At 32.5% G+C, this 57,671-nt stretch carries 66 protein-coding genes and 1 riboswitch (1 of these 67 only partly in view); of the genes, 62 read left to right on the plus strand and 4 right to left on the minus strand.

What is annotated here, in order from left to right; genetic code table 11:
- A partial coding sequence (locus TCEL_RS12685; protein ID WP_040683701.1) for an ISL3 family transposase occupies positions 1 to 751 on the minus strand: 751 nt, incomplete at its 3' end.
- A 223-nt stretch (positions 752 to 974) separates the two neighbouring features.
- Here TCEL_RS12685 and TCEL_RS01050 point away from each other — a divergent pair.
- Both TCEL_RS01050 and TCEL_RS01055 read left to right on the plus strand, forming a co-directional pair.
- Positions 975 to 1,727, plus strand: coding sequence for an SLAP domain-containing protein (locus TCEL_RS01050; RefSeq protein WP_018660252.1), 753 nt, complete (start codon positions 975 to 977; stop codon positions 1,725 to 1,727).
- A 93-nt stretch (positions 1,728 to 1,820) separates the two neighbouring features.
- Positions 1,821 to 3,371: a S41 family peptidase gene (locus TCEL_RS01055; RefSeq protein ID WP_242823444.1), complete on the plus strand. Its 1,551-nt coding sequence runs from the start codon at positions 1,821 to 1,823 to the stop codon at positions 3,369 to 3,371.
- A gap of 21 nt (positions 3,372 to 3,392) precedes the next feature.
- On the opposite strand, the gene kce is transcribed toward TCEL_RS01055, so the two are convergent.
- Both kce and kal read right to left on the minus strand, forming a co-directional pair.
- Entirely contained in the window at positions 3,393 to 4,208 is an 816-nt protein-coding gene (gene kce, locus TCEL_RS01060; protein WP_018660256.1) for a 3-keto-5-aminohexanoate cleavage enzyme, read from the minus strand.
- A gap of 5 nt (positions 4,209 to 4,213) precedes the next feature.
- Positions 4,214 to 4,618, minus strand: coding sequence for a 3-aminobutyryl-CoA ammonia lyase (gene kal, locus TCEL_RS01065; protein ID WP_018660259.1), 405 nt, complete (start codon positions 4,616 to 4,618; stop codon positions 4,214 to 4,216).
- Between the two features lie 149 nt (positions 4,619 to 4,767).
- On the opposite strand from kal, the gene TCEL_RS01070 reads away from it, so the two are divergent.
- The 13 genes from TCEL_RS01070 to TCEL_RS01130 all read left to right on the plus strand — a co-directional run bounded on the left by TCEL_RS01070 (position 4,768) and on the right by TCEL_RS01130 (position 16,768).
- A complete protein-coding gene (locus TCEL_RS01070) occupies positions 4,768 to 5,163 on the plus strand; it encodes a hypothetical protein (protein ID WP_018660260.1) in 396 nt (131 codons plus the stop codon).
- Positions 5,164 to 5,181: 18 nt separating this feature from the next.
- Positions 5,182 to 5,829, plus strand: a complete 648-nt coding sequence (fsa, locus tag TCEL_RS01075; protein WP_018660262.1) for a fructose-6-phosphate aldolase — start codon at positions 5,182 to 5,184, stop codon at positions 5,827 to 5,829.
- Positions 5,830 to 6,058: 229 nt separating this feature from the next.
- Positions 6,059 to 7,015, plus strand: a complete 957-nt coding sequence (glpX, locus tag TCEL_RS01080) for a class II fructose-bisphosphatase (protein WP_040683824.1) — start codon at positions 6,059 to 6,061, stop codon at positions 7,013 to 7,015.
- Between the two features lie 285 nt (positions 7,016 to 7,300).
- Positions 7,301 to 8,272, plus strand: coding sequence for a class II fructose-bisphosphatase (gene glpX, locus TCEL_RS01085; RefSeq protein ID WP_018660266.1), 972 nt, complete (start codon positions 7,301 to 7,303; stop codon positions 8,270 to 8,272).
- A gap of 218 nt (positions 8,273 to 8,490) precedes the next feature.
- Positions 8,491 to 9,876: a transcription termination factor Rho gene (gene rho, locus TCEL_RS01090; protein ID WP_018660268.1), complete on the plus strand. Its 1,386-nt coding sequence runs from the start codon at positions 8,491 to 8,493 to the stop codon at positions 9,874 to 9,876.
- A 110-nt stretch (positions 9,877 to 9,986) separates the two neighbouring features.
- Positions 9,987 to 10,199 carry a 50S ribosomal protein L31 gene (rpmE, locus tag TCEL_RS01095; RefSeq protein WP_018660270.1) on the plus strand — a complete coding sequence of 71 codons (213 nt, stop codon included), beginning with the start codon at positions 9,987 to 9,989 and terminating at the stop codon, positions 10,197 to 10,199.
- Positions 10,200 to 10,253: 54 nt separating this feature from the next.
- Positions 10,254 to 10,832 carry a thymidine kinase gene (locus TCEL_RS01100; protein WP_018660271.1) on the plus strand — a complete coding sequence of 193 codons (579 nt, stop codon included), beginning with the start codon at positions 10,254 to 10,256 and terminating at the stop codon, positions 10,830 to 10,832.
- A gap of 4 nt (positions 10,833 to 10,836) precedes the next feature.
- A complete protein-coding gene (locus TCEL_RS01105) occupies positions 10,837 to 11,049 on the plus strand; it encodes a DUF3006 domain-containing protein (protein WP_018660272.1) in 213 nt (70 codons plus the stop codon).
- A gap of 213 nt (positions 11,050 to 11,262) precedes the next feature.
- A complete protein-coding gene (locus TCEL_RS01110; RefSeq protein ID WP_018660273.1) occupies positions 11,263 to 13,110 on the plus strand; it encodes an alkaline phosphatase in 1,848 nt (615 codons plus the stop codon).
- A gap of 46 nt (positions 13,111 to 13,156) precedes the next feature.
- A complete protein-coding gene (locus TCEL_RS01115; protein WP_018660274.1) occupies positions 13,157 to 14,077 on the plus strand; it encodes a phosphate ABC transporter substrate-binding protein in 921 nt (306 codons plus the stop codon).
- Between the two features lie 55 nt (positions 14,078 to 14,132).
- Positions 14,133 to 15,044, plus strand: coding sequence for a phosphate ABC transporter permease subunit PstC (pstC, locus tag TCEL_RS01120; protein ID WP_040683702.1), 912 nt, complete (start codon positions 14,133 to 14,135; stop codon positions 15,042 to 15,044).
- On the plus strand, positions 15,044 to 15,901 hold the full coding sequence (pstA, locus tag TCEL_RS01125) for a phosphate ABC transporter permease PstA (protein ID WP_018660276.1): 858 nt from the start codon (positions 15,044 to 15,046) through the stop codon (positions 15,899 to 15,901). Before pstC ends, pstA begins: the two co-directional genes overlap by 1 nt.
- A gap of 66 nt (positions 15,902 to 15,967) precedes the next feature.
- Positions 15,968 to 16,768: a CsxC family protein gene (locus TCEL_RS01130; RefSeq protein WP_018660277.1), complete on the plus strand. Its 801-nt coding sequence runs from the start codon at positions 15,968 to 15,970 to the stop codon at positions 16,766 to 16,768.
- A gap of 40 nt (positions 16,769 to 16,808) precedes the next feature.
- Here TCEL_RS01130 and TCEL_RS01135 read toward each other — a convergent pair whose 3' ends face one another.
- Positions 16,809 to 17,579 carry a DUF7852 domain-containing protein gene (locus tag TCEL_RS01135; RefSeq protein ID WP_018660278.1) on the minus strand — a complete coding sequence of 257 codons (771 nt, stop codon included), beginning with the start codon at positions 17,577 to 17,579 and terminating at the stop codon, positions 16,809 to 16,811.
- Between the two features lie 112 nt (positions 17,580 to 17,691).
- Here TCEL_RS01135 and TCEL_RS01140 point away from each other — a divergent pair, with 112 nt between their 5' ends.
- From TCEL_RS01140 to TCEL_RS01370, 47 genes are all read left to right on the plus strand, one after another.
- Complete coding sequence (locus TCEL_RS01140) at positions 17,692 to 19,647, plus strand: molybdopterin-containing oxidoreductase family protein (protein ID WP_018660279.1); 1,956 nt, start codon at positions 17,692 to 17,694, stop codon at positions 19,645 to 19,647.
- Positions 19,648 to 19,658: 11 nt separating this feature from the next.
- Positions 19,659 to 20,666, plus strand: coding sequence for an asparaginase (locus TCEL_RS01145; RefSeq protein ID WP_018660280.1), 1,008 nt, complete (start codon positions 19,659 to 19,661; stop codon positions 20,664 to 20,666).
- 68 nt (positions 20,667 to 20,734) lie between these two features.
- Positions 20,735 to 20,905: riboswitch (cobalamin riboswitch) on the plus strand.
- Positions 20,906 to 21,066: 161 nt separating this feature from the next.
- Entirely contained in the window at positions 21,067 to 22,146 is a 1,080-nt protein-coding gene (cobT, locus tag TCEL_RS01150) for a nicotinate-nucleotide--dimethylbenzimidazole phosphoribosyltransferase (RefSeq protein WP_018660281.1), read from the plus strand.
- Complete coding sequence (gene cobU / locus TCEL_RS01155; protein ID WP_018660282.1) at positions 22,143 to 22,679, plus strand: bifunctional adenosylcobinamide kinase/adenosylcobinamide-phosphate guanylyltransferase; 537 nt, start codon at positions 22,143 to 22,145, stop codon at positions 22,677 to 22,679. The genes cobT and cobU overlap by 4 nt, the downstream gene beginning before the upstream one ends.
- Positions 22,676 to 23,410 (plus strand): adenosylcobinamide-GDP ribazoletransferase, encoded by a 735-nt coding sequence (gene cobS, locus TCEL_RS01160; protein WP_018660283.1) that lies wholly within the window; start codon positions 22,676 to 22,678, stop codon positions 23,408 to 23,410. The genes cobU and cobS overlap by 4 nt, the downstream gene beginning before the upstream one ends.
- An 8-nt stretch (positions 23,411 to 23,418) precedes the next feature.
- The gene (locus TCEL_RS01165) at positions 23,419 to 23,991 is read left to right on the plus strand and encodes a histidine phosphatase family protein (protein WP_018660284.1); all 573 of its coding nucleotides are present in this window, start codon (positions 23,419 to 23,421) and stop codon (positions 23,989 to 23,991) included.
- The gene (locus TCEL_RS01170) at positions 23,992 to 24,693 is read left to right on the plus strand and encodes an energy-coupling factor ABC transporter permease (RefSeq protein WP_018660285.1); all 702 of its coding nucleotides are present in this window, start codon (positions 23,992 to 23,994) and stop codon (positions 24,691 to 24,693) included.
- A complete protein-coding gene (locus TCEL_RS01175) occupies positions 24,693 to 24,968 on the plus strand; it encodes an energy-coupling factor ABC transporter substrate-binding protein (protein ID WP_018660286.1) in 276 nt (91 codons plus the stop codon). Before TCEL_RS01170 ends, TCEL_RS01175 begins: the two co-directional genes overlap by 1 nt.
- Positions 24,952 to 25,638 (plus strand): energy-coupling factor transporter transmembrane component T family protein, encoded by a 687-nt coding sequence (locus TCEL_RS01180; RefSeq protein ID WP_018660287.1) that lies wholly within the window; start codon positions 24,952 to 24,954, stop codon positions 25,636 to 25,638. Before TCEL_RS01175 ends, TCEL_RS01180 begins: the two co-directional genes overlap by 17 nt.
- Before the next feature lie 20 nt (positions 25,639 to 25,658).
- Entirely contained in the window at positions 25,659 to 27,083 is a 1,425-nt protein-coding gene (locus tag TCEL_RS01185; protein WP_018660289.1) for a cobyric acid synthase, read from the plus strand.
- Positions 27,080 to 28,006, plus strand: a complete 927-nt coding sequence (gene cbiB / locus TCEL_RS01190) for an adenosylcobinamide-phosphate synthase CbiB (RefSeq protein ID WP_040683703.1) — start codon at positions 27,080 to 27,082, stop codon at positions 28,004 to 28,006. The genes TCEL_RS01185 and cbiB overlap by 4 nt, the downstream gene beginning before the upstream one ends.
- A complete protein-coding gene (locus tag TCEL_RS01195) occupies positions 28,003 to 29,013 on the plus strand; it encodes a pyridoxal phosphate-dependent aminotransferase (protein WP_018660293.1) in 1,011 nt (336 codons plus the stop codon). The genes cbiB and TCEL_RS01195 overlap by 4 nt, the downstream gene beginning before the upstream one ends.
- The gene (locus tag TCEL_RS01200) at positions 29,006 to 29,848 is read left to right on the plus strand and encodes a GHMP family kinase ATP-binding protein (RefSeq protein WP_018660296.1); all 843 of its coding nucleotides are present in this window, start codon (positions 29,006 to 29,008) and stop codon (positions 29,846 to 29,848) included. Before TCEL_RS01195 ends, TCEL_RS01200 begins: the two co-directional genes overlap by 8 nt.
- Positions 29,808 to 31,130: a cobyrinic acid a,c-diamide synthase CobB gene (locus TCEL_RS01205; RefSeq protein WP_242823430.1), complete on the plus strand. Its 1,323-nt coding sequence runs from the start codon at positions 29,808 to 29,810 to the stop codon at positions 31,128 to 31,130. The genes TCEL_RS01200 and TCEL_RS01205 overlap by 41 nt, the downstream gene beginning before the upstream one ends.
- Positions 31,127 to 31,492: a sirohydrochlorin chelatase gene (locus TCEL_RS01210; protein ID WP_018660299.1), complete on the plus strand. Its 366-nt coding sequence runs from the start codon at positions 31,127 to 31,129 to the stop codon at positions 31,490 to 31,492. The genes TCEL_RS01205 and TCEL_RS01210 overlap by 4 nt, the downstream gene beginning before the upstream one ends.
- The gene (locus TCEL_RS01215; RefSeq protein WP_018660301.1) at positions 31,483 to 32,094 is read left to right on the plus strand and encodes a precorrin-8X methylmutase; all 612 of its coding nucleotides are present in this window, start codon (positions 31,483 to 31,485) and stop codon (positions 32,092 to 32,094) included. The genes TCEL_RS01210 and TCEL_RS01215 overlap by 10 nt, the downstream gene beginning before the upstream one ends.
- 1 nt (position 32,095) lies before the next feature.
- Entirely contained in the window at positions 32,096 to 33,160 is a 1,065-nt protein-coding gene (cbiD, locus tag TCEL_RS01220) for a cobalt-precorrin-5B (C(1))-methyltransferase CbiD (protein WP_018660303.1), read from the plus strand.
- The gene (cbiE, locus tag TCEL_RS01225; RefSeq protein ID WP_018660305.1) at positions 33,132 to 33,695 is read left to right on the plus strand and encodes a precorrin-6y C5,15-methyltransferase (decarboxylating) subunit CbiE; all 564 of its coding nucleotides are present in this window, start codon (positions 33,132 to 33,134) and stop codon (positions 33,693 to 33,695) included. The genes cbiD and cbiE overlap by 29 nt, the downstream gene beginning before the upstream one ends.
- Positions 33,685 to 34,215, plus strand: coding sequence for a precorrin-6Y C5,15-methyltransferase (decarboxylating) subunit CbiT (cbiT, locus tag TCEL_RS01230; protein ID WP_018660307.1), 531 nt, complete (start codon positions 33,685 to 33,687; stop codon positions 34,213 to 34,215). Before cbiE ends, cbiT begins: the two co-directional genes overlap by 11 nt.
- Positions 34,212 to 34,856 carry a precorrin-2 C(20)-methyltransferase gene (locus TCEL_RS01235; RefSeq protein ID WP_018660310.1) on the plus strand — a complete coding sequence of 215 codons (645 nt, stop codon included), beginning with the start codon at positions 34,212 to 34,214 and terminating at the stop codon, positions 34,854 to 34,856. Before cbiT ends, TCEL_RS01235 begins: the two co-directional genes overlap by 4 nt.
- Before the next feature lie 4 nt (positions 34,857 to 34,860).
- A complete protein-coding gene (cobM, locus tag TCEL_RS01240) occupies positions 34,861 to 35,613 on the plus strand; it encodes a precorrin-4 C(11)-methyltransferase (protein WP_018660312.1) in 753 nt (250 codons plus the stop codon).
- A complete protein-coding gene (gene cbiG, locus TCEL_RS01245; RefSeq protein WP_018660314.1) occupies positions 35,610 to 36,554 on the plus strand; it encodes a cobalt-precorrin 5A hydrolase in 945 nt (314 codons plus the stop codon). The genes cobM and cbiG overlap by 4 nt, the downstream gene beginning before the upstream one ends.
- Position 36,555: 1 nt before the next feature.
- Positions 36,556 to 37,275: a precorrin-3B C(17)-methyltransferase gene (gene cobJ, locus TCEL_RS01250; protein WP_018660315.1), complete on the plus strand. Its 720-nt coding sequence runs from the start codon at positions 36,556 to 36,558 to the stop codon at positions 37,273 to 37,275.
- Entirely contained in the window at positions 37,272 to 37,997 is a 726-nt protein-coding gene (gene cobK / locus TCEL_RS01255; protein WP_018660316.1) for a precorrin-6A reductase, read from the plus strand. The genes cobJ and cobK overlap by 4 nt, the downstream gene beginning before the upstream one ends.
- Positions 37,994 to 39,163 carry a glutamyl-tRNA reductase gene (gene hemA / locus TCEL_RS01260; RefSeq protein WP_018660317.1) on the plus strand — a complete coding sequence of 390 codons (1,170 nt, stop codon included), beginning with the start codon at positions 37,994 to 37,996 and terminating at the stop codon, positions 39,161 to 39,163. The genes cobK and hemA overlap by 4 nt, the downstream gene beginning before the upstream one ends.
- Positions 39,127 to 39,750, plus strand: a complete 624-nt coding sequence (locus TCEL_RS01265; RefSeq protein ID WP_018660318.1) for an NAD(P)-dependent oxidoreductase — start codon at positions 39,127 to 39,129, stop codon at positions 39,748 to 39,750. The genes hemA and TCEL_RS01265 overlap by 37 nt, the downstream gene beginning before the upstream one ends.
- Positions 39,743 to 40,606, plus strand: coding sequence for a hydroxymethylbilane synthase (gene hemC / locus TCEL_RS01270; RefSeq protein WP_018660319.1), 864 nt, complete (start codon positions 39,743 to 39,745; stop codon positions 40,604 to 40,606). The genes TCEL_RS01265 and hemC overlap by 8 nt, the downstream gene beginning before the upstream one ends.
- A gap of 9 nt (positions 40,607 to 40,615) precedes the next feature.
- Complete coding sequence (cobA, locus tag TCEL_RS01275; protein ID WP_018660320.1) at positions 40,616 to 42,076, plus strand: uroporphyrinogen-III C-methyltransferase; 1,461 nt, start codon at positions 40,616 to 40,618, stop codon at positions 42,074 to 42,076.
- Positions 42,066 to 43,031, plus strand: a complete 966-nt coding sequence (gene hemB / locus TCEL_RS01280; protein WP_018660322.1) for a porphobilinogen synthase — start codon at positions 42,066 to 42,068, stop codon at positions 43,029 to 43,031. Before cobA ends, hemB begins: the two co-directional genes overlap by 11 nt.
- A 10-nt stretch (positions 43,032 to 43,041) precedes the next feature.
- A complete protein-coding gene (hemL, locus tag TCEL_RS01285; RefSeq protein WP_018660324.1) occupies positions 43,042 to 44,307 on the plus strand; it encodes a glutamate-1-semialdehyde 2,1-aminomutase in 1,266 nt (421 codons plus the stop codon).
- Positions 44,308 to 44,471: 164 nt separating this feature from the next.
- Positions 44,472 to 45,362 (plus strand): DUF1385 domain-containing protein, encoded by an 891-nt coding sequence (locus tag TCEL_RS01290; RefSeq protein WP_018660325.1) that lies wholly within the window; start codon positions 44,472 to 44,474, stop codon positions 45,360 to 45,362.
- A gap of 1 nt (position 45,363) precedes the next feature.
- Complete coding sequence (gene prmC, locus TCEL_RS01295) at positions 45,364 to 46,206, plus strand: peptide chain release factor N(5)-glutamine methyltransferase (RefSeq protein ID WP_018660327.1); 843 nt, start codon at positions 45,364 to 45,366, stop codon at positions 46,204 to 46,206.
- 1 nt (position 46,207) lies between these two features.
- A complete protein-coding gene (locus TCEL_RS01300; RefSeq protein ID WP_018660329.1) occupies positions 46,208 to 46,738 on the plus strand; it encodes a chromate transporter in 531 nt (176 codons plus the stop codon).
- Positions 46,728 to 47,240, plus strand: coding sequence for a chromate transporter (locus tag TCEL_RS01305; protein ID WP_018660331.1), 513 nt, complete (start codon positions 46,728 to 46,730; stop codon positions 47,238 to 47,240). Before TCEL_RS01300 ends, TCEL_RS01305 begins: the two co-directional genes overlap by 11 nt.
- Before the next feature lie 85 nt (positions 47,241 to 47,325).
- On the plus strand, positions 47,326 to 48,399 hold the full coding sequence (gene prfA / locus TCEL_RS01310; protein WP_018660333.1) for a peptide chain release factor 1: 1,074 nt from the start codon (positions 47,326 to 47,328) through the stop codon (positions 48,397 to 48,399).
- 45 nt (positions 48,400 to 48,444) lie between these two features.
- Positions 48,445 to 48,822 (plus strand): hypothetical protein, encoded by a 378-nt coding sequence (locus tag TCEL_RS01315; RefSeq protein WP_040683705.1) that lies wholly within the window; start codon positions 48,445 to 48,447, stop codon positions 48,820 to 48,822.
- Between the two features lie 25 nt (positions 48,823 to 48,847).
- On the plus strand, positions 48,848 to 49,459 hold the full coding sequence (locus TCEL_RS01320) for a hypothetical protein (protein WP_018660336.1): 612 nt from the start codon (positions 48,848 to 48,850) through the stop codon (positions 49,457 to 49,459).
- Positions 49,460 to 49,491: 32 nt separating this feature from the next.
- Positions 49,492 to 50,223, plus strand: a complete 732-nt coding sequence (locus TCEL_RS01325; RefSeq protein WP_018660337.1) for a ZIP family metal transporter — start codon at positions 49,492 to 49,494, stop codon at positions 50,221 to 50,223.
- 14 nt (positions 50,224 to 50,237) lie between these two features.
- Positions 50,238 to 51,281, plus strand: coding sequence for an L-threonylcarbamoyladenylate synthase (locus TCEL_RS01330; protein ID WP_018660339.1), 1,044 nt, complete (start codon positions 50,238 to 50,240; stop codon positions 51,279 to 51,281).
- 9 nt (positions 51,282 to 51,290) lie between these two features.
- A complete protein-coding gene (locus tag TCEL_RS01335) occupies positions 51,291 to 51,737 on the plus strand; it encodes a low molecular weight protein arginine phosphatase (RefSeq protein WP_018660341.1) in 447 nt (148 codons plus the stop codon).
- Between the two features lie 61 nt (positions 51,738 to 51,798).
- Positions 51,799 to 52,248, plus strand: a complete 450-nt coding sequence (gene rpiB / locus TCEL_RS01340; RefSeq protein WP_018660342.1) for a ribose 5-phosphate isomerase B — start codon at positions 51,799 to 51,801, stop codon at positions 52,246 to 52,248.
- A gap of 19 nt (positions 52,249 to 52,267) precedes the next feature.
- Positions 52,268 to 52,900 (plus strand): uracil phosphoribosyltransferase, encoded by a 633-nt coding sequence (upp, locus tag TCEL_RS01345; RefSeq protein WP_018660344.1) that lies wholly within the window; start codon positions 52,268 to 52,270, stop codon positions 52,898 to 52,900.
- A gap of 8 nt (positions 52,901 to 52,908) precedes the next feature.
- Positions 52,909 to 53,355 carry a deoxycytidylate deaminase gene (locus TCEL_RS01350; protein WP_018660345.1) on the plus strand — a complete coding sequence of 149 codons (447 nt, stop codon included), beginning with the start codon at positions 52,909 to 52,911 and terminating at the stop codon, positions 53,353 to 53,355.
- A 119-nt stretch (positions 53,356 to 53,474) separates the two neighbouring features.
- A complete protein-coding gene (locus tag TCEL_RS01355) occupies positions 53,475 to 54,500 on the plus strand; it encodes a glycosyltransferase family 4 protein (RefSeq protein WP_018660347.1) in 1,026 nt (341 codons plus the stop codon).
- Between the two features lie 4 nt (positions 54,501 to 54,504).
- Positions 54,505 to 55,656 carry a non-hydrolyzing UDP-N-acetylglucosamine 2-epimerase gene (wecB, locus tag TCEL_RS01360; RefSeq protein WP_018660349.1) on the plus strand — a complete coding sequence of 384 codons (1,152 nt, stop codon included), beginning with the start codon at positions 54,505 to 54,507 and terminating at the stop codon, positions 55,654 to 55,656.
- 84 nt (positions 55,657 to 55,740) lie between these two features.
- Complete coding sequence (locus TCEL_RS01365) at positions 55,741 to 56,928, plus strand: acetyl-CoA C-acetyltransferase (protein WP_018660352.1); 1,188 nt, start codon at positions 55,741 to 55,743, stop codon at positions 56,926 to 56,928.
- A 399-nt stretch (positions 56,929 to 57,327) separates the two neighbouring features.
- Positions 57,328 to 57,671: the 5' portion of a hypothetical protein gene (locus tag TCEL_RS01370; protein ID WP_018660353.1), read on the plus strand. The gene runs 28 nt beyond the window's last position; only the first 344 of its 372 coding nucleotides appear in the window; it begins with the start codon at positions 57,328 to 57,330; its stop codon lies off the right edge, out of view.

Genomic DNA, 57,671 nt, shown 5'->3' on the forward strand with positions numbered 1-57,671 from the left:
CTTTTTGTATACGCTTTCTAACTGCTTCTACAGCCCACATAGCATGTCTAATATAATGGAATTTATCAATTACAATAATGGCATTTTTAAAGTAAGTTTTAGCTAAATCAATATAAGGTTGCCACATATCACAAATAAAATATTGGACGCTATCGCGGTTTTTAATTTTTTTAAAGTAGTCCGATAGGACGTGTAAATGTCTATCTTTAATAACATCGATAATTTTTCTATTAACAGGGTCAACGATACAACAGTGATATTTAGAACCTCCAGAATTACCTTTAAATTCGTCAATAGCTATAATTTCAGGTAAAGTAGTAGCAGAAGGATAGGAGACATTATTAAAAATGCGCTTTATAGTATCAACAGACAAATTAACTCTTTTAGCTAAACTTGACATACTATAAGTATTAGTAAGCTCTGTTATAACGTACATAGATAAAAGATTAGTGATTCTATAATAACGTGGCAAGAATTCAATATGCTCATAAAATCTTTTACCACAAATATTACAACGATACCTACGCTTTTTAATAACGAGAACAGTAGGTTTTAAGAATAGAGGAATGTGTTTAACACGTTGTGTTCTATAATCATGAACTCTACGAGTTTGAGAATGACAACAAGGGCAAGTATGAGGTTTCTTCTTCATTTCTAAATAAATCTCAATGCAATTATCTATATTAAGTATTTTTGTTACAATAACATCTTTAAAACCGAGTAGGTTTTTGATAAAATTATTATTGTGCACTTGTTGGATGCCTCCTTTCAGGTAATATGTTGTTGTATGTAATTTATTATATCAGGCATCTAAACAGGTGCATATTTTTTTGTAAAAAAATATGCTGGGGCTACGCCCCAACATTTATTATAGAACCTGATTTTAATATCTGTTATTAGATATAATTGTAGACTTTTGCTTGTTTGTATGATAAAATTAAAATTACCTATAAAAATTGAAGGAGGAAAGAATAATGCCAAGAAAAAAGGCTAAGATTGATATATCGCTACATCCAGAGGTTGAAAATAGAGTTTCAAATGTGACAAAAGAATATTATAAAAAAGAACTTGAATCATTAGATCCAATAAATGAGGGAGAGGTAAATATTCATACATCATATATTTATTTAAATGGTGATGAAGTAGAAGCAAGTGTTATAATTAGAAATGGGCTTCAGAATACAATAAACTTTGATAAGCTTCCTATTATGATAACAGATGAGGATAATAATATTTATTTTAGAGGAACATTTGAAGCTACAGATATTGGGGACATTCCACCTCTTTCAGCACGACCATGGAAATTTTATATTAAGCTAGAGGATATGTTTATAAAGGACATAAATGAAAAGAAACTTATGGTTAAGTTTGATACTGAAAGGCTGCAAGCTCAGGTAAATGATCCAAATAGAATTGATTTAATATTACCTAGTGATATAAATAAGGATGAAAGGGATGCAATTGTAGAATTTATACAGAAAATGCCACCTCTAGAAGAAAAAACTGTTGATCTGGATGTATTCAGCGAGGCATACAGCAGTGAAAAGGAAACATTATATTTAACATATGTTGTAAGAAATGGAGCTTACCAAGATGTAAAGTTGGATTATCTACCATATAATTTTAATAAAAACGGAGAAAATAAACAGATTAAATTAGAATGGGATGGCATAGTAATTCCAAAAAGAAGTATAAGAGTTTTTAAATTTGAAGTCAAAGGAATTTAAGTTTTAAAAGTTGGGGCGGGTATTAAAAATACCTGTCCTTATTGTTTTAATTAAATCAAATAGTAAATTTAAGAAGGGAGGTGGGCTGTGCCTATGAGATTAAATTTAAAGCAAAAGATAGTTAGTTTTTTAATTGTTATAATGGTTCTTTTTCAGCTTAATGTTTTTGCAGAAGCACAACTTGAAGAAGTAAAAGAAATAATTAAGAATTATTATGTGGAAAATGTGGATGATTCAAAGTTAAATGTGAACTCTGTGGAGGAGTTAATAAATAATTTAAATGATCCCTATACTGCTTATTTTACAAAGGATGAATTTGATTCATTTATTGGTTCTATTAATCAAAGTTATGTAGGGGTTGGAATAGTTGTTGAAAAGTGTGAAGAAGGTATTTTAATTACTTCTGTTTTAGATAATTCTTCTGCTAAGCAGGCAGGTATTTTGCCAGGAGATGTTATTGTTGAAATTAATGGTCTGTCTATAGTTGATAGATCATTAGAAGATGCAATATCATTAATACGTGGTGAAGAAGGAACATATGTAAATTTAAAAGTAAAAAGAGATAACCAAATATTAAGTTTTAATTTAAAAAGATTAAAAATTGAATTGGCTACAGTAAAGGGATCATTAATAGATGGACATGTAGGATATATAAATTTAATGTCCTTTGGGGAAAATACGAATAGTGAGTTTTTAAGTGTTTATAATAATTTAAAATCTAAAGGAGCAGATTTTTTTATTTTAGATGTTAGAAATAATGGTGGAGGCTTTTTATATACAGCAGTAGAAATTTTGTCTAATTTTATTGGTAGTAATACATGTGTTGTTTTAAAAGATAAATACGGCTTTCAAACAAAAGTAAAAAATGATGTTGTACCAAGTAGATTAATAAATGAGAGATTTATTTTATTAACAAATGGAAACTCAGCAAGTGCTTCAGAAATACTTGCGGCAGCTTTAAAGGATTATAATAAAGCATTGATAATAGGAAATAGAACCTTTGGCAAAGGAACAGCCCAAAGTTTTTTCGTATTATCCAATGGAGATATATTGAAGTTAACAACACAAAAATTTTACTCACCAAATGGAAATGAAATTAATAAGATTGGAGTTTTACCACATATAAGGATATACGAAGACATAGATAAGGTTGCATTAATGCTTACTGAAAGAGAACCAGTTGCTGATAAAACAAATTATGTTAAGTTAGTTATTAATGGTAAAATGTATTATATAAATTTAAAAAATGACACTTACTTTAACAAATTAATTAGCTCAATAAATAATTGTGAAATGTACATTGGGGTAAAAAATTATTGGGTTAAAAGGGATTTGAATTATTATAAACAAAAAGAGAATGCCTTTGTTGAAGTAAAAAGAGATATTAATAATAAGATTAAAGAAATAGAAAAATACCATACTGTTGATGCAGCAAAAAAGAGTAATTTTAATACAAAATATGGATATGTTGCTGTATCTAAATTAAATTTTAGACAAATTCCTAAGCTAAAAGGTAAAGTATTATTTGTACTAAATAAAGGAACTAAATTTGAAATATTAGAGAGCTCAATGGGTTGGTATAAAATAAAATACAATAATAGAATTGCTTATGTTTATGGTAAATATATAAAATTAACTAAATAGGGTGGTTTTATAAAACCACCCTTATTTTATGTTTAGTATTCTTCTTGCCTCTTGAGGTGTTGCAATTTCACGACCTAATTCCTTTGCTATTCTTACAACCCTTTCTACTAGTTGTGCATTTGATTTTGCAAGTTCACCTTTATTATAATATATATTATCTTCAAGTCCAACTCTTACATGTCCACCAAGAAGTATAGCATATACGGCCATAGGAAGTTGGTATCTACCAATACCTGCAACAGTCCATGTTGAGCCTTCTGGAAGAGATCTTACCATATATGTTAAACTGTCTATATCGGCAGGCATACCAGATGGAACACCTAAAACAAAGTCAAAATGAAGAGGAGCTTCTAAAAGTCCCATTTTTAGAAGTCTTTTTGCATTTTCAACCATACCTCTGTCAAATACCTCTATTTCAGGTTTTACGTTAAATTCCTTCATTTTCTTTGCAAAGTTAATTAAAGAAGGAAAGCTGTTAACGAATACCTCATCACCAAAATTAATTGTACCTGCATCAAGTGTTGCCATTTCAGGCCTTAATTCTACAGGTGCAAGTCTTTCATCATCACTCATTCCAACAGCACCGCCTGTTGTAACTTGAAGTATTGCATCAGGACATTTTTCTCTTATTGCATCTAATATTACCTTAAATCTTTCTTTGCTTTGAGTTGGAGTTCCATCGTCTTCTCTAACGTGAATATGTAAAATTGATGCACCAGCCTTATATGCTTCATAGGCTGATTGAGCCATCTCTTCAACTGTATATGGAACAGCTGGATTTTGCTCCTTTGTAACTTCTGCACCTGTTAGTGCACATGTTATAATAAGCTTTTCCATTCCCATTACCCCCTATTAAATCTTTGTTTATCCTTTGGAACAACGCAAGTTCCAGATGCTCTACAAACAACGATAGGCTCTTCTAGTACATCACATGCAGAATCATTTCCAGGAATATTTGCAGAAGTTATAACTTTTCTAGCTTCAAATTTCATCTTTCTTGATGTGTTTCCAACCTCAACAATTTCACCAATAGCTTCAATATAATCTCCAGCATAAACAGGAGCTAAGAATTCAACGCTGTCGTAGGCTCTGAAAAGCCCTTCGTCTCCGTCATGGCGAATTAAAAGTTCAGTTGCTACATCTCCAAATAGTTGAAGCATTTTTGCTCCATCTACTAAGTTTCCTGCATAATGTGCATCGTGGCTAGACATTCTTACCCTAATTACAACCTTTTCACCAATTGGCATAGTATTACCCCCTTAAATGTTTTCATAATATTTATATTCTTCAAAAAATATATAAATCCTTTTAAAATATAATTGACAAAAAAATAATTTTTTCGACAAGAAGGAATTTTAACTTAAGTGAAGAATATATGAATATGGAGGTGAAGGGGATGATTATGGATTCTTCCATAAAGGCGGCGGTTAAATGTAGTGAATGTGGTAAATATACAAGCTTCCATATAAATTTGTTTGAAGCAAAAAGGCCGACGAGTAAAAGATGTAATTGTGGTAATGTTGTTTTTAAGGTTAGTGCTAATAAGGGAGAAGTTGATATAGATATTCCATGTATTGCATGTGGTGAAGTACATAGATATAAGTATAAAATAAAGGATTTGATAGACAAACAGGCTAATATACTTGCTTGCCCTATTTGTGGTATGGAAATTGCATTTTTAGGGAAAGAATATTTTGTAGATGATATGGTTAATAGGTACATGGAGGATATGCTTGAGCTATTAACTCATCTTGGAGTTATAGATAAAACAAAAAGATGGGTGATAAAATAATAAATGGGGAGTGATTATATGAAGCTTTTTATTGACACTGCCAATGTAAATGAAATAAGAGAGGCAGAAAAATTAGGTATAATTTGTGGAGTTACTACTAATCCTTCACTTATTGCAAAGGAAGGAAGAGACTTTGTTGAAGTTGTAAAGGAGATTACTGAAATTGTTGATGGTCCTATAAGTGCTGAGGTTATAAGCCTTGATGCAGATGGGATGATTAAAGAAGCAAGGGAACTTACTAAAATTCACAAAAATATAGTAATTAAAATACCTATGACACTTGAGGGATTAAAGGCAGTTAAGGTTCTCTCAAAAGAGGGAATAAAAACAAATGTAACATTAATATTTTCATCAGCACAGGCACTACTTGCAGCAAAGGCTGGTGCAACATATGTAAGCCCATTTGTAGGTAGACTAGATGATGTAGGACATAATGGTATGAATCTTATTGAAGAGATTGTAAGGATATTTGACAACTATGGTATTGAGACAGAAATAATAGCTGCAAGCATTAGACATCCAATGCATGTTGTAGAAGCTGCTTTAGCAGGTGCACATATTGCAACAGTTCCTTATAAGGTACTTGTTCAAATGGCTAAACATCCTATGACAGATATAGGAATAGAAAAGTTCTTAAAGGATTGGGAAACAGTACCAAAGAAATGATTTAAATTTAAATCCAGCTAAAAGTTATCTTTTAGCTGGATTTTTAACTTTTTTGATAAGTTTAAAGCAAAATATGGTAAATGTCACATTTCACATGGGTGGCACTTATTTAGTATAGCACATTAAATAAATATAATTTAACAAAAATATATTTGACAAACAATTAACAGGAAGAGTATAATAAAAAATGTTATTACAGAAACAAATAGTATATCACATTAGGAGGAATATTATGAACACAGATTTGGCACTGGGGCTTGTTAGAGTAACAGAAACTGCTGCAATAAATGCATCAAAGTACATGGGGCGTGGAGATAAGAATGCAGCAGATGAAGCAGCTGTAGAAGGTATGAGGAGGATGTTTGATGCTCTTCCAATAAGAGGAACAGTTGTAATTGGTGAAGGAGAAATGGATGAAGCGCCAATGCTTTATATAGGAGAAGTGTTAGGAAGTGGAGATTATGAAGTTGATATAGCAGTTGATCCCCTTGATGGTACAAGCTTTGTGGCAAAGGGAATGCCAAATGCACTTGCAGTTGTTGCAATAGCAGAAAAGGGTTCACTTTTACATGCACCTGATATGTATATGGAAAAGCTTGTAGTAGGACCTAAGGCAAGGGGAGTAGTATCACTAGATGTGCCTTTGAGTGAAAATATAAAGAATGTAGCTAAGGCTTTAAAAAAGGATGTTTCAAATGTTACCGTTGTAATTCAAGATAGACCAAGACATCAACACTTGATGGAAGAGGTAAGAAGGGTTAATGCAAGATTAAAGCTATTTAGCGATGGTGATATACAAGAGGCCCTTGCAACTTGTTTTGAGGAGAGCGGTGTTGATATTATGATAGGAATAGGTGGGGCACCAGAAGGAGTTATAACTGCAGCGGCTGTAAAATGTGTTGGAGGAGATTTTCAGGGAAGACTTTGTCCAATGAATGAGGAAGAAAAACAAAGATGTTTTAATATGGGTATAAAGGATTTAAGTAGGGTTATGCAGCTTGATGATATAGTAAAATCAGATGAAGTGTATTTTGCAGCAACAGGAGTTTCAGATGGAAATCTGCTTAAGGGTGTTGTCTTTTTAGGCAAAGATAGGGCAAAAACAAGTTCTATAGTAATGAGGGCAAAGACAGGAACTATAAGATATATAAATGCTATACACAATTTAAGTAGGAGAGGATATTAATTATATTTTATGTTAAAAATATTTTCTAGATTTTATTTTTTAAAAGTAAATGATAATTAAATTATAGGTAGAATAGGAGCCTTTGTGCTCCTTTTGTTTTGCTTGCAATTACAAAATAAAATTTTATGGGAATAGTTGGAAAATGTCGCATTTCACTTGGGTGGCACTTTATTAATTTATTTAACAAATAATGTAGCACATATTATAATTATGATATATTATATATTGACTTTGAATACATAAAGTGTATATAATATAGATAGCATTTTGGAATGGGGGAGTAGTATGGATATCGATTTAGCATTATCTTATGTTAGAGTTACAGAGGCTGCAGCAATAAATGCCTCAAAGCTATTAGGAAGAGGAGACAAGAACGCTGCAGATGATGCTGCTGTTCAAGCTATGAGGAAGATGTTTGATTTAATACCTATAAAGGGTACAGTTGTAATAGGTGAAGGTGAAATGGATGAGGCTCCAATGCTCTATATTGGAGAAGAAGTGGGAATAAGAGATGGAGAATGTGTAGAGGTTGATATTGCAGTTGATCCGCTAGATGGTACTAACCTTGTTGCAAAGGGACTTCCTAATGCATTATCTGTTCTTGCTGTTGCACCAAAGGGTGGACTTTTACATGCACCTGATATGTATATGGAGAAAATAGCAGTAGGAAGAAGAGCAAAGGGAGTTGTATGCTTGGATGCTCCACTTGAAGAGAATATAAGAAATGTTGCAAAGGCATTGAATAAAAAGGTAGAAGATGTAACTGTTATTATGTTAGATAGAGAAAGACACTTTGGGCTTATGGAAAAGGTAAGAAAAGTAGGGGCAAGAATGAAACTTATAACAGATGGAGATATAGCAGCAGCTATTGCCACAGGCTTTGAGGATACAGGAATTGATATTATGGTAGGAACAGGTGGTGCACCAGAAGGTGTTATTGCTGCAGCGGCTTTAAAGTGTTTAGGAGGAGATTTTCAAGGTAGGTTGTGTGTAACTAATGAAGAAGAAAGGGCAAGATGTAAACAGATGGGAATAGATGATTTAAATAGGATACTTTATATAGACGATATAGTTAAGGCAGATGATGTATATTTTGCAGCAACAGGAGTTTCAGATGGTGATCTTTTAAAGGGAGTTTTATACTTAAGTAAAGATAAGGTAAAAACTCAGTCGGTTGTAATGAGATCAAAAACAGGAACAGTAAGATTTATAAATGCTATACATAATTTAAAAAAGGTACAAACAAATCACGTTTAGGTGTATTTCACCTTAACGTGATTTTTATTTAGTTATTATTATTTAAGAAATATCAGTTATACTTTACATTTTAAATACAGAGTATTAAAATAGAAGTAGTCGAGTCTCATATTCTGTTCCATTCGTATATTTCCCCAGCATAACCACAAAAACAAAATAGTTTAATTTATTATAGAGTTTCAGTATCCTTGTCTTATGTAAAATTATGGAGGTGTAGTATGAATTTTGAAGAGTTAAAAGGGAAGACGCTTGAGGAATTAAGGCAAATAGCAAAGGATTATGACATAAAGTCTGTCTCAAAGTATAGAAAGAGTGAATTAATTGAAGAGATACTTAAAATAGAGGAAGAAAAGAGCAAAGCAAAGGGCGAAGAGATTATTTTACCAGAGATAGAGGATGAAAAGATTGATGATATAAGGGATGAAGAGATAAAACTACATGATATTGATGCAGAGAAACGTGAAAAGATTCAGGAGCTTCTACAGGATGCAGATACAGTTGAAGGAGTATTTGAACTGGTTGAAAACCAGCAATATGGATTTTTAAGGCTTGATAATTATCAACAAGGTCCAAGAGATATATATGTTTCACCCTCACAGATTAGAAGATTTAATATTAAAACTGGAGATTTAATTAAAGGAAAAGCAAGGTTCCCAAAGGAGACTGAAAAGTATAAGGCACTTATATATCTTCAAGAAATAAATGGTATGCCTCCAGAGAAGGTACAGGGAAGAAAAAGCTTTGAAACTTTAACTCCAATTTACCCCAATAGAAGATTAAGCCTTGAGGTTTCAAGCGGAGATTTAGCAACAAGATTGATAGACATATTAGCACCAATAGGAAGAGGGCAAAGAGGCCTTATAGTTGCACCTCCAAAGGCAGGTAAAACGGTTCTTTTAAAGAAGATTGCAAATGCAATAACAACAAATCACCCAGACGTTGAGCTTATAGTTCTTTTAATTGATGAAAGACCAGAAGAAGTAACTGACATGCAAAGATCTATAAAGGGTGAAGTTGTTTATTCAACATTTGATAATGAACCAGAAAATCATACAAGAGTTGCTGAGCTTGTATTAGAGAGGGCAAAAAGACTTGTTGAATTAAAAAAGGATGTTGTTATTCTTCTTGATAGTATCACACGACTTGCAAGAGCGTATAATCTTACAATTAATCCAACTGGAAGAACACTATCTGGAGGTCTTGATCCAGGGGCACTAATTCAACCTAAGAAATTCTTTGGTGCAGCAAGAAACATAGAAGAAGGTGGAAGTTTAACTATACTTGCAACTGCACTTGTTGAAACAGGAAGCCGTATGGACGATGTTATATTTGAGGAGTTTAAGGGAACAGGTAACATGGAAGTACATCTTGATAGAAAGCTTCAGGAGAGAAGGATATTCCCAGCAATAGATATTTACAAGTCAGGTACAAGAAGAGAAGATCTATTACTAAATGATGAAGAAAAGGCAGCAGTTCTTGCTATAAGAAGGCTTCTTGCAAATGAAACAACTCAAGAGGCTACAGAAAAACTATTAAATGCAATAGCAAGAACAAGGACGAATAAGGAATTTGTTCAAATGGCTGCAAAAGTTTTAAAGGATTAATTTTAATGTTGAAAATTAATCATAAATATGATATAATCTAAAAAGTTGACGGAAGGTACTACATAAAGCATATATATTTATGTTAAGAAACTAAGAAAGAGGTGAAATACATGAGAGACATCCATCCAAACTACAACCATGATGCAGTTGTAAAGTGTGCATGTGGTAACACATTCACAACTGGATCAGTAAAGAAGGAATTAAGAGTTGAAATCTGTTCAAAGTGCCACCCATTCTTCTCAGGTAAGCAAAAGATGATAGTTGAATCAGGCGGAAGAATGGATAAGTTCATGAAGAAGTACAATCTAAAGATTGAAGAATAATTATTTTCGACCGGCATGCCGGTCTTTTTTCATATACTAGGATGGAGGGATAATATGTACGGCCCAAAGGATCATGGATATATTGAGGTTATAGTTGGTCCAATGTACAGTGGGAAAAGTGAAGAGCTTATAAGAAGAATAAAAAGAGCAAAAATTGCAAAGCAAAATGTGGTTGTATTTAAACCAGTTATAGATGATAGATATAGTAAAACTTGCGTAGTTTCACACACAGGAATAAAGGAAGAAGCAATATGTATATCAAAATCAGAAGAAATATTTAATTATGTAAAGGATACAACAGATGTTGTAGCAATTGATGAAGTTCAATTTTTTGATGAAAAGATAGTTGATGTATGTAAAAAGCTTGCTGATAAGGGCAAAAGGGTAATTTGTGCTGGTCTTGATATGGATTTTAGAGGAGAACCCTTTGGGCCTATTCCAAAGCTTCTTGCAATAGCAGAGTTTGTTGATAAGATACATGCAATATGTGTTGTTTGTGGAAATCCTGCAACAAGAACTCAAAGATTAATAAATGGAAAGCCAGCAAGATACAGTGACCCTATAATTTTAGTTGGTGCAACTGAAGCATATGAAGCAAGATGTAGAAAGTGCCATATAGTTCCTAAGGAGTGATATGATGAAGGGTGTTGTAGATCGAATTGAGGGGAATATGGTTGTAGTTGTATTAGATGATGAGCAGGTAGTAGAAATTAACATTGATGATTTTGAGGATAAAGTAAAAGAGGGGGATGTAGTATTTAAAAGATGCTTAAAATGGGCTGTGGATTATAAGGAGACTGAGAAGAGGAAAGAGACAGTAGAAAAGTATTTGGATCTATTTGAAGAGTGATTAAAGAGCTGTTAAAGGATTAAAAAATGAATCCTTTAACAGCTTTTGATTTTTTTGTAAATTGATTGTTAACGCTATCTTTACAATATTTAACATGGTATTAATGTGAAGATAATATAGAACAAATACAATTACCAATGATGGTAATCATTCTTTGTTGTACCTATTTATAAAATTCATTTCAAGAAAATAGAAAAATAAGGGGGTTTAAGGATGAACAGTAAATCTAAAAAGGCAATCAACCTGTTATTGTCGCTTGTACTTTCATTATCTGTTCTAGTAAGTCCTATTACTGAACTTAATGCAAGTGCAGCAGGAACCACAACAAAGAAAGTTACAACTGTTACACAAAAAAGTACGGTACATAAGAGAACTGGAGCTAAAGTAACAAAGAGAAAGGTTACAAAGAAGGTAGTAAAAAATGTAAAGAAGCAGCCAGTAGTTAAAAAGCCGGTACAAAAAAATAATAATGTAAAACCAGTAGTTCAAGAAGTAAGAAAGGCCAAAAATGTGATCTTTTTACTTGGTGACGGTATGGGAATATCACATACTACACTTGCAAGATGGTATAAGGGTTCAAACTTAGCAATGGATGAAATAGCAGCAGGAGTAATAAGAACTTATAGTGCAGAATCAATAATAACTGACTCAGCTCCAGCTGCGACAGCATTTGCAACAGGTATTAAATCAAATGATAAGCTTATAGGTGTTTACCCTGAAAAGATTGAATTACCTAATAAAAAGACAGTAGATGAAAAGGATGCATATAAGCCAATAGCAACTATATTAGAGGCAGCAAAAATAAAGGGAAAGGCAACTGGAATAGTTTCAACTTCACAGGTACAACATGCATCACCAGCAGGGTTTACTGCACATGTTCCACACAGAGAATTATATTATGATATAGCAATGCAACAAGTATATCAAGGATTAGATGTTGTTTTTGGTGGAGGAAAACAATATTTAGTTCCAGGTGGAGAAAAGTATAATATTCCTGAAGAAAAGGGTAGAAAAGATGGTAATGATCTAATTGCAGAGCTAAAGAAGATGGGTTATGCGGTGGTTGAAGATACAAAGTCTATGAAGGAGACAAAGGCTAATAAGGTTTGGGGTCTTTTTGCAGATGATGCAATGGATCATGATTTAGATAGAGATCCTGCAAAGCAACCAAGCTTAGCAGAAATGACTAAAAAGGCTATAGACATACTTTCAAAGGATAAAGATGGTTTCTTCCTATTTGTAGAAGGAAGTGAAATTGACTGGGCATCACATGCAAATGACCCAGTAGGTGTAGCAACTGAAGTTATAGCATTTGACAACGCTGTAAAAGTAGCACTTGATTTTGCAAAATCAAACAAGGATACATTAGTAATTGTGGTTTCAGATCATGATAATGGTGGACTTTCAATAGGAAGCAAGAAGACAGATAGCACATATCCATCATTACCTTTAGCAGATTTAATAAATCCACTAAAGAAGGCTAAGGTTACAGGAAAGGGAATTGAAAAACTATTTAATGAAGATAAGAGCAATATTGCTGAAGTTATGAAGGATTACTTTGGAATCGAAGATTTAACAGCAGAAGAAATAGAAGCTATAAAGAAGGCTCCAGCAGGAAAGGTACAGTCTGTAGTAGGACCAATTATAAGTTCAAGATCAACAATAGGCTGGACAACTACAGGTCACACTGGAAATGATGTTGTATTCTATGCATATGGTCCTCATGCACCAAAGGGAACATTAGAAAACTATCAATTTGCAAAGATTATGGCAGATGCGATGGGAATTGATTTAGAAGACGTAAATACGGAGTTATTCATAGACCTAGAGGAAGGTTTACAATATATACCAGGAGCAGAGGCAGATTTAGACATAACAGATATGGCAAACCCAGTAGTTGAAATAACTAAAGGAAAGATAAAAGCTGAGCTTCCAGTAAATACAAATATTCTAAAGATAAATGGAAAAGTTTACAGATTAAATGGATTAACAATTCTATCAAAGTCAGAAAGAATATATGTACCACTACAAGCTCTAGATATTATTTATGATGCTAAATAATAAAGGGGGCATGTCCCCCTTACTAAAAAAAGGGAGGTATATAAGTATGAAAAAGATGAAAAGACTTCTTTCAGCTGTATTAGCAGCAATGACATTAACAGTATCAGTTCCATTTGTTAAGGCTGATGCAAAAACATATTCAGGTACAATTAAGTGTTCTGGTTCAACAGCGCTTTTACCTATAGTAAAGCAAGCAGCAGAAGATTTTATGAAGGCAAATCCAAAGGTTTCTATTCAAGTTACAGGTGGAGGTTCAGGAACAGGAATAAAGAATGTTCAAGATGGCGTTGTTGATATTGGTAATTCAGACGTATTTGCACCAGAAGGAAGTGGTCTTGTTGATCATCAGATAGCAGTTATTCCATTCCTTTTTATAGTAAATCCAAGTGTTCAAGTTAATAACCTTACTAAGCAACAATTAGCAGATATTTTTTCAGGTAAGATTACAAACTGGAAGGAAGTTGGAGGAAATGACCAAAAGATAACTGTAATAATGCGTCAAGCATCTTCAGGTACAAGAATGACAGTACAACAACTTGTTATGGGTTCAGAACAGTTTACAACAAATGCAATCGTTCAAGACAGTAATGGTTCAGTTAAAGCAACAGTAGCTAGAACTCCAGGTGCTATTGGATATGTTGATTTAGCTTATGTTGATAAGACAGTTAAGGCATTAAAGTATGAAGGTGTTGACTGTACATTAGATAATGTAAAGAACGGAAAGTATAAGCTTGTATCAATAGGACATATGTATACAAAAGGACAACCTTCAGAGCTTGTTAAGGCATTTATAAACTATGTACAAAGTTCTACTTTCCAAAATAGAGTTTTACCATTCTACAAGTTTGCACCAGTTAATACAAGCATAACAAAGCAAGTAAGCAAAATAAAACTTACAACTTCAACTAATAAGGCTACAAATGTTAAACCAAGTTCAGCTTTAAGAAAAAGCACAAAGAGAAAGTAAAATTAAAATAATCACCAGTTCATCTGGTGATTATTTTTAGGATGGGGAGATGAAGATGGAGCAGTCAGCAAGATATGTTGTAAGAAGAAAGGAAAGAACTAGTATAGTAAACTCAATAGTAGACAATTCAATGAAATATCTTTTGCTATTATGTGCCCTTTTAACAGTTTTTATAGTAGCTTCAATTATAGTGTATGTTTCAAAAAATGGAATTAATGTTTTTAAAGAAATAACAGTAGAGGGCTTTTTTACGAGTGATTATTGGTCACCTGATGAAGGAGAATTTGGTATTTTAGCCTTTTGGAGAGGAACACTTATTTTAACATTACTTGCAATAACAATAGGTGGAGCTTTAGGAGTTTTATGTGCTATATATATGAGTAAATTTGCCCCTAAAAAAATAAGGGAAGTTATGAAGTTTGCTATTGATATATTTGTTGGAATTCCATCTGTGGTATATGGTTTTATTGGTCTTACTGTTATTGTACCTCTAATTCGTGAAGTTTTCCCAGATAGCACAGGGTTTGGATTTTTACCTGCGGCAATAATTTTATCAATAATGATACTTCCAACAGTTATAAGTATATCAGAGGCAAGCATTTCATCTGTTGATAAATCCTATGAAGAAGCATCTTATGCTTTAGGTGCAACTAAGGTCCAAACTGTTTTTAGTGTTGTTCTTCCAAGTGCATTACCAGGGATAATTACTGCTATTATACTTGCAATGGCAAGAGCACTAGGAGAAACAATGGCAGTTCAGATGGTTATCGGAAATACTCCACAGGTTGTAAATTCACTGCTTGAACCTACTATAACATTAACAACAGGTATTGTTATGGATATGGGAAGCTGTGAGTTTGGAAGTACATGGAGTAATGCATTATTTATGATGGCAACGGTACTTCTTATGGTATCAATCTTATTAATTTTAATAATACGCCTAATTCAGAGGAGGCAAGTGAGTTGATGTTTGTAAAGATTAAGGATATGATAGTAACACTAATATTAAAATTAGCAGCAGTATTAGTTGTAGGAATACTGGTTTGGTTTTTGTATATGGTTTTAGCACAGGGATTACCTGTATTAAATAAGGAATTTTTACTTGGTATGCCAAAAGAAATGGAGGAAGGTGGAGGTATAGGACCAGAGCTCTTTAACACATTTTACATTTTAGTACTTTCTTTGATATTTACAATTCCTGTTGGAATTGGTGCAGGGATATATTTGGCAGAATATGCAAAGGATAATATAATAACTAGAATGATAAGATTGAGCATTGAAACTCTAGCATCTGTGCCTTCTATAGTTTTTGGTCTTTTTGGTATGGTTATATTTGTTATTAAATTTAAATTTGGTTTTAGTATTTTAGGTGGAGCTTTAACATTATCAATAGTAAATTTACCTGTTGTTGTAAGTGTAACTGAAACTGCACTAAGAGAAGTACCTCAAACGTATAAAGAGGCGAGTTTAGCACTAGGAACAACAAAATGGCAAACTATTATGTCCATAATGTTGCCAACAGCCTTTCATAAGATAATAAATGGTATAAAATTAGCTGTTGGTAGGGCAATTGGTGAATCTGCAGTTTTAATATTTACAGCAGGTACTAGTATATCAAGAAACTATCCAGAGTTTAATCCCCTTTCATCAGGAGAAACATTATCTGTACATTTATGGTATGTTAAATCCATAGGATTAGTACCAGATGCAGAGAGAATAGCTGCAGGTTCATCTGCTGTTTTAATAATTCTGGTTTTAGTAATAAATGTATTTATGAACTTTTATGAGAAGAGATTGAGATTAAAATTTTTGGGAGTAAAATAAATTTATCAGAACATTCGACAAAATCTGGCATAATATGGAGTAGGAAAAATAAGAGGGGGCCATAATATGCCAGATATTAGAAATAATAATGTTACTATTGATGTAAAACCTGAAGAAGCAAGGGGAACTTGTAATCCAACACAACCTCAACAGACAATTGAAGTGACAAAATCAGATACTAAATGTTTGTGCAAAAACTATCAGTATGGAAGAAAGAAATACGTTAAAATACCAGTAGTTTTAGCAGAATTTACAGTTCAAATAGATACAGAAGTAGATATAACTCTTCCAGAGGATGCAATAGATATAAAGTTTATAGATAAAAATGTATATCTAACTCAATGCCACTTAATTCCAGGAACAAACAAGGTATATCTTGCAGGTTTTGTAAGAAAGAATATTGTATATTCAACCTTAGGAGGAGTTGCAGGAAAAGGTATTGCAGGAGATATTAGACATGCAACATTGAATGTTCCATTTGATTGCGTAACAGAAGTATGTTTTGAAAAGTATCCAAAAATATATTCAACTCCTCCAAAAAAGGAAGTAGAATTCCTAGATTGCAAAAAATGTGGTAAGAATGATAAAGAAGATAACTATAAACATGTAGAAGTATTTAATGAAAGAGTATACTGCGAATTAGAGAATGCTTATATCTATGAAACAGATATTAAGCTTGACTCTAGACCAGTTAGGGGATTTGAAACTGAAGAAGTATTTAGAAAGATAAAAGAAAAAATGGTTATCTATATTACAATTAAGCTTCTCCAAAATCAACAGGTATGCTGGGATGGATATAAGGCATTAGATGATGAAGAGGAACCAAGATTTGATGAACTAAAGGTTGAATTTGAAGATGCTAAGTAATGAAATATGGCTTAAGGTGTTATCACCTTAAGCCATATTTTTATCCTAAACAATCCTTTTGAATACACACAACTTGATTTTGCATAAGCCTTAGATGAAGATTGAGAACTATTTTTTCCTTCATCCTATAGAAGCAGTCCTGTCCCTTTATATTTTCAACAGGTACTATATCTTCACGACACATCAGTTCATTTATTTTATATTTAATTATTTCACATACGATGTTTTGGTTGAAATATCCTTTATCCTCACATACAAAGTGGTATTCAAGGGGGATAAACTTTTGTTCCTTATTAGCTTTTATCTCAGGTGGATTTATATAGCTTATTTCAGTTGTGCATTCAAATGGAACGATGTATGTTAAATATCTAATATTACCACTTGAGCCCTTTGAGTTTTGACATCTTGCAGAAGCATATTCTAATACCTTTTTGATAACTCCGCGTATAAAAACCTTTTTAGTTCCAGGTATTAATTTACATTCTTTAAGCTGAAGTGTTTTTTTAGATGCCTTTATGCATACAACAGGCTCACAAAATCTAACAGAATTTTCAAGCTGTAGGCATATCTTAAATTGGCTTATAACAACAGGTACATTAATATATTTTACATCATTACAGCAGGGTTCTTCAGGATCATTTTTGCATTCAGGAATATTTTTTGAGCTAATAAGTATTGAATCGCAATCATCTTGACTGCCTCTAGATAGTTCGTCACTTTCTATTTGTTCTGTATCCTCTAATATATCTACTGTTAAATTAGGCTCTTCTTTAACATTTAATTCTTCATTCTTCTTGGATTTGCTGCTCATTTAACCACCCTAAATTAAACTTCATTTTATATTATGTTTATTAAAAAAGAATGGTTACTAAATATTTTAGTTGATGTATAATTTTAGTAGAGTAGTTTTTGGAGGGGATTAAATGAAGTTTAAAGCAGTATGTCCAAGGGATTGTTATGGAGGATGCTCCTTGATTTTAGAGGTTGAGGCAGGAAGGATTGTAAAGATTGAAGGAGATAAAGAAAATAGGGCAACAGAAGGCATAATATGTAGAAAAGGTTTTGAATATATAAGTAGAAATTATGGTAGAAATAGGCTAAAGAAGGCATTAAAGAGGGTTGGAGACAAGGGAAAAGGTGAGTTTAAGGAAATTAGCATAGAAGAGGCACTGGATGAAGTTGCAAAACGTATAATGGAGGTACAAGAAAAAGATCCTCTATCATTTTTATTCTACAAGGGTGCAGGTGAACTTGGAACAGCATCAAGGGTGTACAATAATTTCATAAATCAGCTTAAAGGATATACTTATGTTTATGGAGATCTATGTTCTGCTGCTGGCCTTGAGGCTCTAAAGTTAACCTATGGGAGTGTAGAACATAATGCACCATGGGATTTAGAAAAATCAAAGCTAATAGTTATATGGGGTAAAAATCCAGCCAATACAAATATACAGGAGTTAGTACATATAAAAAGGGCAAAGGAGAAGGGAGCAAAGGTTGTTTTAATAGATATAAGAAGAAGTGAGACAGCAAAATATGCAGATTTAGTTATAACACCTGAAGTTGGGACTGATTTGGCTCTTGCAATGGCAATACACAACTACATAATACAAAATAACAAATATGATGTGAATTTTGTTAATAATTATACATATGGATTTAATGAATTTAAACTGGAGGTACAAAAATACAGCTTAGAATATGCACAAGAGGTAACAAAGGTTCCAAAGGAAAAGATAGTAGAAGTTGCAGAGTTAATTTCAAATATAAAGCCCTTTACATTAATCTGTGGGTTTGGTATACAAAGACAAATACAAGGAGGCCAAACAGTACGAGCTCTTTCACTCCTACCTGCACTTGTTGGAAGTGTTGGAATTGAAGGTGGAGGTTTTAGATATTCAAATCATACAAGGCCAAGGCTAAACCTAAAGACAATTAAGCCAATTAAAAATACTAGAGGAATAAATGTGGTGAATATGGGACAAGCAATAAAAGATAAGGGTATAAAGTGTATGCTTATTCAGGCAGCAAACCCTGTTATGTCAAACCCAAACTCAAATGCCTTAAGGGAGGCACTTAAGGAAATTGAATTTTTAGTATGTATTGACACAGTGGTTTCAGAAACAGCAAAATATGCAGATATAATATTGCCTGCGGCAGCAACATTTGAATACTATGATGTTTTAAGATCGTATTGGCATCCATACATTATGCTTCATGAAAAAGTAGTTGAGCCACTAGGAGATTCAATACATGAGAGCAGAATATATAGAGAACTTGCAGATAGAATGGGGCTTAATAAAGATTTAATTCCTGAAAACAATTTAGAATTTATAGAGGAAGTGCTTAAGTATTCAAAAATAAATGTGAGTATTGATACATTAAGAAAAGGTCCATATTTAACAGAGGATTATTGTGAAGTTGTATATAAAGATTTAAAGTTTAACACTCCATCTGGAAAGATAGAATTTAAGGTAGATGGAATGAAAAAGTGGGGAGAAAATGAATTGCCAATCTATAAAGAGTTTGATGAAGTAGGGCCCTTTAAATTAATTTCTATTCATAGTAGAGATGTGACAAATTCACAATATTTGAATATACCATCAATATTAGATACTATGGAGGAGCCCTATGCCTATATAAACAAAGATGATGCAGATAGGTTAGGTATAAATCATGGTGAAAAAATGATTATATTTAATAGTTTATCAAGTATAACTTTAAGGGCAAAGACTACCTATGATGTTAGAAGGGAACATGTAGTTGTACCATTTGGACAAAATATAGATTTAAATTCTTTAATAGAAGGCAGAAATACAGACATTGGACTGTGTACAGCATTTCATAACATAGGTGTTAATATAAAAAAGTTTGAATAGGGGGTAATTTAATGTCAGAGATATTTGTTGAGGTGACAAGAGGGCCATTAGTTGAATGTATTCATAGAGGAGATGCTGTTGTTGTAGATTATAGGGGTAGGGTTTTAGCCTATTCTGGTGATGCTTATAAAGTAACGTATATACGTTCAGCAGCAAAGCCAATACAGACAATGAATGTTATATTATCTGGTGCTGCAGATAAGTTTAAGTTTACAGATAAAGAATTGGCAATAATGTGTGCATCTCACTATGGAGAAGATTTTCATGTTAAAACCTTAAGTGAGATGCTAAATAAGATAAATATAAAAAAAGAAGCGCTTTTATGTGGAGAAACCTATTCGATAAATCAAGCCTATAGACAAAAGCAGCTAAAGGAAAATCATCAGATTACTACTTTAAATTGCGATTGTTCAGGAAAACATATAGGAGTTATTGCAACCTGTCTTCATAAAGGATATGGCCTTATAGATTACAACACAAAGGAACACCCAGTTCAAAGGGATACATTGGAAGTTGTTGCAAATGTTTGTGATATCGATAAGGAAAAGATAATATTAGGCGTTGACGGATGCAGTGTACCTGTATTTGGAATGCCACTTTACAATATGGCATTAGGCTATGCAAGAATGGTTACTGGATATGGCCTAAATGATGATTATAAAGCTGCAGCAGAAAGGATATATAATTCTATGGTATCATATCCTGAAATGGTAGCAGGTACTAATGGTTTTTGTACAGAGCTTATGAAGGCAGCAGATGGCAAATTGATAGGGAAGCTTGGGGCAGAGGCTGTATACTGCATTGGTGTTAAGGATTTAGGAATAGGTATTGCAGTTAAAATAGAGGATGGAAACTATAGAGCTCTTTATCCTGCAGTTATGAAGATATTAGAGGATATGAAAATATTAAATTATTCCGAAATAAGTAGGTTATCAAACTTCAAAAACCCACCAAATCTAAATAATAAAGGTGTTAAGGTTGGAGAGATTAGAGCAGTTGTGGATTTAAAAAAATTATAAATAAAAAATAAAAATTTCTAAAAATTGTTGAAAAAATATGAAAGCATAGTATAAAATAATATTGAAAAGTGAATATATGCGTCAAAGGTGCTATTTAATAGCTTAATAGGGAAAGTGGTGAAAATCCACTGCAGCCCCCGCTACTGTAGACGGAGACGAATCCTAACCACTGGGAAACTGGGAAGGTAGGAGGAGGATGACCCGTGAGCCAGGAGACCTGCCTTTGATGTGCTAATCCTTCGGAGGGAAGGGAATGGCAAAGCGTAAACGATAGCCTGCCCTTTTGCAGGCTTTTTTATTTGGTAAGTCCATACATTATATGGGATTTATTAGTATTAAAAATAAAAGCTTCCATTTCCTTGGAGGCTTTTTTATTTTACATAGATTAAGGAGGACTAATATGGAACTTTTAAAAAGCAGTTTGCACCAAATAAAACCATTATATGAAGACAAAATTCAAGAGGCTTGGCAGAGGATTGATAATTTAACAAAACCTATAGGGAGCCTTGGAACTATAGAGAAAATAGCAGCAAAGATATCAGGAATAACAGGAAATTTAGTTAATGATTTTAGGAAAAACATTGTGATTATGTGTGCAGATAATGGTGTTGTAGAAGAAGGAGTAAGTGCATGTCCTAAGGAAATCACAAAAATAGTTACACAGAATTTTACAAGAGGAATAACGGGTGTATGTGTATTTGCTGATATGGTACAGGCTGATTTAACGGTAGTAGACATTGGAGTAGATGCAGAATTTAATAACCCTAAAATTATAAACAAAAAGATTATGTGGGGTACTAAAAACATGGCAAAGGAACCAGCTATGGAGTATAAGGAGGCAGTAAGGGCAATTGAAGTTGGTATAGAGATTGTGGATGAGCTTGTAAAAAAGGGGTACAACCTTATAGGAACAGGAGAGATGGGTATAGGAAATACAACAACATCAGCAGCAGTTTTATGTGCACTATCAAACCTTGAGGCTGAGGTTGTTGTTGGAAAAGGAGCTGGACTAACAGATGAACAGCATAAACACAAAATAGAAGTTGTAAAAAAGGCACTTTACATAAACAGACCAAATACTAAAGACCCAATTGATGTTTTATCTAAGGTTGGAGGGCTTGATATAGCAGGTTTATGTGGTTGTTTTATAGGTGCAGCTAAAAATAGAGTGCCAATTGTAATAGATGGATTTATATCCTCAGCAGCAGCCCTATGTGCAGTTAGATTAAATCCACTTATAAAAGACTATATTTTTCCATCTCATTTATCAGCAGAACCTGGTGCAAGATATATGATGAAGGAGATAGGACTTGAACCTATGGTTAATTTAAATATGAGATTAGGTGAGGGTTCGGGCTGTCCATTTGCCTTTTTTATAATAGAAGCTTCTCAAAAGATGATGAGGGATATGGGAAGTTTTGAGGATGCAAATATAGTAAATGATTTTCTTATAGATATAAGAGAGGAGAAGGCAATATGATAACGCTTATAACAGGTGGGGTAAGGTCTGGTAAGAGCAGTTTTGCAGAAGGAATGTTTAGTGGTAAGGAGGATGTTGTTTATATAGCAACGGCAGTTGTAGAGGATGAGGAGATGAAGGAGAGGGTAAGGCTGCATAGATTAAGAAGACCAGATATTTGGAGGACCTTTGAGGGATATAAGGGTTTAAAGTATGCAGTAGGAGATGAAAAAAACTATCTTTTAGACTGTGTAACTAATTTGATTTCAAATATTATGTTTGAAAGGACGGCAGGGCTTGAGTATATAGATGATATAGCAAAAAAGGATGTGGAGGATGCAGTAATAGATGAGTTAAATAGACTAACTGAAGAAGTAAGAAAAAAAGAGGGTAACTTAGTCTTAGTTACAAATGAGGTTGGGTATTCTATAGTTCCAGAAAACAATGTGGCAAGAGCCTTTAGAGATATACAGGGAAGAGTAAATGTTAGACTTGGCAGCCTATGTGATGAAGTTTATTTAGTAGTATGTGGTATTCCAATTAAAATAAAATGATTAAATCTTTAATATTAACTCTTCAGTTTTTAACAAGGCTGCCAATACCAGTTTCAACAGAAGTTGATAAAAAGACTTTAGCAAGAGGAACCTTTTTCTATCCCTATATAGGTGTACTTATAGGCTCATTGAGCTATATTTCTTATTATTTGCTATATAGAGTGGATAATCAAATAGCAGCACTTTTTATAGTTTTATCCATAATAGCAATAACAGGAGGGTTTCATCTTGATGGTTTATCCGACACCTGTGATGGTTTTTTCTCCTCAAGAAGTAGAGAAAGAATAATTGAAATAATGAAGGACTCAAGGGTAGGAGTGTTTGGAGTTATTGCAGTTGTATTTGATATTTTAATAAAGTTCATAGTTCTATCTAAAATTTCATATAAATATATGTTTTTTACCCTTATATTTTCTCTTGCCTTTGCAAGATTAACTGCTGCCTTTATGTTTACCTTTGGTAAAAGTGCAAAGAAGGAAGGCCTAGGTGCACAAATCACACAAAACAGGTCTGAATTTTACTATATTTTGTCAGTATCAAGCTTTATGCCTATTGCATTTTGGTTTTTAGGTTATGTTTCACTATATATATTTTTTATTGATTTAGCCTTTGCAATACTTTTGATGTTAAAGTCCTATAATACGATAGATGGATTAACAGGGGATATTTATGGTGCCTGTATAGAAATATGTGAGATAATAGGCTTTTTTATAATGTTTTTAAAGTTTTGAGGTGAGATATGCTTAATTTGTATCTTTTAAGGCACGGAAGTGTAGAGGGAAATGAGCTAAAAAAGTATATAGGAAGAAAGGATGAGGAATTATCGGAGCTTGGGCATAAACAGGCAGAAGAAATAAGTAAAAAAAATAACGTTAAATTTAAAAGAATAATATCAAGTCCCCTTAAAAGATGTAGGCAGACAGCAGCCTATTTTGGGGATTTTGAAGTTGATGAAAGGCTCTTTGAACTAAATTTTGGCATATTTGAGGATAAAGACTATACACAAATCCAAAGGGAGTTTAAAGATGAATATGATGTTTGGTGTAGGGATTATAAAAACTATAAGATTCCACAGGGTGAGAGCCTTATGGAGCTTTTTAGAAGGGTAGAAGAGTTTTTACAGGATATAAAAAAGGAAGAGGGAGATATTTTGGTTGTAACCTCGGGTGGAGTAATACGTTGTATTCTGTCTTTAGTATTTGATAGCTATGACTATTTTTATAAATTTCAAGTTGAGAATTGTAGTATGTCTATAATAACAACCTATGATGGTTGTTATTGGTATATAAAAAGATTAAATGGAGGGGTTTAAATGAAAAATAAAAAACTTATTCTTTTTCTTATTTTAATTTTGTTACCTAAATGTGCCTATGCAATGCACATAGGAGAAGGATTTTTGCCACCCTTTTGGGCAGCTCTCTACTACATATTAATGCTTCCATTTGTAATAAAGGGTGCAATTAAAATTAAAAGGGCAGACAATAAGGATGTAAAGATGTTAATGGCACTCTCTGGAGCCTTTATATTTCTTTTATCAGCCTTAAAACTTCCATCTGTTACAGGTTCTTGTTCTCATCCTACAGGAACTGGACTTGCAGCAATATTATTTGGCCCCTTTGTAACATCATTTTTGTCTATGATAGTTCTTATATTTCAAGCATTGCTTTTAGCCCACGGTGGGATAACGACCCTTGGTGCAAATACCTTTTCAATGGGAGTTGTAGGTCCCTTTGTAGCATTTATAATTTATAAATTCTTAAAAAATAAAAATAAAAGTTTAGCAGTATTTTTAGCAGCATTCTTTGGAGATTTTACAACCTATATTATTACATCTATACAGCTTGCACTTGCCTTTAATAAGGCAGGTTTTATAGGTGCATTCATAAAATTTGTTTCAATATTTGCAATAACACAAATTCCACTTGCAATAATGGAGGGAATACTGACAGTTGTAATTTTTGAATATATAGAAAGACACTCATCAGAAGAGATGAAGATTTTGGAGGTGAAATAATGAAGAGAAGGAATATATTTTTACTTTCCCTTTGTGCTCTTTTGGTTGTTATATCTCTTTTCATAGGCTCAAGGGGAGGTGAATTTGGAGGAGCAGATGATTTGATTGAAGAGAAGATTGTTGAGATAGATGGCAATTATAAGCCTTGGTTTAGTTCAATATGGGAACCACCTTCAGGAGAAATTGAAAGCCTTTTATTTGCTCTACAGGCAGGACTTGGTGCATATTTTATAGGTTATTATGTAGGAAGGAAGAAGAATGTTAAAGAGTGTTGATATGTACTCAAGAAATAGCAGTGCCAGATACATACATCCAGTGGAGAAGTTTATATTTTGTGTATTTTCTATTGTAATAATAAGCTCCTGTGAAAATATAAAAGTAATGTTTCTAAACTTAATTTTTATGATACTTCTTCACCTTTATTTTAAAACTCCAAAAAAATTAGTATTTAAATATATTTTAGGAATAATAGTTTTTTCTATTGTATCTGGTGCTGTTTATTCCTTTGAAATGGGAATAGATTTTTTTAGGGTTATTCTTTTAAGAAGCTTTTTATCCTCCTTAATATTAACTTTGTTTATTTTTACCACTCCTATTGATGATATTTTAGGATGTTTAAAAAGGGTTTCAATTTTAAAGGACACAGCAGAAATTATGGAGATGATGTTTAGGTTTTTATTTGTTCTTGAGGATGAAATGATGCTTATAAATAAATCAATGAAGTCAAGATGTGGTTTCTTAGGTATAAAGGCAAAGATAGAGGATACAGGTAGGCTCTCTGCGGTTCTTTTTATAAATACCTTAAAGAGATACAAAGAAATAAAGGATGCATTAAATACAAGATGCTATATAGGTAGAAGCTCAAATTTGAGGAATTTTAGTTTTAGTTTTAAAAGATTAGCCTTAATACTTATATATTTATCTTTTTTGTTACTTTTATCTTAATAAGTTTTAGGAGTGATTTTATGAAGATAATGATTCAGGGAACATCATCATCCTGTGGTAAAAGTTTAACAGCTGCAGCACTATGTAGGATATTTTATAAGGATGGATATAGTGTTTGTCCCTTTAAGTCTCAAAATATGTCCCTCAATTCCTTTGTAACAATAGAAGGATATGAGATGGGAAGGGCTCAGGCTCTTCAGGCCTTTGCTGCAAATATTGAACCTAAGGTTTATATGAATCCCATTTTATTAAAGCCTACAACAGACCACAAAAGTCAAGTCATTTTTATGGGAAAACCAATTTCTAATATGGGAGCAAAGGAGTATTTTGATTTTAAACCACGTTTAAAGAACAAAGTATATGAAATTTATAAAGAGATTGAAGATAAGTATGATGTGGTTGTTATAGAGGGGGCTGGAAGTCCTGCAGAGATTAACTTAAAGAAAGATGATTTTGTAAATATGGGTATGGCAGAGTTGGCAGATAGCAATGTAATACTTGTGGCAGATATAGATAGAGGAGGAGTATTTGCCCAAATATATGGTACATATATGCTTCTTAATAAGAAGGAGAGAAGAAGAATAAAGGGAGTTATTATAAATAAATTTCGAGGAGATAAATCACTGCTCGAGCCTGGAATAAAGATGCTAGAGGAGCTTATACCAGTTAAGGTTATTGGTGTCGTACCATATTTTGAGTTTAACTTAGATGATGAGGATAGTGCATCAGGTTTTAAAAACTTTTTAAGAGAAGGAATAAATGTAGCTGTAGTTAGGCTACCTAAAATATCAAATTTTACTGATTTTGATGCCTTTAAGTTTGAGGAGGATGTAACGTTAAAATTCATATCAAGACCAGAGGAGATGGCAGGTTCTGATATGGTTATTATTCCAGGAAGTAAAAATACAATATCTGATTTAAGATGGCTAAAGCAAAAGGGGTTTGAACAAGCAATAAAAAATTTTGATGGAATTGTATTTGGTATATGTGGTGGATACCAAATGATGGGAAAAGAGCTAGTCGATGAAGAAGGAGTAGAAGTCCAAAAGGGAGAATATGAGGATGGACTTGGTATATTTGAAACAAAAACAGTATTTTTAAAGGAAAAGAGACTTGAGAGAGTAGAAGGCACAGCCTTTTCCAATAGAGTTTATGGATATGAAATACATATGGGATTAACAGTAAATAATAAAAATCCCTTTGTATATTTAAAAGATAGGTTAGATGGAGATTATAAAGAAGACAGATTTTATGGAACCTATGTTCACGGAATTTTTGATTCAGGAGAGTTTAGAAGTTATATATTAAACAAAATAAGAAGAAAAAAGGGATTAGAGGAAAAAAGTTCGTTAGATTTAAATGAGATAAGAAGCAGGGAGCTTGATAGGCTTGAGGAAATCTTCAGGGAAAATGTTGATATTGAGTATATATATAGTCTACTATGATGGATTTAATACTTGCATTTGTATTAGATTTAATTTTAGGTGACCCAGAAGATGTTCCTCATCCTGTGAAGTTAATGGGAAAGATTATATCCATAGAGGAGAAGGTTTCAAGAAGGCTTTTTAAAGGAAATATGCTCTATTTTGCAGGTTTTTTGATTGTATTTTTTAACGTAATAATTGCCTTTTTTATACCTCTTTATATTTTAAATTTATTAAAACCATATAAAGTAATCTATCACATAGTAAATACTTACCTACTCTATACTACAATTGCAGCAAGATGCCTCTCAGATGAAGCAAATAAGGTTTATAATGCTTTAAAGGAATCTTTAGAAAGTGCAAGACTTAGACTTTCATATATTGTTGGACGTGATACTAAAAATTTAAAGGAAGAAGAAATTGTACGTGCAACAGTAGAAACTGTAGCAGAAAATACTTCAGATGGAGTAATAGCACCTCTTTTTTATGCAAGCATATATGGGGCACCACTAGCCCTTTGTTATAAGATGATAAATACAATGGATTCTATGCTTGGATATAAAAATGAGAGATTTAAAAGGATAGGATTTTTTCCTGCAAAAACTGATGATATAGCAAACTTTATTCCTGCAAGGTTAACAGGGCTACTTATGGTCTTATCCAACCCTAAATATATAAAAAGGTCCTTTAGGATTATGATTAGGGATAGAAAAAATCATAAAAGTCCAAACTGTGCATATCCAGAGGGAGCAGCTGCAGGAATACTTGGAGTTCAACTTGGAGGGAGTAATTATTATTTTGGTGAACTTGTTGAAAAACCAACTATAGGGGATAGGTTAAGGCCACTTCAGAGGGATGACGTAAAGAAAAGTATAGTGATTATGTATAAAACAGAGATTTTATATATAGTCTTATTTACAGTAGTTTGGTGGTGTTTAAGATGAGGCACGGAGGATGTATATATCAATTTAATAAAGAAAGGATAATAGATTTTTCAAGTAATATAAATCCAATGAGATATGATATAAACATTGATTTTAAAGATGCATATATTTATCCAGACTTAGAATATAGAGAATTAAAGGAGGCAGTAGCAGAATATTTAGGATGCAAAAAAGAAAATGTTGTTTTAGGAAATGGCGCTGTAGAGATTATAGATGCCTTTATTTGTGCATTTAAAAGGATTGTTGTATGTATTCCTTGCTTTAGTGAATACATAGAAAGGGCAGTTATTAGAGAAAAGGATATTTTAAAGATACCACTTGATGAAAATTTTAATGTTGATGTAAATAGGTTTAAGGATTTAAAGAGAGGAGACCTATTAATTCTTGGAAACCCTAATAATCCAACTGGTTTGAGGATACCAAAAGATATTCTTTTAGAAATATATGAAATCTGTACTAAAAGAGATGTTTTTCTTCTTTTAGATGAGGCCTTTTATGAGTTTTCTTGCGACTATGACAGTATAGAGCTTTTAAAAGATAAGAGCAATGTGGCAATAATAAGGGCTGCTACAAAGTTCTTTTCTCTTCCTGGTATAAGACTTGGATATGCTTATGTTTCGATAGATATTAAAGAAAAGATAGATAAATTACTTCTTCCTTGGAATGTAAATTCCTTTGCAAATGCATTGGCACTTAAATTCTTAAGAGATAGAGAGTATTTAAGAGTTTCTAAAGAGTATATTGAAAAAGAGAGAAGATATATGCTTATGGAGTTACGGAGCATTGAGAATATAGTTGCATATAATACGCATTCAAATTTTATATTGATAAAGCTATTAAAACACAATGAAGAGGAAATTTTTAGAAGAATGTTAGAAAAAGGGATATTAATAAGAAAGTGTTCAAGTTTTGAGGGATTAGATGAAAGGTATATAAGAATTGCCATAAAGGATAGAGAGAAGAATGATATTTTTTTAAAGGCATTTAGGGAGGCAATATATGATTAGTGCTGTAGCCTATGGCAGTTTAGGAGAGGTTCTGCAGGGAAACTATAATGGAGTTGATGTTCTTTGTTCTTTTCCAGTAAATCTTTATACAAGAGTCTATCTTTTAAAGCAAGATGGTTATATAGATGATAATATAAAGACCTATTCTTTTATAAAAGAAATTTCAAAAATATGGAAAATAGAATTAAATTATAAAGTCTCAATAGAGTCTAATATACCCAAGATGAAGGGGTTTGCAAGCAGTACAGCAGATATACTTGCAGCCTATCTAGCACTTATAAAGGAACATAGAAGGCAATTTGACATAGATGAATTTGTAAAGGCATCAATAAATGTAGAACCAACTGACAGTATAATCTTTAGTAATGCTACATTGTTTGATTATAAAACGGGTAATTTTAGGATGAGTCTTGGAGAATATTTTAAATTCTACTGTATTTGTTTTGAGGGGAAAGAGGGTGTAGATACCTTGAGATTCAATAGGGAAGTAAAGGTGCCTTTAGAAAGGGTTGATGATTTAGTCCCTATTTTAAAGGAGGCAGTAAAGGAAAAATCAACGGAGAAGTTATCCTATGTTTCAACAGAGAGTATAAAGAGAAATCAAAGGCGGCTCTCCTATACTTATTTAGATGATATTTTAAAACTATGTAGATGCTGCGATGGTTATGGTATTATAGGTGCCCATAGCGGTAATATGCTATCAATTATTTATGATGATAGGGAAAAGAGGGATTTTTATTTAAAGAGGATTTCATCTAATATAAAATTTTATCCCCTTGAAACACTTGGAAAGGATGAACTATATGAAAGCATTAATGATATCAGCATTAAATAGTGGTAGTGGAAAAACTCTTTTTACAGCAGGACTTATAAAACTTTTATCAGATTTAGGATTTGATATTCTTCCTGTAAAGGTAGGCCCAGATTATATAGATACACAATATCTTTCTCAAGCTGCAGGTTGTATGGCTCAAAACATTGATTTTCACCTTCAAGGGAGAGAAGGGGCAAAGGAGTGCCTATTTATTGAGAAAAAAGACTATGCAGTAATTGAGGGGGCTATGGGATATTTTGATGGTATATATAATACCTATACTAATTCAAGTTTTGATATTTCAAGGGAGTTAAATATAAATGTTATTCTTTTATATACACCAAAGGGCGAGATGTTCTCTATGATACCAAAGATTAAGGGAGCAGTTGATTTTTCAGGAGGAAGAATAAAGGGGATTATCTTAAATAAAACCAGTAAGAAGATTTATGACCTAATAAAACCAAAGTTAGAGGAATATGTTGGAATTAGAGTTTTAGGATTTATAGAGGATGATGAGGGGTTAGTAGTAAAATCAAGACACCTTGGCTTAGTTCAAAGTGGGGAGGTCTACAATTCTTCTTTAATTATAGAAAAGATGGCAAATAAAATTAGGGAAAATATAGATTTAGATTATTTAATTAGCCTTTTTAATGATGTTTTATATAAAACAAATTTGGAATTTAAAAAAAGAAGGATAGATGTTTGTATTTTAAGGGATATAGCCTTTTCCTTTTACTATAGAGAAAATATTTTGTTTTTAGAAAAATGTTGTAATGTACAATATGTATCTCCTTTAAGGGATTATTGTATTCCAAAATGTGATTTTTTATATATAGGTGGTGGATATCCAGAGGTTTTTAAGTCAGAGCTTGCAATAAATAAAACTATGAAGAAAGCAATTAAAGAATATGCAGAAAGTGGTGGATACATATATGCAGAATGTGGAGGTCTTATGTATTTAACTAAAGAGATAGAGGGAGAAGAGATGGTTGGAGTATTTAATGGAAGGGCTAGGATGACAAATAAGCTACAAAACTTTGGATATGTGGATATGTGTTTAAACGAAGAATTTTTAATTGGAGATAAATATGATAAGTTTACAGGACATGAATTCCACAGGTCAATTATAGATATAGAAGATAAAAGATATGTCGAGGTAAAAAAAACAATGGGAGAAGCTACATGGAAGTGTGGTTATAGGTATAAAAATGTTTGTGCTATGTATCCACACATAAGCTTTGTTGGAAATATAGAGGGTTTTAATAAAATGTTAGACAAGATAGAAGGGAGTAAAGAAGTATGAAGGCGATTTTGTTAGTAGGACATGGAAGTAGAGCAAAGGAGGCAAAGGAGGTTTTTATAAAAGTATCAAGGGAGCTTTCTAATAGGATAGATAAAAAAGTTTATATAGCCTTTATGGAAAATGCTAATCCAAGTATTGAGGATGCCTTTTTGAAGATGAAGGAGGAAGGAATAGAGGAGGTAGACGTACTTCCATACTTCTTATTTGAGGGAATACATATTAAGGAGGACATACCAGATATATTAAGGAATATGAAGGATGAGTTTGATATTGAAATAGTTTTTAAAAGACCGATTGAGTATCATAGTTTAATTGTTGATATATTGATAGACAGATTAAAGGGGGAAGGAATTTGTATTTGAAAAATCCAACTGAGATAGAGAAAAAAAGTTTTGAAATAATAGGCGGAAATTTAAAGGGACTTTTTAAAGATAAGGAATTAAAAGTTGTTATGAGGATGATACATACAACAGGAGACTATGACTATGAAAATATTGTAGTTTTTAAAAATAATCCAGTAGAGAGTGGGCTTCAAACACTAAAGAAGGGAACAAAGATATTTACAGATACAAGGATGGCCTATTCTGGCATAAACAAAAGAAAATTAAAGGAGCTATCTTGTGAGATTGATTGTTTTATAGATAGTGAAGAAACGTTTAAAAGAGCAAAGGAAGAGGATATAACACGTTCAATGGCTTCAGTTGACATAGCAGTGGGTTTAGGCTATGAAGTTTTTGTTATAGGAAATGCTCCAACTGCACTTTTTAGGTTGATTGAACATATAAATAAAGGAAATATAAAACCTAATCTTGTAATTGGGGTTCCAGTTGGTTTTGTTGGGGCAGAGGAATCAAAGGAAGAACTTAGAAAAGTTGAAGTACCTCAGATTACGACGGTAGGTACAAAGGGTGGAAGTAATGTTGCTGCAGCTATATTAAATTCAATTATATATATGGTGGGATAGTATGTTTGAGTTTGTCTATGGGAAAAGATTAAGATGTGGATATACAACAGGAAGCTGTGCACAGGCAGCAACTTTAGGATGTATATACCTTTTAAAGGGAATTAAACTTGATGAGGTTAAGATAGAAACAAAATCAGGAGTAAAACTTAATATAAATTTATATGGACATAGAATTGATGATGGATGGGCAACCTGCTATGCAATTAAGGATGCAGGTGATGATATGGATGTTACAGATGGAATGAAGATATATGTAAAGTTAAAGGAGAGGGATGATGATAAGGTTTTAATAGATGGTGGAGTTGGAATAGGAAGATTTGTTGAGGATACCCCCTATGGTAAAAAGGGAGAGGCAGCAATAAACAAAATTCCAAGAGAGATGATTGAAAAGGTGATAAGAAAGTTTTTAAGGGGAGCAGATGTCTTGGTTTATGCTCCAGATGGAGAGAAAATTGCAAAAAAAACCTTCAATAGCAGATTGAAAATAGAAGGTGGAATTTCTATTCTTGGAACAACAGGAATAGTAAAGCCTATGTCAAATGAGGCACTTTTAAAGACAATTTTTATGGAATTAGAAATAAAAAGAAAAACAGGGGATGAAATTGTTTTGTGTTTTGGAAATCATGGAGAGGAGTTTGCTTTAAAAAAAGGATTAGGAGAAGGTGTAATTATATCTAATTTTGTAGGTGAATCGTTGCAGTATGCGAAAATATTAGGATTTAAAAGGGTAACATTGGTGGGACATGTTGGCAAATTATGCAAAGTAAGTATAGGTGCCTTTAATACCCATAGCCACATATCAGATTTGAGGATGGAGTCCTTTGTGTATTATCTTGCTAAAAATCATATTGATTATGAGGTAATTGATAAAGTAGATAAAATGACAACAGCTGAGGAGGTTGTGTGTTTTTTAGTGGATAATGGGTATAACTTTGTTATTTTGGATATGTTAAATGGAGCAATTTTTAAGATAAAGAGACTTTTAGGGGATGATTTTAATATAAGGATTGTAATGTATACATTTAGAGGTGATGTATTTGATAGTTGTTGGGATAGGACCAGGTAATCTAAGGTATGCAAGTCTTGAGGCAGTTGAAAGGATTAAAAATTCAAATAAGGTTGTAGCATTTAAAAGGGTTGCAAAGGATTTGGAAGAGATATGTACACCTATTATTATAAAATCATTAGATGAACTTTTAAATTATAAGGATGCTTGTTTTGTAGCATCGGGAGACCCCTGTCTTTATGGTGTTTTAGAGTATCTTATAAAAAACAACATAGAGGTAGAGGAGGTTGTTTCATCTATTTCATCTGTTCAGTATATGTTTTCTAAAATAAAAAGAAGCTGGTCAAATGCAAAAATCATAAGTCTTCACGGCAGAGATTTTGAGGATATAAATTCAGGTGTGTATGCAATTTTTACCGATAGAATTAATTCACCTAGTTCTATTTCTAAAAAACTATTTGAAATGGGTAAAAGGGGACGAATTTTTGTAGGATACAACCTATCTTACCCTGATGAGAAAATAGTAGAGGGAAAAATTGGAGATTGCTTTAGAGAATTTTCAGATTTAAGTGTGGTGATTTGTTATGTGGATTAGGGATGAAGAGTTTATTCGTTCAAGGGTGCCTATGACTAAGTTTGAAACAAGAGTAGTATCTTTAGCACTCCTTGATATTAAAGAGGGAGATGTTCTTTTAGACATAGGTGCAGGTACAGGAAGTATTTCAATACAGGCAAGTAAATTAGGTGCAAAGGTTATTTCAATAGAAAAGGATATGGAGGCTATAGATATTATTAAAAGGAATATAGAAAAGTTTAATGTTGATATAAGGGTAATAAACAAAAGAGCAGAGGAGGTTATTTTAGATTTAGATTTTGATAAATGTTTTATAGGTGGAACAGATGGAAATATAGAAGAAATATTAAACCTTGTAGATAGGAGGCTAAAAAGGGGAGGTATAATAGTAGCTAATTTTATTACAAACAAGTATATCAAAATGCTTGAAGGTTTAGGTAATTATAATTTAGAAGTTAAGCTTATAAATATAGCAAATTTTGATGGAATTATGTTTAGAGCAAATAATCCTGTGTTTATTGTAAAGGCGGTGAAAAGTTGAAACTTATAGGAATTGGAGTAGGGCCTGGAGATTTTGAACTTTTGACTCTAAAGGCAGTTAAAGAAATAGAAGGGGCAGCGTATATATTTATTCCTGAATCAAAGGGTAAGTCTATTGCCTATGAGATAGCAAAACCTATTTTAAAAAATAGGCAAAATATTGTTTTTCTTGATATTCCAATGGGATGTAGTAGGGATGTATATAGAAGCTGTGCACAAAGGATAATGGAGGTTTCTAGGGATAAAACATCAGTATTTTTGACATTAGGTGACCCAAATGTTTACAGTACTTTTACCTATACAGCAGAGGAGATAAAAAAAATGGGTGGTGAGGCTTATACAATATCTGGAATACCATCCTTTATTGCTGCTTCATCTGCTATAGGAGTCCCTCTCTTAAAAAAGGGTGAAAAAATGATTGTTTGTGACTCGGTTGAAGGACTTTCATTAGAAAATATTGATACGGTAGTTGTTTTAAAAACAGTAGATAAAGAGAAAATATTAGATTTTTTTGAAGAGAGGGGATTTAAATATTTTTATATAAGAAGATGCACTCAAAAAGATGAGTTGATTTTAACAAATAGGCAAGAAATATTAATGGATACAGACTATCTTTCAATGATTGTGGCAAGAAGGAGATGATTTTATGGTTTATTTTATAGGTGCAGGACCTGGAGATGTAGATTTAATTACAGTAAAGGGTAGAAAACTTTTACAAGAGGCAGATGTAGTTGTATATGCAGGTTCTTTAGTTTCCACAGAACATTTAAACTTCTGTAAAGAAGATGTTGAATTTTATGATAGTTCATCTATGAATTTAGATGAAATAACTCAGGTTATATATAACGCTTATAAAAAGGGTAAAAAGGTTGTTAGGCTTCATACAGGAGATCCTACTATATATGGTGCTATACTTGAGCAGATGAGGGAACTTGATAAGTTGAATATTCCCTATGAGGTTGTTCCAGGGGTATCCTCCTTTACTGCAAGCTGTGCAAGGATAAAGAGGGAGTTTACAGTTCCTGATGTTACTCAAACAGTTATCCTAACAAGAATTTCAGGTAGAACCTATGTACCAGAAGAGGAGGATTTAGAAGGTTTAGCAGCTCACAAATCTTCAATGGCAATATTTTTATCTGTACACGATATAGATAGGGTTGTTGAAAAATTAAAAAGAGGTTATAAAGATGAAAATGTACCCTGTGCAGTTGTATATAAGGCAACTTGGCAGGATGAGAAGGTCATTATTGGAACATTAAAGGATATTGCAGAAAAAGTTAAGGAGAAAAACATAAAAAAGACTGCCCAGATATTGGTGGGATATTTTTTAGATGACTGTGGTACCTATAGCAAATTATATGACAAAAAATTTAGTCACGAATTTAGGGATGCACTATGATTAGCATTATATATTTTACAAGCTATGGAGAGAAGATTGCCTATAGATTAAAGGATTATTTTAATGAAGTTTGTTTATATAATAAAAGCACCTATAGAGATAATTTAAAAGAAATATTTAAAAATTCAAGGGCTGTAATTTTTATATCCTCAACAGGAATAGCTGTAAGATTAGTAGCTAAATTTTTAAAATCAAAGTATGAAGACCCTGCAGTAATTGTAATAGATGATGGGGCAAATTTTGTAATAAGCCTACTTTCTGGGCATATAGGCGGTGCTAATGAACTTTGTAAAAATGTAGCAAATATATTGAAGGCAACACCAGTTATAACAACTTCAACAGATATACATAATATTGATTCAGTTGATGTATTTGCAAAGAAAAAAGGTATGGTTATTGAAAATAAGGAAAGTTTAAAGCTCATTTCCTCGGCAATGATAGAGGAAGAAAAGATAGATTTGATTAAGGATGTAGAAGTTGAATATGATTATATAAATAAATGTAAGGATGCAGATATTGCTCTTTATATAACCTATAAAATGGTTAAAGATAAAAGGCCACATTTAATATTAAGGCCTAAGGTTTTAAATGTTGGAATTGGTTTAAAAAGAGGAATAAGCATTGATACCCTTTATGACGTGCTCAACACAGCCTTTATAAAAAATGATTTAAGTATAAATTCTATAAAACAGATTGCAAGTTTTGAACTTAAGAAGGAGGAAGAAGCACTTTGGGGGCTTAAAGAAAGATTAAAGGTACCTCTTATTTTCTTTACAAAAGATGAGATAAATAGGATAGATTGTGAAAGAGATGATTTTGTATATAAAAGCGTAGGTGTTAATGCTGTTTCAGAACCCTGTGCAAGGCTACTTGGAGGTAGACTTATCGTAAAGAAGTTTAAAAAGGATGGAATAACAATATCAGTTTGTCTGGAGGAGTAGTATGGGAAAAATTTATGTAGTTTCAATTTCATCTGGCAATATTTTAGATATGTCTAAGAGGGCTATGGATGCAATTAAAGACTCTGATATAGTTGTTGGATATACAGGATATATAAGCCTAATAGAAGAGTTAATAAGGGAAAAGGAAGTTTATTCAAATTCTATGAAGGGGGAAATAGAAAGGTGTAAATATGCTATAAACAAGGCAAGAGAAGGTAAAAGGGTTTCGATTATAAGTTCAGGTGATGCATGTCTTTATGGTATGGCAGGGCCAATATATGAGATGGCAGATGGTGTAGAAGTTGAATATATACCAGGTATAACAGCTGCTTTTTTGGCAGCTTCTCAACTTGGTGCACCAATAATGCATGATATGTGTACAATTAGCTTAAGTGACCTATTAACTCCCTTTGATGTAATAGAGAGGCGAATTAAATTAGCTGCAGAGGCTGACTTTGTGATTGCACTATATAATCCTAAAAGTTTAGGAAGGATTAATCATCTTGAATATGCTATGAATATTATTAGGCTCTATAGAAGGGATAGTACTCCAGTTGGTATTGTTAAAAATGCCCTACGACAAAATCAAGAGGTTATCATTTCAAACATAAGGAATATGAATTATGATTTCATTGATATGTCAACTGTAATTATAGTAGGAAATAGCCAAACCTATATAAAAAATGGATATATGATAACACCAAGGGGGTACAGGTTTTGATATGGATTATAGGTGGAACATCTGAAACGAGAATATTGCTTGAAGGGATAGAAAGGGATTATATATTAACGGTTGCTACATTAGATGGGAAAAGAGAATATGAAAAGTATAATCCTATTGTTTTAAGGCTTGGGTTTGAGGATATGCTTGATTTTATAGAAAAAAACAAGATAGATGTTGTTGTTGATATTTCACATCCCTATGCCAAAAATGTAAGCAAAAATGCAAAGGAGGCCTGTAGGGTTAAAAATATACCTTATTTAAGATACGAAAGAGACAGGGTTGATTTGAAGGGATGCATTGTTTTTAGGGATTATTATGAATGTAATAATTTTATAAAAACAAAGAAGGGAACCTTTTTGTTTACAATAGGTTCTAAGAATATTCATATATTTGAGAAGGATAGAGGAGATAGAAGGTATATATATAGGATTTTACCTTCTGTTGAAGGAATAAATGAATGTATGAAACAAAACATTGAACTTGATAGAATAATTGCAATAAAGGGCCCCTTTTCTGTGGAGTTTAATATGGCAATTTTGAAGGAATATAAGGCTGATTATATAATTATGAAAAATAGTGGAGTGCTAGGTGGCACGATTGAAAAGATAAGGGCAGCACAAAATTTAGGTGTTATTCCACTTGTTATTGATAGGGAGGAGGCTATTGGTCTTAATATTGAAGATATATTGAAAATAATAAATAAGGGGGCGATTATATGATTTATATGATTGGAATTTCTAAGGATGTTCCCCTTGATATAAGACAGAAATTGTCCTTTACAAAAAGTAGGCATAAAGAAATTCTTTTTAATATTAAACAAATTGTAGATGGCTGTGTTTTACTTTTAACCTGTAATAGAACTGAAGTTTACATAGAGGGTGAAAAGAAGATAGACGAGATAATAGAAGTTTTAGGTTTTAATGATTTTAAAGAAATCCTTTTTATAAAAGAAGAAAAGGAGTGTGTATTACATCTATTAAATGTAGCCTGTGGTTTTGATTCAAAGATATTAGGCGAAGAACAAATATTAGGTCAGATAAGGGATGCATTGACTTTATCGGAGGAATTGAAGACGGTTAGTGGTACATTAAAGAGGTTGTTTGATGTGGCACTATCCTGTGGTAAGGAGTTTAGAACAAAAAGTAGCTTAAATAGATATCCTGTATCATCTTCTTCAATTGTGGTTAATTATTGTAAAAAACAAGGATTAAGAAGGTATATGCTACTTGGTTTTGGTGATGTAAATAAACTTACAGCAAAATATATTCTTTCATCAAACTTTGATGTTTTATATATTGCAGTAAGGGATATTGAAAAGGTTGATATAGAGGATAGTAGGGTAAACATAATAAATTTCAAGGATAAAGATAAATACATAAAGGATGTTGAAGGTATTATTGCAGCAACTTCTGCACCTCATATTGTTTTAAAAAAAGAAGAGTTAAAGGAGTTTAGAGGATATATATTTGATTTAGCAGTTCCAAGGGATGTTGAAGATGTGAGTGATATAAAGGATATAGTTTATTTTGATATAGATACTATAACATCAATAAACGATGAAAATAAAGATAAAAGAAAAAGAGTGATGGAGGAAAATAGATTTATTATAGACAAACATCTAGAGGAATTTATGAATTATCTTAATACAAGGTGTCTTTCTGATGTAATAAAAAAGCTTCAAAATAGTTCAGATAGGGTTTATAAAAGGAGACTAAAGACGTACTTAAATAAATATCCAAAATGTGATTTTGAGACATTGGAAGTTTTATTTAAAAGTACTTCTGATGCCTATGTAAATAGAGCTATAGAGGTGCTAAAACAAGAATATCTAGAGGGAAGAGGAGAAGAATGTTTAAGGATAGTGGAGAAGATATTTATGATTTAAATTCAGGTTTTTTGGGAATTTATGTAGATAGGATAAGGGTTTTAATAGTAGGTGGTGGAAGGGTTGGATATTTAAAGGCCAAAGGACTTTTAAATCAAGGAATTATACCAGATGTTATGTCAAGGGATTTTATTGATGATTTTAACAGATTAAATATAAATTTGATTAAAGATGAAGCTACTATAGATTTATTGAGTAAATATCATTTTATAGTGGTTGCGGTTAAGGAATATAAAGATTTAAAAAATATGCTTGATAAACTAAACAAGCTATATATTATATGTTCAGATAAAGAAGAGGGAAATAGTTTTATGCCTGCTATTTCCAAAAATAAAGGTTTTACTATGGCCATTACATCAAACGGAAGTCCAAAGGGAGCAGTTTTTTTAAGGGATAAGCTTCTTAAAATTGCGTTTAGGTATGAAGATTTTTTATATGATATGAGGAAGATACGAGAAGAGGTTAAAAAAAGAGAAGATAAGGAAAAAATACTTGATTTTATATATAGCGATGATTTTTATTTTTTTTATCTAAAGAAGAAACATAAATTGGTTTTAAATATGTTCTTTGGAGGTTTTTATGATTAGAGTAGCAACAAGAAAAAGTACACTTGCACAAGTTCAGGCAGATACAATAATTGATTTGATAAAAGAAAAGTTAAATATAGAGGCAAAAAAGGTTTTATATACTACAAAGGGTGATATGATACTTGATAAAACTTTAGATAAAGTTGGTGGAAAGGGACTTTTTACAAAGGATATAGAATATGCACTTTTAAAGGGAGAGGCAGATTGTGCAGTACATAGTATGAAGGATGTCCCCTTTGATTTAGGAGAGGAATTTCAAATAATTGCAACACCCGTTAGAGAGGATGCAAGGGATGCCTTTGTTTCAATAAGTGGACAAAGTTTTTATGAACTTAGAAAGGGAGCAAGAATAGGTACAAGCAGTAGAAGAAGAGCTATGCAGCTTTTAAGTTTAAGAGGAGATTTAGAGATTGTACCAATAAGAGGGAATGTAGAAACAAGAATAAAAAAGATAGAGGAGGAAGAACTAGATGGAGTAGTCCTTGCGGCTGCAGGACTTAAGAGGCTAAATCTTGATGCAATAATTACTGATTATTTTGATGTAGATGAGTTTATTCCAGCAGCAAACCAAGGAATTTTAGGTGTTGAAATTTTGAGGAATAGCTCATACAAAGAAACATTATCAAAGATAGATAATGAGGATGTTCATTTTTGTTGTAGGGTAGAAAAATATATAATGAAGCTATTAAATGGAGGGTGCCATAGTGCCTCTTGTGCCTATGCAAGATTAGAAAAAGATAGAATCTATATTGTTGCTGCAAATGAAGTTTCAGGAGTTTTAAAAAAGAGTAGTATTGAGGGACATAAGGATGATTATATGAACTTATGTAATAGATTAGTCCAAAAAATATCTTAGGAGGATATTATGGGAAAGGTTTATTTAATAGGTGCAGGACCTGGAGATGAGGAATTATTAACATTAAAGGCAGTTAATAAAATTAAAGAGGCTGATGTAATTTTGTATGATAATCTTATAAATACTAATATATTAAGTTATGCAAAGGATGGTGCTAAATTAGTCTTTTGCGGTAAAAGGGCAGGTAAACACTATAAAACTCAAGAGGAAATAAATGATTTAATAGTAGAGTATGCAAAAAAAGGATTGAGGGTTGTTAGACTTAAAGGTGGTGACCCATATATTTTTGGTAGAGGAGGAGAAGAGGTCCTAAGGCTATTTAGAGAGGATATAGATTTTGAAGTAGTATCTGGAGTTACATCTGCTATTTCTGCTCTAAATTATGCAGGTATCCCAGCTACCTATAGGGGAATAGCACAATCTTTTCATATTTTAACTGCAAGAAGTGAGAAGGAACTTAAATTAGATTTTAGTATTATTTCAAAGTTAGAAGGGACATTGGTGTTCTTAATGGGATTTAGGGAGATAGATATGATTTGCAAAAAATTAATTGAAAATGGTAAGTCAAAAGAGACTCCCTGTGCTGTTATAGAGAGTGGTACAACAAGTAGACAGAGGGTATGTTGTGGTGTGCTTAATGATATAACAGATAAAATTAAAGAACAAAATATTGGAACTCCTGCAATATTTGTAGTTGGAGATGTTGTAAGGTTTAGGGACAAACTTAATTGGTATGAAAAAAAACCTCTGTTTGGTAAAAGAGTATGTATAACTCGCCCAAAGAAACAGATGAGTGAACTTAAAAACAAGATATTAGAACTTGGTGGAGAGGTTTTAGAACTCCCTACAATCAAAATAATAAAGATAGAGGGAGCTTTAGATAGATATATAGATAAATTAGATAAATATAATTTTGTTATTTTTACAAGTGTAAATGGTGTTGATATTTTCTTTGATGATTTAATTGAAAGAGAAATTGATATACGAACTATTAAAGCAAAGGTATATGCAATAGGTGAAAAAACTAAGGAGCAATTAAAAAGAAGAGGTATTGTTGCAGCCTGTGGAGATGAATATACTCAAGAGGGTTTATTTGAAAAGATTAGGTTAGAAGTAAAGAAGGGCGATAAAGTATTAATTCCAAGAGCAAAGGGAGCAAGAGATTTTTTAATAGATGCATTAAAAAATATTGGAGTTGAAGTAGATGAAGTTTGTATTTATGAGTCAGGTTTAGAAATAGAGAGAGCGCATGTAGATTGTGATATATATACCTTTGCAAGTCCTTCAACAGTTAAAAATTTTATAAAACTATATGGTAAAGATGTTTTAAAAAATAAAAAAATAGTTGCAATTGGCCCTATAACAAGGGATGAACTTAGAAGAGAAGGATTTTCTGCAGAAATACCAAGAAAATATACGGTAGACGGAATAATAGAGACTATTTTAGGAGGTTATGAGGATGATTTATAGAACAAGAAGAACAAGAATAAATGAAAACATAAGGTCAATAGTTAGGGAGACGGTTTTAAATATTGAAGACTTGATTTATCCAATATTTGTTGTTGAAGGTGAAGGTATAAAAGAGGAGATACCTTCGCTGGAGGGAAATTTTAGATATTCTGTAGACAAGCTAGATGAAATAATAAAGGAGATAGAAGAGCTAGGTATAAGGGGAGTATTGATATTTGGAGTTCCAAAGTATAAAGATGAGTTTGGAACTTCAGCCTATGTTGAAGATGGTATAGTTCAGAAGGCAGTTAGAAGAATTAAAGAAATTTCAAATTTATTTGTAATAACTGATGTATGTATGTGTCAATATACAAGTCACGGACATTGTGGAATTATTAAAAATGAGTATGTTGATAACGATTCTACCTTAGAATATATAGCAAAGATAGCACTCTCCCACGCAAAGGCAGGAGCTGATATGGTTGCACCTTCTGATATGATGGATGGAAGGGTAAAGGCCATTAGATCATTACTAGATGAAAATGGTTTTAAAAATGTTGGTATTATGTCCTATTCTGCAAAATATGCATCAAGCTTCTATGGTCCCTTTAGAGAAGCTGCAGATTCAAAACCACAGTTTGGAGATAGAAGGAGCTATCAGATGGATTATGGCAATATAAGGGAGGCTATGAGGGAAATAGAATATGATATAGAAGAAGGAGCTGATATTGTTATGGTAAAGCCAGCCCTTTCTTATCTTGATGTTATAAGATGGACAAGGGATAGGTTTAACCATCCAATAGCAGCCTATAATGTTAGTGGAGAGTATGCAATGGTAAAGGCTGCAGCAAAAATGGGATATATTGATGAGGAAAAGATAGTTTTTGAAATATTAACGTCTATTAAAAGAGCGGGAGCCGACATTATAATAACCTATCATGCACTTGATGTAGCAAGAAGATTAAAGAGTAGATAGGAGGATTATTATGCATAACTTAGATATATTTAATGAATCTAAAAGGTATATGCCAGGTGGGGTTAACAGTCCAGTTAGAGCCTTTACAGGTTTTAATATAAATCCGCCAGTTATAAAAAGTGGTAAAGGTGCTTACATATATGATGAAGAAGGCAAAAAATATATTGATTTTGTTTTAGCTTGGGGACCTATGATTTTAGGACACAGCGATGAGGAGGTCGTAGAGGAAGCTATTAAAACATTAAGGGAGGCTCAAGCCTTTGGTGCACCTACCTATCTAGAGTTGGAGCTTGCTAAACTAATTTGTGATACCTATGGAATAGATATGATTAGAATGGTAAATTCAGGTACAGAAGCTACAATGAGCGCTATAAAGCTGGCACGAGGATATACAAATCGAGATAAGGTGGTTAAATTTTCTGGGTGCTATCACGGACATTTTGATGGTTTTTTAGTTGCAGCAGGTTCAGGTGTTATGACTGAAAATATACCAGGAAGCGCAGGGGTTCCAAAGGATAGCATTAAAAATACTATAATTGCAAATTACAATGATATAGACAGTGTAAAGGAAATTTTTGAAAAGTTAGGAGAGGATATTGCTTGTGTAATTGTTGAGCCTGTTGCAGGTAATATGGGGGTTGTTCCAGCAACAAGGGAGTTTTTAGAGTTTTTAAGAGAGGTAACAAAAAAGTATGGTTCACTTCTTATATTTGATGAGGTCATGACGGGATTTAGGGTTGCACTTGGAGGTGCGAAGGAAGTCTATGGCATAGAACCAGATTTGGTTACCTTTGCAAAGATAATTGGAGGAGGACTCCCCTGTGGAGCCTATGGTGGAAAGAAAGAAATTATGGAGATGCTATCTCCAATAGGTCCTGTTTATCAGGCTGGAACAATGTCAGGGAATCCAGTTGTAATGTCCATGGGAGTTGCTACATTAAGAAAGTTAATAAACAATAAATATTATTATGAACAGCTTGAACTTCTATCAAGTTATATGCAGAGGGAGATAGAATTAATATTAAATAATAGGGGTATTTCTTTTGTTATAAATAGATGTGCTTCAATGATGACTGTTTTCTTTACTGAAGATACCACTATAAAAAACTATGAAGATGCAAAAAGATGCAATGTAGATTTCTACAGAAGATATGCTGAACATATGATTACAAATGGAATTTATATATCCCCATCCCAGTTTGAAGCTATGTTTTTATCGGTTAAGCATACTAAGGAGGACATAGATAGGTTTTTAGATGTATTAAGAAGGTTCTAATAAGGTGAAATGCCTTATTAGAACCTTTGCTATATAGCTAAAGATGTTATAAAATCTTTTTATTTTTTTGTTTTATAGACATTTATATTTATGTTTGATATAAATATATATAAGGATTTTATTTTGTAATTTATAAATTAATTTTAAAAATCTGGAGGTTTAAAATGCAGGTTGGTGGACAAGCAGTAATAGAGGGCGTAATGATGAGGGCAAAGGATAAAATGGCAGTTGCAGTGAGAAGGCCAGATGGTGAGATAGAGGTTAATGTTGAAAACATAGAACCCTTATATAAAAAATATAAAATACTTTCTCTTCCATTTATACGTGGGGCTGCTGCTATGATTGAATCTTTAGTAGTAGGAATAAAAACTCTTCAATATTCAGCTTCCTTCTATGAAGAGGAAGAGGATAAGAGTAGGTTTGAAAAATACCTTGATGAAAAGTTTAAGGGAAAATCGGAAAATATAATAATGAGCCTAACACTTTTCACATCCTTTGCCTTTGCAATATTTTTATTTGTGCTTTTGCCTACATTTGCAGCTAACTTTTTTAAAACAAAAATACAGAATAGTATATATATAAATCTGTTTGAAGGCCTGTTGAGGCTAATAATATTTCTAATATATATCTATCTAATTAGCAAAATGGAGGATATAAGAAGGGTTTTTGAATACCATGGTGCAGAACATAAAAGTGTCTTTTGCTATGAGGCAGGATTACCTCTTACTGTTGAGAATGTTTCAAAGTTTTCAACCCTTCATCCAAGGTGTGGAACAAACTTCCTTTTAATAGTTATGTTAATAAGTATATTTATTTTTAGCTTTTTTGGATGGCCTAATATTGTTGTTAGAATAGTTTCAAGGATAATTTTAATACCTGTTGTTGCAGGCATATCCTATGAGATAATAAAGTGGCTTGGAAAATCAAACACAGGCTTATCAAGGGCTCTTGCATATCCAGGGCTTATGCTCCAAAAACTTACAACAAGAGAGCCAGATGAAAAGCAAATAGAGGTGGCAATAGCTGCATTAAAAGCTGCTATAGGGGAGGAATAATATGACTATTTTAGAGGCAATAAGATATGGAATAGAAAATATAAGTTCAGATACACCTCAGCTTGATGCTGAGGTTCTTTTAAGCCATGCATTAGGAAAAGATAGATTATATTTAATAATCCATAGAGATGATGAGCTAGATATAGATGTATTAGATAAGTATAAAGTATATATAGAGAGAAGAAGTAAGGGAGAACCCGTTGCCTATATAATAAACAAAAGGGAATTCTATGGATATGAATTCTATGTTGAAAAGGGGGTTTTAATACCACGTCCAGATACAGAGATACTTGTTGAGGAGGTTATAAAAAGAAGCAGAGAATTAAAAAATCCTATAATAGTAGATGTTGGATGTGGAAGTGGTGCAATTTCTATTACATTAGCAAAGGAAATAGAAGGAAGCACAGTTTATGCGCTAGATTTGATGGAGACACCTATAAAGGTTACAAAAATAAATGCTAAAAGGCTTGGGGTAGAAGATAGGGTGAAAGTTTTAAAAAGTGATGTTTTTGAAAGCTTACCAAAGGAATTAGAAGGTAATGTTGATATTGTGGTTTCAAATCCTCCATATATAAAGGATGAGGTAATCCCTACATTAATGGTAGATGTAAAGGATTATGAACCATATGAAGCACTATCTGGTGGAGAGGATGGGCTTAAATTTTACAGAAGGATTTCTAATGATGCATTGAGATTTCTAAAAAAGGATGGTTTAATTGCCTTTGAAATAGGTTATGATCAAAGGGATGATTTATTTAATATACTTTCAAAGGATTATAAAGATATAGAATGCATAAAGGATTTGGCAGGACTTGATAGGGTTATAGTTGCAAGGAGGGGGTAGAATGTTATTTGAGCTTTTTATGTCCTTTGCAAAAATAGGGGCCTTTACATTAGGCGGAGGCTATGCAATGGTTCCTCTAATTCAAGAGGAGGTTGTTGAGAAAAAGAAATGGATAGATAGGGAAGAGTTTTTAGATATACTTGCAGTTTCTCAATCTACCCCTGGAGCACTTGCTATTAATATGTCTGTATATATAGGATATAGACTTAGGGGAGTTTTAGGTTCTATATTTGCTGCCCTTGGTTGTGTCCTCCCATCCTTTTTATCTATTATATTTATTGCAGCGTTTCTTACAAATTTCCTAGATTATAAATATGTAAAAAAATTCTTTCAAGGTGCAGGACCTGCAGTTGCAGCACTAATTTTATATTCGGCAGCAAAGATAGGAAAGACAAAAAAATTTAAGTGGTACTATTACATTATAACTATTCTTACAGTAATACTAATGTTTTTTAAAGTTGATCCTATTATAATAATTTTATCTTCTGCTGTTTTAGGGATATTTATAAGGGGGGAGAAGGATGGCGTTTAGGCTATTTTTAATATTTTTTAAGATAGGTGCCTTTTCAATAGGTGGAGGATATGCTATGCTTCCCTTTATTGAAAGGGAATTTATAGGAAGAGGATTTTTGACTATGAAGGAGTTTTCAGATATTCTTGCCATATCCCAAATGACTCCTGGACCTATTGCAATAAATTCTGCAACATTTATAGGTTATAAAATGGCTGGAGTTTTTGGAAGTATAATGGCAACACTTGGTGTAGTTTCTCCCTCCTTTATTATGATTTTAGTTATAGCAGCTTTTCTTAAGAAGTTCTACGAAAAGGAAGGTGTAAAAAGGGCCTTTAATGGGATAAGGCCAGCAGTTCTTGGACTTTTAATATATGCTTCTTTTTCAATATTTAGGAGCAATGTAACAAGTATAAAGGATGTAGTTTTATATGTTTTATCTCTTATTCTTCTTATGTATTTTAAACTGGACACAATTTTAGTCTTAATACTTTGTGGAATAGCTGGAATATTTTTATTTTAATAATATTTTTGTTGCATGAGGTAAAATTCATTGTTAAAATAAATTAGGTATATTATAAATTATACTAAAGTATGGAGTGATAACTATGTTGCATAAATTAGATTTTATTGAAGAAAAATATGAAGAGTTATCTAAAAAGATAGCAGACCCAGAGGTTATAGCCGACAATACTCTATTTCAAAAGCTTTGTAAAGAACACAGTTCAATGGAACCAATTGTTTTAAAGTATAGGGAATATAAGGATATTCAAAAGAGGCTTAAAGAAGATAAGGAAATGCTTCAAGAGGGCGGCCTAGATGACGAAATGGAACAACTTGTTAAAGAAGAGATAAAGGAACTTGAGGACAAGATTGAAGTTGTTGAGAAGGAATTAAAAATACTTCTACTTCCAAAGGATCCTAATGATGATAAGAACGTTATAATGGAAATTAGAGCAGGTGCAGGTGGAGAAGAGGCGGCACTATTTGCTGGTGATCTATTTAGAATGTACACAAGATATGCAGAAAGACATAACTTTAAAGTAGAAGTTATGTCAGCAAATGAAACGGGAATAGGTGGATATAAGGAAGTTATATTCATGATAAAAGGACAGGGTGCCTACAGCAGATTAAAATATGAAAGTGGGGTACACCGTGTTCAAAGAGTTCCACAAACAGAATCAGGTGGAAGAATTCATACATCAACTGCAACAGTTGCAGTTTTACCAGAAGTTGAGGATGTTGAAGTTGAAATCAATCCAAATGATTTAAGAATTGATGTGTATCGTTCATCTGGACATGGTGGACAAAACGTTAACACAACTGACTCAGCAGTTAGAATTACACACCTTCCAACTGGTATAGTTGTAACTTGTCAAGATGAAAAGTCTCAGATAAAAAACAGAGAAAAGGCGATGAAGGTTTTAAGAGCAAGACTTTATGAGATGGAACTACAAAAGCAGCAGAGCCAAATTGCTGAGGAAAGAAAGAGCCAAGTTGGAACAGGAGAGAGAAGTGAAAAGATAAGAACTTATAACTTCCCACAAAGTAGAATTACAGACCACAGAATAGGACTTACAATATATAAATTTGATGCATTCTTAGATGGAGAAATAGATGAAATGATTGATGCATTAATTACAAATGATCAAGCAGAAAAACTAAAGGCTGCAGGAGAATAGGCATGCTAATTAGCATGCCCAAATTTTTAATTTAGGGGTGAAACAATGAAAAGATACATGGCAAATAGAGCTTTGTATATGATTTTTCCCTTATTCGTACTTTCAGTAATATTTTCATATATTTTAGTTCTTTATAGAAGAAGTTATATGTACATAAATTATATAAATATAGGCTTTGATTTACTTGTACTACTTTTTTATTTAAGAAGATTTTGTTTGGAGATCAGTATGGACAGCAAAGGAATAAATTTCAAAGGAGCTTTATTTAGGAGAAGGGTGTATAATGAGGATTATATAGGTTTAGTTCAATCTAACTTTCTAACAGTTGTAAAAACAAAGGCAGGAAGTTTCTATATACTTACCACCAAAAATGGACGAAATATATTAAAGGATATGTTTAAAACTATTAATAAAGGGGAATGACTGCCAATAGAGGGGTGGTAAGTAAATGAAAATAAAGAAGAAGCTAGCAAAGGAAAGGTCAAAGCTAAAACGAAGCGTGTTTTTTTCAATATTGCTTATGGTTATTATGTTATATCTTGTGCTTGTTTTAGATGATCAAGGTTATTTTGTGGGTTTAGAGAGGACACTTATATATGCCAATTTATATATAATTGAATTTCTTTTTATAGTTTATATGTTTAGGCTCTACATTGAATCAACCTTTGATGTAATATTTAAGCAGGATAGAATAAAAATAATTAAGTTTTTTAGCCAAAGTGTAAACATCCCCTTTGATAATATAGTTTTTGTTGATGTTATTGAAAAATATCAGGATGATTTCTATATTTTAATTTTGCTTGATAAAATGAAGCGTTCAAAGTCCCTAATTTTATTTGATAAACAATTTGCATTAAATCATAATGAATATTTAAAGAGTTATAAAGAGGCTTCGACAATCTATGGCAGAGAAAAATTCTATTGTTATATAATAAAGCTTGGAGGAGCAAAAAAGTATTTTTATCTTTATAAGCTTTATAAGACGTGTTATAGAGCAGAATTTACTGATACAGCTATAAAATATATAAAAAGAGTTATAGAAGAATACAACCTTTCATAGAATTAATAGGAAGAATTTTAAGGAGAGGTTGTATGGATTCTAGGCTACATATTACTCTGTTTGCAACATTATGTTGTATGTTTGGTACTTCCTTTGGAGGACTTCTTACTGTATTATTTAGAAAGACAAATAATATTATAATGTCTGCCATTATGGGAATAGCAGGTGGTTTAATGCTTTCGGTGGTTACATTTGATTTGATACCTGAGGCTATACAAATGGCAGGTTTTAATGTAGTTCTTTTAGGAATAATTTTGGGAGTGCTATTTATTTCTATACTAGATATGTTACTACCCTATAGTAAGTTTATTAAAAGGTATGGTAAGGGTATAAAAATAGCACTTCTTCTTGCTTTAGGACTTGCTGCACATAATTTTCCAGAAGGACTTGCAATAGGTTCAGGATTTAGAGGAAGCAAAAGTTTAGGATATGAAATAGCATTTGTTATTGCGATGCATGATATTCCAGAGGGAGCAGCTGTTGCAGCCCCTTTACTAAATTCAAGTTTGTCAAAATTTAAGATAATATTATTTACAGCATTAACAGCAATACCAACAGCCTTAGGTGCTTATATTGGAGCCTATATTGGAGAGATTGAAAAAAACTTTATAGCTTTATCATTAGGTTTTGCGTCAGGAACTATGCTGTACATTGTAGTAGGAGAATTGATACCAGAGAGTAAAGAGAATTACAGAGGAATACTATCAACTTTATCAATTATAATAGGATTTATAATAGGTTTTATATTAATTACCATAATTTAATGGAGGCGAATGCTTTGGATACAAAGGTTTATTATTTGGATGAACATCAGGATGAAAAGATAAGGGAGGCAGCTGAGGTTATAAAAAGAGGTGGGTTAGTTGTTTTCCCAACAGAGACAGTATATGGGCTCGGAGCAAATGCATTAGATGAAGAAGCTTGTAGAAAAATATTTATAGCAAAGGGGAGACCTCAGGATAATCCTCTAATTGTGCATGTTGCAGATTTTGATATATCAGACTATGTAGAATATATACCTGAAAATGCAAAGAAAATTATGGAAAATTTTTGGCCAGGTCCTATCACTATGGTTTTAAAAAAGAGTAGTAAAATTCCTATGCTTGTTACAGCAAATTTAGATAGTGTCGCAATTAGAATGCCTTCTAATAAAGTTGCAAGAAAGCTTATCGAATATTCAGGTGTTCCAATAGCGGCACCAAGTGCCAATATATCAGGAAGACCTAGTCCAACTACAATCGAACATGCTATAGAAGATTTAATGGGTAGGGTTGACATGATAATTGGAGGAGAAAAATGTGAGTTTGGACTTGAATCCACTGTAGTTGAGGTTTTAAATGATAAGGTGACAATATTAAGACCGGGTGCTATTACAAAGGATATGCTTGAGGATATAGGGCTTACAGTAGATATAGATCCAGCTATATTAAAGAGGCCAGATGAAAATTTAAAACCAAAGTCACCAGGAATGAAATATAGACATTATGCTCCAAAGGCAGAAATGACAATAGTAACAGGAAGAATTGATAGAGCTGTTGACTATATAAACTATAAGATAAAGGAAATGAAGAGCAAGGGTAAAGTTGTAGGAGTTCTTGCAACTGAAGAAACAAAGCAGCTTTATGAAGGTGGATATATTATTTCAGTAGGAAGTAGAAACAAATTAGGGCTAATTGCAGCAAATCTATTTGACACATTAAGAGAATTTGATAAAATAAATGTAGATTATATATATGCAGAAGGGTTTGAAGAAGAAGGATTAGGACTTGCTATTATGAATAGAATGAAAAAGGCTGCATCATATAATATAATAAATGTGTAGGAGGTACGTATGAAGTTACTATTTGTGTGCACTGGTAATACATGTAGAAGCTGTATGGCTGAGGGTATTGCAAAGAAGAAGGCAGAAGAACTAAATATGAATATAGAAATATCATCTGCTGGTATTTACGCAACAAATGGTGCCTCTTGCTCTTTAAATGCAGCGCTTGTTATGGAAGAAATGGGGATAAATATAAGAAATCACCTTTCAAGACAACTTACGCATGAACTTTTAGAAAATTCAGATTTAGTTCTTACTATGACCAGGGCACATAAAGATATGATACTTTCATACTATCCTTCATTTTCAAACAAGGTGTATACTCTTTTTGAATATATTGGGAAAAGTGGCGATATTGTAGACCCATTTGGTGGAGATATTGAAACTTATAGGGCTTGTGCTAATGAAATTAAACAAGCCATAGACATTTTATTCGATAAATTAAAGGAAAGTTAAGGCTTTCTAGCCTTTTACTTTCCTTTTTTGTTATATAATTTTTGAAAAAGGAGGAATACCAATGAAGATTGCTTTAGGATGTGACCATGGAGGATATAATTTAAAACAAGCTATATTAGAACACTTAGAGAAGAAAGGTATTGAATATAAGGATTTTGGATGTTATTCAATTGAATCATGTGATTATCCTGATTTTGCAGAAAAGGTTGCTGAGGCAATAGTAAGAGGAGAATATGACTGTGGTATATTAGTTTGTGGAACAGGAATAGGAATTTCAATAGCTGCAAATAAGGTTCCAGGAATTAGAGCAGCGCATTGTACAGATACATTTAGTGCAAAGGCAGCTAAGCAACACAATAATGCAAATATATTAGCCCTTGGTGAAAGGATTACAGGAGTTGGACTTGCACTTGATATAGTTGATGCATATTTAGAAGCTGAATTTGAAGGTGGAAGACATCAAAGAAGAATAGATAAGATAGCAGAGATAGAAAAGAAATATTCAAAATAAATTTATAAGGAGGATATCAATGGATAAGAGAGTTACTGTTATTGATCACCCGCTAATTCAACACAAACTATCAATAATGAGAGATGTAAACACAGGTTCAAAAGATTTTAGAGAGCTTCTTGAAGAAATATCAATGCTTATGTGTTATGAAGTTACAAGAAACTTTCAACTAGAAGAGGTTGAAATAGAAACTCCTATTTGCAAAACAAAGGCAAAAATGCTAACAGGAAAGAAGGTTGCAATTGTACCAATTTTAAGAGCTGGTCTTGGAATGGTTGATGGTATGCTTAAGCTAATTCCAGCTGCAAAGGTTGGACATATTGGACTTTATCGTGATCCAAATACTCTAAAGCCTGTTGAATACTACTGCAAACTTCCAAGCGACATAGAGGAGAGAGAAATAATAGTAACTGACCCAATGCTTGCAACTGGTGGTTCAGCTGCTGATGCTATAAAGCTTTTAAAGGATAAGGGAGCAAAAAACATAAAGCTTATGTGTTTAATTGCTGCACCAGAGGGAATTAAGGCTGTTTTAGAAGCTCATCCAGACATTGAAATTTATGTTGCAAATATAGATGAGTATTTAAATGATCATGGATATATAGTTCCAGGACTTGGTGATGCTGGAGATAGAATATTTGGTACAAAGTAGGTGCACATATGAGACCAAGCTGGGATGAATATTTTATGGAAATTGCAAATACGGTTAAAAAGCGTTCGACTTGTTTAAGAAGGCAGGTTGGAGCAGTAATAGTAAAGGATAATAGAATACTTACGACAGGGTACAACGGTGTTCCACCTAAGATGAGACATTGTCTTGATATTGGATGCTTAAGGCAAGAGCTTAATATACCTTCAGGTCAAAGGCATGAACTTTGTAGAGCTTTACATGCCGAGCAAAATGCCATAATACAAGCAGCAAAGTATGGCATATCCATAGAGGGTGCAACCATTTATGTAACAGCACAGCCATGTATTATATGTGCAAAGCAGATTATAGCATCTGGAATAAAGAAAATAGTTTTTTCAGGAGATTATCCAGATGAGTTTTCACTTGAGATGATAAAGGAATCAGGAATAGAAATAGTTAGATTTAATCAGCTGTAAAACGATTTAGTTTTACAGCTGATTTTATTATTTAACAAAATTCATGGATTTTTAATTATTAAATTTATAAATTTGTGGTAAAATGTTTATGGTATGTTAAATATGAGGAGTGTATACAAATGAAATATTTATACATGTTCATACTTGCAGCGTTATTATCCTTTATTTTAACTCCACTTGCCAAGAAAATTGCCTATAGATTGAAGGCTATAGATGTACCAAAGGATGATAGAAGGTTACATAAAAAACCAATCCCTAGATTAGGAGGACTTGCAATTTTTTTATCCTTTTTAATAGTATCAATATGTTATGTTGGAAGACAAGAAGATTTGGATGGTATATTAATAGGTGCAACCATAATTGTTATTATGGGAATTATAGATGATAAAAAGGAGCTCAAACCAAAGGTAAAGCTTATTTTTCAAATATTGGCCAGCTTAATTTTAATAGCATTTGGAATAAAGGTTAATTATATAACAATACCACTGCTACCTGGAACAGGATCCTTTTATGTTGGGTGGCTTGGGATACCAATAACAGTACTTTGGGTTGTTGGAATAACAAATGCTGTAAATCTAATTGATGGTTTAGATGGATTAGCCTGTGGCGTATGTAGTATAGCTGCACTTTCTCTTTTTGGAGTGTCAATGATAAGTGGAAGGGTGACGGCAGGAATTTTATCCTTAATATTATCAGGAGCTTGTTTAGGATTTTTATATTACAACTTCAATCCTGCAAGTATTTTCATGGGAGATACTGGTTCGCAGTTTTTAGGCTTCACTCTTGCAGCTATTTCCATACAAGGTGCTATAAAGTCAGCAGCTGCTGTTGCTGTGGCAGTTCCTATATTGGCACTTGGATTACCTATATATGATACATTATTTGCTATGATTAGGAGAAAGATAAATAATAGACCTATAATGGAAGCTGATAAGGGACACCTACATCATAGACTCCTTGCATTAGGATATAGTCAAAGACAGGTAGCAATAATTTTATACATAGTAAGTGGTATATTTGGAGTAACATCAATTTTAGCAATGTCAGTATCAACTAAAAAATCGTATTTAATTTTGATGATAGTTTGTACACTTGTATTGGCCTTTGCAACTGAACTAGGATTACTAAAAAAGACGAAGAGGTGATTAAATGTTAAAGGTAATGACTATATTTGGAACAAGACCAGAGGCAATAAAAATGGCACCACTTGTTAAAGAACTAGAGAAAAGAGAAAATATTGAATCAATTGTTTGTGTAACAGCACAGCACAGACAGATGCTAGATCAAGTTTTAGAGCTTTTTGAAATCACTCCTGATTATGATTTAAATATAATGAAGGAGAGGCAAAGTTTAACATCAATTACAACAGGTGTACTTGAGGGATTAGATGAACTATTTAAGACAGTAAAGCCTGATATAGTTTTAGTACATGGAGATACAACTACTACTTTTGCAGGAAGCCTTGCAGCATTCTATAACAAGATTAAAATTGGACATGTTGAAGCTGGACTTAGAACCTTTGATAAGTATTTTCCTTTCCCAGAGGAAATTAATAGAAAGCTAACTGGTGCTTTAGCAGACTTACATTTTGCACCAACTCCAAGATCAAAACAAAATTTATTAAATGAAGGAGTAAAAGAAGAGGATATATTTATAACAGGTAACACAGTAATAGATGCATTAGAGGAAACTGTATGTGAAGACTATGTATTTGAAAATGAAGTATTAAACAACATAGATTTTAAAAATAGAAAAGTTATTATGGTTACTGCTCATAGAAGAGAAAATTGGGGTGAACCTTTAGAAAACATATGCAGAGCTTTTAAAAGGCTTGTAGAGACATATAAAGATGTTGAAATTGTATATTTAGTACATTTAAACCCAGTCGTAAGAGAGACAGTATACAGCATTTTAGATGGTGTTGAGAGGGTACATTTACTTCCTCCACTTGATACAAAGGAAACACATAATTTAATGAATAGATGTTATATGGTTATGACAGACTCAGGAGGACTTCAGGAAGAGGCACCACACCTTGGAAAACCAGTTTTAGTTTTAAGGGATGTAACTGAACGTCCAGAGGCTGTTGAAGCAGGAACTGTTAAGGTTATAGGTACAGATGAAGAAAAAGTATTTAATGAAGCAGCTTTATTAATTGAAGATAGTTCTGCATATAAGAATATGGCAAATGCAGTTAATCCATATGGAGATGGTCATGCTTCAAGAAGAATAGTAGATGCAATACTTTATTATTTTGGATTAAAAGAAGATAGACCAGATGAGTTTATAATACACAAATAGTTAATTATTTAGCAAATATATACAATACCCCTATTAATGTGCTATAATATTTCAAGAATATTTGCACAAATAGGGGGTTTTTTTATGAGAGAGGTTTATATAGTTGGAGCCTGTAGAACACCTATAGGAAGTTTTTTAGGCAGCTTGAAGGATTTAGATGCAACAAAGTTAGGTAGTATAGTGGTTAAAGAGGCAATAAGAAGAGCAAATATTAATAAAGATGACATAAGTGAAGTTATAATGGGTAATGTACTACAAGCAGGGTTAGGTCAAAATCCTGCAAGGCAATCTGCGATATATGCAGGTTTAAATATTGAAATACCTTCAATGACAATAAATAAAGTTTGTGGTTCAGGACTTAGAGCAGTAAGTTTAGCAGCACAGACAATTATGACAGGGGATAATGAAGTTGTTGTTGCAGGTGGTATGGAAAGCATGTCAAATGCACCATATCTTGTGAAAGGATTAAGACAGGGATTGAAAATGGGAAGTCAAGAGTTAATAGATTCAATGATTTTTGATGGCTTAACTGATATCTACAATGGATATCATATGGGTATTACAGCAGAGAATTTAGTAGAAATGTATGGTATAACAAGAGAAGAGCAGGATAGATTTGCAGAGGAGTCACAAAGAAGGGCAGCAAAAGCAAGAAGAGAAGGAAAGTTTAAAGATGAAATAGTGGAGGTTGAAATACCTCAGAAAAAAGGAGATCCAATTATATTTAGTGAAGATGAGTATATAAAGGAAGATACTACTTATGAGAAGTTAAGTAAACTTAAGCCAGCCTTTAAAAAGGATGGAACAGTTACAGCAGGAAATTCATCAGGTATTAATGATGGAGCTGCGGCTTTAGTACTTGCAAGTTATGAATACGTTAAAAAGAACAATTTAAAACCTATAGCAAGGATAGTCTCCTATGCTTCAAGTGGTGTAGATCCTAAAATTATGGGTATAGGTCCAGTTCCTGCTACAAAACTTGCTTTAAAGAAGGCTGGTCTTAATATAGAGGATATTGATTTAGTTGAAGCAAATGAGGCCTTTGCTGCACAGGCTCTATCAGTACTTAAGGAATTAAAATTTGATCCAGCAATAGTTAATGTAAATGGAGGAGCTATTGCATTAGGTCATCCAATAGGTGCATCAGGGGCTAGAATATTAGTAACGCTTTTATATGAAATGGTTAGGAGAAAATCAAAGTATGGTCTTGCAACACTATGCATAGGTGGTGGAATGGGAACAGCATTAATTGTAGAAAACTGCGAGATTTAGAGAATAAATAAGAAAAAATAGGGTTAAATTGGGCTGTATAGTCTAATTTAACTCTATATAATTTAAAAAAAACATTGAATTTTATTTTTTAAGTGATAAAATAAATTTCGTTAAGGTCATCTGACAGCCAAGCTTGGAGGTCGGGTGGTCTTGAAAAAAGAGGCAGACATTTACTTATCAAGGGTAAGTGTAGGCCGGTACCAAAATGATTGGTACCGGCCTTTTTGTTTTAGTTTTCTGACAAATTTAAAAATTTAAAAATTGTACAGTTTGATTGACAGCCTAAGGCGATGAGATTATGATATATTTGAATATTATGATATTACGATATTTTGACTTTATGTATTAAAAAGATAAAACTTTAGAAACTAAGATAAAAGACCTTTTTGGTGGTGCCCTATGGTTGATGAATTTATTTTTAGCTTCATTTTAATAAAACTTAAATTTTCTTTTTATATATTTTTATTATTTATAATTTTATTATTTGTTTTAGGAAATAAAATGTTTTTATCTTATACCTTAGGATATTTAATAGGAGTTGCCAATTTCATTGTTCTATCATTATCAACAAACTATATCATAAAAAAAGAAATTAAATACCCTAAGTTAACACAATTTCTATTTTTTACATTAAGAATTATTGTAGTTTCTTTGATTCTTGCAGAGGCAGTATCAAAGGGACATAATGTTTTTACTTTGTTTTTAGGTTTTATGGTATTAAATATATCTATAAAGTTAAGTGC

This window comes from Thermobrachium celere DSM 8682 (genome assembly GCF_000430995.1).
Taxonomy (GTDB): domain Bacteria; phylum Bacillota; class Clostridia; order Clostridiales; family Caloramatoraceae; genus Thermobrachium; species Thermobrachium celere.

Coding starts and splice junctions, on each gene's coding strand:
- TCEL_RS01050 (WP_018660252.1), top strand. CDS start 975: ATGCCAAGAAAAAAGGCTAAGATTGATATATCGCTACATCCAGAGGTT.
- TCEL_RS01055 (WP_242823444.1), top strand. CDS start 1,821: ATGAGATTAAATTTAAAGCAAAAGATAGTTAGTTTTTTAATTGTTATA.
- kce (WP_018660256.1), bottom strand. CDS start 4,208: ATGGAAAAGCTTATTATAACATGTGCACTAACAGGTGCAGAAGTTACA.
- kal (WP_018660259.1), bottom strand. CDS start 4,618: ATGCCAATTGGTGAAAAGGTTGTAATTAGGGTAAGAATGTCTAGCCAC.
- TCEL_RS01070 (WP_018660260.1), top strand. CDS start 4,768: ATGATTATGGATTCTTCCATAAAGGCGGCGGTTAAATGTAGTGAATGT.
- fsa (WP_018660262.1), top strand. CDS start 5,182: ATGAAGCTTTTTATTGACACTGCCAATGTAAATGAAATAAGAGAGGCA.
- glpX (WP_018660266.1), top strand. CDS start 7,301: ATGGATATCGATTTAGCATTATCTTATGTTAGAGTTACAGAGGCTGCA.
- rho (WP_018660268.1), top strand. CDS start 8,491: ATGAATTTTGAAGAGTTAAAAGGGAAGACGCTTGAGGAATTAAGGCAA.
- rpmE (WP_018660270.1), top strand. CDS start 9,987: ATGAGAGACATCCATCCAAACTACAACCATGATGCAGTTGTAAAGTGT.
- TCEL_RS01100 (WP_018660271.1), top strand. CDS start 10,254: ATGTACGGCCCAAAGGATCATGGATATATTGAGGTTATAGTTGGTCCA.
- TCEL_RS01105 (WP_018660272.1), top strand. CDS start 10,837: ATGAAGGGTGTTGTAGATCGAATTGAGGGGAATATGGTTGTAGTTGTA.
- TCEL_RS01110 (WP_018660273.1), top strand. CDS start 11,263: ATGAACAGTAAATCTAAAAAGGCAATCAACCTGTTATTGTCGCTTGTA.
- TCEL_RS01115 (WP_018660274.1), top strand. CDS start 13,157: ATGAAAAAGATGAAAAGACTTCTTTCAGCTGTATTAGCAGCAATGACA.
- pstC (WP_040683702.1), top strand. CDS start 14,133: ATGGAGCAGTCAGCAAGATATGTTGTAAGAAGAAAGGAAAGAACTAGT.
- pstA (WP_018660276.1), top strand. CDS start 15,044: ATGTTTGTAAAGATTAAGGATATGATAGTAACACTAATATTAAAATTA.
- TCEL_RS01130 (WP_018660277.1), top strand. CDS start 15,968: ATGCCAGATATTAGAAATAATAATGTTACTATTGATGTAAAACCTGAA.
- TCEL_RS01135 (WP_018660278.1), bottom strand. CDS start 17,579: ATGAGCAGCAAATCCAAGAAGAATGAAGAATTAAATGTTAAAGAAGAG.
- TCEL_RS01140 (WP_018660279.1), top strand. CDS start 17,692: ATGAAGTTTAAAGCAGTATGTCCAAGGGATTGTTATGGAGGATGCTCC.
- TCEL_RS01145 (WP_018660280.1), top strand. CDS start 19,659: ATGTCAGAGATATTTGTTGAGGTGACAAGAGGGCCATTAGTTGAATGT.
- cobT (WP_018660281.1), top strand. CDS start 21,067: ATGGAACTTTTAAAAAGCAGTTTGCACCAAATAAAACCATTATATGAA.
- cobU (WP_018660282.1), top strand. CDS start 22,143: ATGATAACGCTTATAACAGGTGGGGTAAGGTCTGGTAAGAGCAGTTTT.
- cobS (WP_018660283.1), top strand. CDS start 22,676: ATGATTAAATCTTTAATATTAACTCTTCAGTTTTTAACAAGGCTGCCA.
- TCEL_RS01165 (WP_018660284.1), top strand. CDS start 23,419: ATGCTTAATTTGTATCTTTTAAGGCACGGAAGTGTAGAGGGAAATGAG.
- TCEL_RS01170 (WP_018660285.1), top strand. CDS start 23,992: ATGAAAAATAAAAAACTTATTCTTTTTCTTATTTTAATTTTGTTACCT.
- TCEL_RS01175 (WP_018660286.1), top strand. CDS start 24,693: ATGAAGAGAAGGAATATATTTTTACTTTCCCTTTGTGCTCTTTTGGTT.
- TCEL_RS01180 (WP_018660287.1), top strand. CDS start 24,952: ATGTTAAAGAGTGTTGATATGTACTCAAGAAATAGCAGTGCCAGATAC.
- TCEL_RS01185 (WP_018660289.1), top strand. CDS start 25,659: ATGAAGATAATGATTCAGGGAACATCATCATCCTGTGGTAAAAGTTTA.
- cbiB (WP_040683703.1), top strand. CDS start 27,080: ATGATGGATTTAATACTTGCATTTGTATTAGATTTAATTTTAGGTGAC.
- TCEL_RS01195 (WP_018660293.1), top strand. CDS start 28,003: ATGAGGCACGGAGGATGTATATATCAATTTAATAAAGAAAGGATAATA.
- TCEL_RS01200 (WP_018660296.1), top strand. CDS start 29,006: ATGATTAGTGCTGTAGCCTATGGCAGTTTAGGAGAGGTTCTGCAGGGA.
- TCEL_RS01205 (WP_242823430.1), top strand. CDS start 29,808: ATGAACTATATGAAAGCATTAATGATATCAGCATTAAATAGTGGTAGT.
- TCEL_RS01210 (WP_018660299.1), top strand. CDS start 31,127: ATGAAGGCGATTTTGTTAGTAGGACATGGAAGTAGAGCAAAGGAGGCA.
- cbiD (WP_018660303.1), top strand. CDS start 32,096: ATGTTTGAGTTTGTCTATGGGAAAAGATTAAGATGTGGATATACAACA.
- cbiT (WP_018660307.1), top strand. CDS start 33,685: ATGTGGATTAGGGATGAAGAGTTTATTCGTTCAAGGGTGCCTATGACT.
- cobM (WP_018660312.1), top strand. CDS start 34,861: ATGGTTTATTTTATAGGTGCAGGACCTGGAGATGTAGATTTAATTACA.
- cbiG (WP_018660314.1), top strand. CDS start 35,610: ATGATTAGCATTATATATTTTACAAGCTATGGAGAGAAGATTGCCTAT.
- cobJ (WP_018660315.1), top strand. CDS start 36,556: ATGGGAAAAATTTATGTAGTTTCAATTTCATCTGGCAATATTTTAGAT.
- hemA (WP_018660317.1), top strand. CDS start 37,994: ATGATTTATATGATTGGAATTTCTAAGGATGTTCCCCTTGATATAAGA.
- TCEL_RS01265 (WP_018660318.1), top strand. CDS start 39,127: ATGTTTAAGGATAGTGGAGAAGATATTTATGATTTAAATTCAGGTTTT.
- hemC (WP_018660319.1), top strand. CDS start 39,743: ATGATTAGAGTAGCAACAAGAAAAAGTACACTTGCACAAGTTCAGGCA.
- cobA (WP_018660320.1), top strand. CDS start 40,616: ATGGGAAAGGTTTATTTAATAGGTGCAGGACCTGGAGATGAGGAATTA.
- hemB (WP_018660322.1), top strand. CDS start 42,066: ATGATTTATAGAACAAGAAGAACAAGAATAAATGAAAACATAAGGTCA.
- hemL (WP_018660324.1), top strand. CDS start 43,042: ATGCATAACTTAGATATATTTAATGAATCTAAAAGGTATATGCCAGGT.
- TCEL_RS01290 (WP_018660325.1), top strand. CDS start 44,472: ATGCAGGTTGGTGGACAAGCAGTAATAGAGGGCGTAATGATGAGGGCA.
- prmC (WP_018660327.1), top strand. CDS start 45,364: ATGACTATTTTAGAGGCAATAAGATATGGAATAGAAAATATAAGTTCA.
- TCEL_RS01300 (WP_018660329.1), top strand. CDS start 46,208: ATGTTATTTGAGCTTTTTATGTCCTTTGCAAAAATAGGGGCCTTTACA.
- TCEL_RS01305 (WP_018660331.1), top strand. CDS start 46,728: ATGGCGTTTAGGCTATTTTTAATATTTTTTAAGATAGGTGCCTTTTCA.
- prfA (WP_018660333.1), top strand. CDS start 47,326: ATGTTGCATAAATTAGATTTTATTGAAGAAAAATATGAAGAGTTATCT.
- TCEL_RS01315 (WP_040683705.1), top strand. CDS start 48,445: ATGAAAAGATACATGGCAAATAGAGCTTTGTATATGATTTTTCCCTTA.
- TCEL_RS01320 (WP_018660336.1), top strand. CDS start 48,848: ATGAAAATAAAGAAGAAGCTAGCAAAGGAAAGGTCAAAGCTAAAACGA.
- TCEL_RS01325 (WP_018660337.1), top strand. CDS start 49,492: ATGGATTCTAGGCTACATATTACTCTGTTTGCAACATTATGTTGTATG.
- TCEL_RS01335 (WP_018660341.1), top strand. CDS start 51,291: ATGAAGTTACTATTTGTGTGCACTGGTAATACATGTAGAAGCTGTATG.
- rpiB (WP_018660342.1), top strand. CDS start 51,799: ATGAAGATTGCTTTAGGATGTGACCATGGAGGATATAATTTAAAACAA.
- upp (WP_018660344.1), top strand. CDS start 52,268: ATGGATAAGAGAGTTACTGTTATTGATCACCCGCTAATTCAACACAAA.
- TCEL_RS01350 (WP_018660345.1), top strand. CDS start 52,909: ATGAGACCAAGCTGGGATGAATATTTTATGGAAATTGCAAATACGGTT.
- TCEL_RS01355 (WP_018660347.1), top strand. CDS start 53,475: ATGAAATATTTATACATGTTCATACTTGCAGCGTTATTATCCTTTATT.
- wecB (WP_018660349.1), top strand. CDS start 54,505: ATGTTAAAGGTAATGACTATATTTGGAACAAGACCAGAGGCAATAAAA.
- TCEL_RS01365 (WP_018660352.1), top strand. CDS start 55,741: ATGAGAGAGGTTTATATAGTTGGAGCCTGTAGAACACCTATAGGAAGT.